Annotated in this window: 51 protein-coding genes, 6 tRNA genes and 1 pseudogene (2 of these 58 running past the window's edge); 27 read left to right on the top strand and 31 right to left on the bottom strand. The window is 70.4% G+C overall.

From position 1 onward, the window contains the following. A pseudogene (locus I4J89_RS49185) lies at positions 1 to 240 on the bottom strand (EamA family transporter) (its annotated part extends 516 nt beyond the left edge of the window); the annotation flags it as partial. A 77-nt stretch (positions 241 to 317) separates the two neighbouring features. On the opposite strand from I4J89_RS49185, the gene I4J89_RS01570 reads away from it, so the two are divergent. Next, positions 318 to 800 carry a MarR family winged helix-turn-helix transcriptional regulator gene (locus I4J89_RS01570; protein ID WP_196411963.1) on the top strand — a complete coding sequence of 161 codons (483 nt, stop codon included), beginning with the start codon at positions 318 to 320 and terminating at the stop codon, positions 798 to 800. An 11-nt stretch (positions 801 to 811) separates the two neighbouring features. Here the strand turns inward: I4J89_RS01570 and I4J89_RS01565 are convergent, their stop codons facing one another. Continuing rightward, on the bottom strand, positions 812 to 1,804 hold the full coding sequence (locus tag I4J89_RS01565; protein WP_196411962.1) for a glutathione S-transferase family protein: 993 nt from the start codon (positions 1,802 to 1,804) through the stop codon (positions 812 to 814). Between the two features lie 162 nt (positions 1,805 to 1,966). Here I4J89_RS01565 and I4J89_RS01560 point away from each other — a divergent pair, with 162 nt between their 5' ends. The 3 genes from I4J89_RS01560 to I4J89_RS01550 are packed head-to-tail and all read left to right on the top strand — an operon-like array spanning position 1,967 to position 4,338. Then, entirely contained in the window at positions 1,967 to 3,052 is a 1,086-nt protein-coding gene (locus tag I4J89_RS01560; RefSeq protein ID WP_196411961.1) for a sensor histidine kinase, read from the top strand. Beyond that, positions 3,049 to 3,714: a response regulator transcription factor gene (locus tag I4J89_RS01555; RefSeq protein WP_196411960.1), complete on the top strand. Its 666-nt coding sequence runs from the start codon at positions 3,049 to 3,051 to the stop codon at positions 3,712 to 3,714. The genes I4J89_RS01560 and I4J89_RS01555 overlap by 4 nt, the downstream gene beginning before the upstream one ends. Before the next feature lie 57 nt (positions 3,715 to 3,771). Beyond that, on the top strand, positions 3,772 to 4,338 hold the full coding sequence (locus tag I4J89_RS01550) for a hypothetical protein (RefSeq protein WP_196411959.1): 567 nt from the start codon (positions 3,772 to 3,774) through the stop codon (positions 4,336 to 4,338). A 185-nt stretch (positions 4,339 to 4,523) separates the two neighbouring features. Here I4J89_RS01550 and I4J89_RS01545 read toward each other — a convergent pair whose 3' ends face one another. Further along, the gene (locus I4J89_RS01545) at positions 4,524 to 5,153 is read right to left on the bottom strand and encodes a hypothetical protein (protein ID WP_196411958.1); all 630 of its coding nucleotides are present in this window, start codon (positions 5,151 to 5,153) and stop codon (positions 4,524 to 4,526) included. A gap of 158 nt (positions 5,154 to 5,311) precedes the next feature. Here I4J89_RS01545 and I4J89_RS51370 point away from each other — a divergent pair, with 158 nt between their 5' ends. Beyond that, the gene (locus I4J89_RS51370; protein ID WP_196411957.1) at positions 5,312 to 7,345 is read left to right on the top strand and encodes a sensor histidine kinase; all 2,034 of its coding nucleotides are present in this window, start codon (positions 5,312 to 5,314) and stop codon (positions 7,343 to 7,345) included. After that, complete coding sequence (locus I4J89_RS51365) at positions 7,342 to 7,989, top strand: response regulator (protein ID WP_196411956.1); 648 nt, start codon at positions 7,342 to 7,344, stop codon at positions 7,987 to 7,989. The genes I4J89_RS51370 and I4J89_RS51365 overlap by 4 nt, the downstream gene beginning before the upstream one ends. Before the next feature lie 251 nt (positions 7,990 to 8,240). Here I4J89_RS51365 and I4J89_RS01530 read toward each other — a convergent pair whose 3' ends face one another. Next, the gene (locus tag I4J89_RS01530) at positions 8,241 to 9,050 is read right to left on the bottom strand and encodes an endonuclease/exonuclease/phosphatase family protein (RefSeq protein ID WP_196411955.1); all 810 of its coding nucleotides are present in this window, start codon (positions 9,048 to 9,050) and stop codon (positions 8,241 to 8,243) included. A 60-nt stretch (positions 9,051 to 9,110) separates the two neighbouring features. Here I4J89_RS01530 and I4J89_RS01525 point away from each other — a divergent pair, with 60 nt between their 5' ends. From I4J89_RS01525 to I4J89_RS01515, 3 genes are read left to right on the top strand one after another with little or no spacing between them, the layout of a single operon-like run. Next, positions 9,111 to 9,803, top strand: coding sequence for a response regulator transcription factor (locus tag I4J89_RS01525; protein WP_230858160.1), 693 nt, complete (start codon positions 9,111 to 9,113; stop codon positions 9,801 to 9,803). Next, positions 9,796 to 11,142, top strand: coding sequence for a HAMP domain-containing sensor histidine kinase (locus I4J89_RS01520; protein ID WP_196411954.1), 1,347 nt, complete (start codon positions 9,796 to 9,798; stop codon positions 11,140 to 11,142). The genes I4J89_RS01525 and I4J89_RS01520 overlap by 8 nt, the downstream gene beginning before the upstream one ends. A 35-nt stretch (positions 11,143 to 11,177) precedes the next feature. Continuing rightward, positions 11,178 to 11,645, top strand: a complete 468-nt coding sequence (locus I4J89_RS01515; protein WP_196411953.1) for a hypothetical protein — start codon at positions 11,178 to 11,180, stop codon at positions 11,643 to 11,645. Between the two features lies 1 nt (position 11,646). Here the strand turns inward: I4J89_RS01515 and I4J89_RS01510 are convergent, their stop codons facing one another. Both I4J89_RS01510 and I4J89_RS01505 read right to left on the bottom strand, forming a co-directional pair. Beyond that, complete coding sequence (locus I4J89_RS01510; RefSeq protein WP_196411952.1) at positions 11,647 to 12,417, bottom strand: DUF5995 family protein; 771 nt, start codon at positions 12,415 to 12,417, stop codon at positions 11,647 to 11,649. A gap of 174 nt (positions 12,418 to 12,591) precedes the next feature. After that, positions 12,592 to 15,402 (bottom strand): helix-turn-helix transcriptional regulator, encoded by a 2,811-nt coding sequence (locus I4J89_RS01505; RefSeq protein WP_196411951.1) that lies wholly within the window; start codon positions 15,400 to 15,402, stop codon positions 12,592 to 12,594. A gap of 241 nt (positions 15,403 to 15,643) precedes the next feature. On the opposite strand from I4J89_RS01505, the gene I4J89_RS01500 reads away from it, so the two are divergent. The 4 genes from I4J89_RS01500 to I4J89_RS01485 all read left to right on the top strand — a co-directional run bounded on the left by I4J89_RS01500 (position 15,644) and on the right by I4J89_RS01485 (position 22,707). Continuing rightward, positions 15,644 to 16,252 (top strand): adenylate/guanylate cyclase domain-containing protein, encoded by a 609-nt coding sequence (locus I4J89_RS01500; protein ID WP_196411950.1) that lies wholly within the window; start codon positions 15,644 to 15,646, stop codon positions 16,250 to 16,252. Between the two features lie 112 nt (positions 16,253 to 16,364). After that, a complete protein-coding gene (locus I4J89_RS01495) occupies positions 16,365 to 18,446 on the top strand; it encodes a DNA gyrase/topoisomerase IV subunit B (protein ID WP_196411949.1) in 2,082 nt (693 codons plus the stop codon). Positions 18,447 to 18,460: 14 nt separating this feature from the next. Further along, a complete protein-coding gene (locus I4J89_RS01490) occupies positions 18,461 to 20,980 on the top strand; it encodes a DNA gyrase/topoisomerase IV subunit A (protein ID WP_196411948.1) in 2,520 nt (839 codons plus the stop codon). A gap of 407 nt (positions 20,981 to 21,387) precedes the next feature. Beyond that, complete coding sequence (locus I4J89_RS01485) at positions 21,388 to 22,707, top strand: BtrH N-terminal domain-containing protein (RefSeq protein WP_196411947.1); 1,320 nt, start codon at positions 21,388 to 21,390, stop codon at positions 22,705 to 22,707. Between the two features lie 325 nt (positions 22,708 to 23,032). Here the strand turns inward: I4J89_RS01485 and I4J89_RS01480 are convergent, their stop codons facing one another. Together I4J89_RS01480 and I4J89_RS01475 are read right to left on the bottom strand one after the other, a co-directional pair. Continuing rightward, positions 23,033 to 23,500, bottom strand: coding sequence for an SgcJ/EcaC family oxidoreductase (locus I4J89_RS01480; RefSeq protein WP_196411946.1), 468 nt, complete (start codon positions 23,498 to 23,500; stop codon positions 23,033 to 23,035). Between the two features lie 61 nt (positions 23,501 to 23,561). Further along, complete coding sequence (locus I4J89_RS01475) at positions 23,562 to 24,005, bottom strand: MarR family winged helix-turn-helix transcriptional regulator (RefSeq protein WP_309238143.1); 444 nt, start codon at positions 24,003 to 24,005, stop codon at positions 23,562 to 23,564. Between the two features lie 72 nt (positions 24,006 to 24,077). On the opposite strand from I4J89_RS01475, the gene I4J89_RS01470 reads away from it, so the two are divergent. Further along, positions 24,078 to 24,452, top strand: coding sequence for a cupin domain-containing protein (locus I4J89_RS01470; RefSeq protein ID WP_196411944.1), 375 nt, complete (start codon positions 24,078 to 24,080; stop codon positions 24,450 to 24,452). Positions 24,453 to 24,456: 4 nt separating this feature from the next. Here I4J89_RS01470 and I4J89_RS01465 read toward each other — a convergent pair whose 3' ends face one another. Continuing rightward, positions 24,457 to 25,416 (bottom strand): aldo/keto reductase, encoded by a 960-nt coding sequence (locus tag I4J89_RS01465; protein WP_196411943.1) that lies wholly within the window; start codon positions 25,414 to 25,416, stop codon positions 24,457 to 24,459. Positions 25,417 to 25,568: 152 nt separating this feature from the next. On the opposite strand from I4J89_RS01465, the gene I4J89_RS01460 reads away from it, so the two are divergent. Beyond that, the gene (locus tag I4J89_RS01460; protein WP_230858159.1) at positions 25,569 to 26,090 is read left to right on the top strand and encodes a hypothetical protein; all 522 of its coding nucleotides are present in this window, start codon (positions 25,569 to 25,571) and stop codon (positions 26,088 to 26,090) included. Between the two features lie 6 nt (positions 26,091 to 26,096). Here the strand turns inward: I4J89_RS01460 and I4J89_RS01455 are convergent, their stop codons facing one another. From I4J89_RS01455 to I4J89_RS01430, 6 genes are all read right to left on the bottom strand, one after another. Further along, on the bottom strand, positions 26,097 to 26,297 hold the full coding sequence (locus I4J89_RS01455) for a hypothetical protein (protein ID WP_196411942.1): 201 nt from the start codon (positions 26,295 to 26,297) through the stop codon (positions 26,097 to 26,099). Positions 26,298 to 26,391: 94 nt separating this feature from the next. Beyond that, positions 26,392 to 27,705 (bottom strand): GH1 family beta-glucosidase, encoded by a 1,314-nt coding sequence (locus I4J89_RS01450; RefSeq protein ID WP_196411941.1) that lies wholly within the window; start codon positions 27,703 to 27,705, stop codon positions 26,392 to 26,394. A 57-nt stretch (positions 27,706 to 27,762) separates the two neighbouring features. Continuing rightward, positions 27,763 to 28,773: an ABC transporter ATP-binding protein gene (locus tag I4J89_RS01445; protein WP_196411940.1), complete on the bottom strand. Its 1,011-nt coding sequence runs from the start codon at positions 28,771 to 28,773 to the stop codon at positions 27,763 to 27,765. Next, complete coding sequence (locus I4J89_RS01440; RefSeq protein ID WP_196411939.1) at positions 28,770 to 29,828, bottom strand: ABC transporter permease; 1,059 nt, start codon at positions 29,826 to 29,828, stop codon at positions 28,770 to 28,772. The genes I4J89_RS01445 and I4J89_RS01440 overlap by 4 nt, the downstream gene beginning before the upstream one ends. A 4-nt stretch (positions 29,829 to 29,832) precedes the next feature. Further along, positions 29,833 to 30,813, bottom strand: coding sequence for an ABC transporter permease (locus I4J89_RS01435; RefSeq protein WP_196411938.1), 981 nt, complete (start codon positions 30,811 to 30,813; stop codon positions 29,833 to 29,835). Next, complete coding sequence (locus I4J89_RS01430; protein ID WP_196411937.1) at positions 30,810 to 31,868, bottom strand: ABC transporter ATP-binding protein; 1,059 nt, start codon at positions 31,866 to 31,868, stop codon at positions 30,810 to 30,812. The genes I4J89_RS01435 and I4J89_RS01430 overlap by 4 nt, the downstream gene beginning before the upstream one ends. Before the next feature lie 360 nt (positions 31,869 to 32,228). Here I4J89_RS01430 and I4J89_RS01425 point away from each other — a divergent pair, with 360 nt between their 5' ends. Further along, the gene (locus I4J89_RS01425; protein ID WP_230858158.1) at positions 32,229 to 32,999 is read left to right on the top strand and encodes an alpha/beta hydrolase; all 771 of its coding nucleotides are present in this window, start codon (positions 32,229 to 32,231) and stop codon (positions 32,997 to 32,999) included. Here the strand turns inward: I4J89_RS01425 and I4J89_RS01420 are convergent. The 4 genes from I4J89_RS01420 to fxsT all read right to left on the bottom strand — a co-directional run bounded on the left by I4J89_RS01420 (position 32,942) and on the right by fxsT (position 40,505). Next, positions 32,942 to 34,150, bottom strand: coding sequence for an oxygenase MpaB family protein (locus I4J89_RS01420; RefSeq protein WP_196411936.1), 1,209 nt, complete (start codon positions 34,148 to 34,150; stop codon positions 32,942 to 32,944). The genes I4J89_RS01425 and I4J89_RS01420 overlap by 58 nt on opposite strands. Positions 34,151 to 34,205: 55 nt before the next feature. After that, positions 34,206 to 34,820: a hypothetical protein gene (locus I4J89_RS01415; RefSeq protein WP_196411935.1), complete on the bottom strand. Its 615-nt coding sequence runs from the start codon at positions 34,818 to 34,820 to the stop codon at positions 34,206 to 34,208. Between the two features lie 20 nt (positions 34,821 to 34,840). Then, positions 34,841 to 35,458, bottom strand: a complete 618-nt coding sequence (locus I4J89_RS01410; protein ID WP_196411934.1) for a hypothetical protein — start codon at positions 35,456 to 35,458, stop codon at positions 34,841 to 34,843. Between the two features lie 721 nt (positions 35,459 to 36,179). Next, entirely contained in the window at positions 36,180 to 40,505 is a 4,326-nt protein-coding gene (gene fxsT, locus I4J89_RS51360) for an FxSxx-COOH system tetratricopeptide repeat protein (protein ID WP_196411933.1), read from the bottom strand. 157 nt (positions 40,506 to 40,662) lie between these two features. Here fxsT and I4J89_RS01400 point away from each other — a divergent pair, with 157 nt between their 5' ends. Then, on the top strand, positions 40,663 to 40,911 hold the full coding sequence (locus I4J89_RS01400) for a hypothetical protein (RefSeq protein WP_196411932.1): 249 nt from the start codon (positions 40,663 to 40,665) through the stop codon (positions 40,909 to 40,911). Between the two features lie 83 nt (positions 40,912 to 40,994). On the opposite strand, the gene dctP is transcribed toward I4J89_RS01400, so the two are convergent. From dctP to I4J89_RS01370, 6 genes are all read right to left on the bottom strand, one after another. Further along, complete coding sequence (gene dctP, locus I4J89_RS01395) at positions 40,995 to 41,969, bottom strand: TRAP transporter substrate-binding protein DctP (RefSeq protein ID WP_196411931.1); 975 nt, start codon at positions 41,967 to 41,969, stop codon at positions 40,995 to 40,997. Between the two features lie 54 nt (positions 41,970 to 42,023). Further along, the gene (locus I4J89_RS01390; RefSeq protein ID WP_196411930.1) at positions 42,024 to 43,958 is read right to left on the bottom strand and encodes a putative bifunctional diguanylate cyclase/phosphodiesterase; all 1,935 of its coding nucleotides are present in this window, start codon (positions 43,956 to 43,958) and stop codon (positions 42,024 to 42,026) included. 341 nt (positions 43,959 to 44,299) lie between these two features. After that, positions 44,300 to 44,371, bottom strand: a tRNA-Val gene (locus I4J89_RS01385). Positions 44,372 to 44,387: 16 nt separating this feature from the next. Next, positions 44,388 to 44,458: transfer RNA gene (locus I4J89_RS01380), tRNA-Cys, on the bottom strand. A 38-nt stretch (positions 44,459 to 44,496) separates the two neighbouring features. Beyond that, a tRNA-Gly gene (locus I4J89_RS01375) sits at positions 44,497 to 44,569 on the bottom strand. 103 nt (positions 44,570 to 44,672) lie between these two features. Further along, positions 44,673 to 44,861 carry a hypothetical protein gene (locus I4J89_RS01370; protein ID WP_196411929.1) on the bottom strand — a complete coding sequence of 63 codons (189 nt, stop codon included), beginning with the start codon at positions 44,859 to 44,861 and terminating at the stop codon, positions 44,673 to 44,675. 175 nt (positions 44,862 to 45,036) lie between these two features. Here I4J89_RS01370 and I4J89_RS01365 point away from each other — a divergent pair, with 175 nt between their 5' ends. From I4J89_RS01365 to I4J89_RS01355, 3 genes are read left to right on the top strand one after another with little or no spacing between them, the layout of a single operon-like run. Continuing rightward, on the top strand, positions 45,037 to 45,900 hold the full coding sequence (locus tag I4J89_RS01365; protein WP_196411928.1) for an alpha/beta fold hydrolase: 864 nt from the start codon (positions 45,037 to 45,039) through the stop codon (positions 45,898 to 45,900). Next, positions 45,897 to 46,526, top strand: coding sequence for a class I SAM-dependent methyltransferase (locus I4J89_RS01360; protein WP_196411927.1), 630 nt, complete (start codon positions 45,897 to 45,899; stop codon positions 46,524 to 46,526). The genes I4J89_RS01365 and I4J89_RS01360 overlap by 4 nt, the downstream gene beginning before the upstream one ends. 6 nt (positions 46,527 to 46,532) lie before the next feature. Then, on the top strand, positions 46,533 to 48,083 hold the full coding sequence (locus tag I4J89_RS01355; RefSeq protein WP_196411926.1) for a bifunctional AfsR/SARP family transcriptional regulator/alpha/beta hydrolase: 1,551 nt from the start codon (positions 46,533 to 46,535) through the stop codon (positions 48,081 to 48,083). A gap of 7 nt (positions 48,084 to 48,090) precedes the next feature. Here I4J89_RS01355 and I4J89_RS01350 read toward each other — a convergent pair whose 3' ends face one another. Beyond that, positions 48,091 to 48,519 carry an acyl-CoA thioesterase gene (locus I4J89_RS01350; RefSeq protein WP_196411925.1) on the bottom strand — a complete coding sequence of 143 codons (429 nt, stop codon included), beginning with the start codon at positions 48,517 to 48,519 and terminating at the stop codon, positions 48,091 to 48,093. Between the two features lie 107 nt (positions 48,520 to 48,626). Between I4J89_RS01350 and I4J89_RS01345 the strand changes: the two genes are divergently transcribed. From I4J89_RS01345 to I4J89_RS01320, 6 genes are all read left to right on the top strand, one after another. Then, on the top strand, positions 48,627 to 48,989 hold the full coding sequence (locus I4J89_RS01345) for a YbaB/EbfC family nucleoid-associated protein (RefSeq protein ID WP_196411924.1): 363 nt from the start codon (positions 48,627 to 48,629) through the stop codon (positions 48,987 to 48,989). Then, complete coding sequence (locus tag I4J89_RS01340; RefSeq protein ID WP_196411923.1) at positions 48,990 to 49,301, top strand: hypothetical protein; 312 nt, start codon at positions 48,990 to 48,992, stop codon at positions 49,299 to 49,301. It abuts the gene before it with no gap. A gap of 9 nt (positions 49,302 to 49,310) precedes the next feature. Then, positions 49,311 to 49,955, top strand: a complete 645-nt coding sequence (locus tag I4J89_RS01335) for a WXG100 family type VII secretion target (RefSeq protein ID WP_196411922.1) — start codon at positions 49,311 to 49,313, stop codon at positions 49,953 to 49,955. Next, a complete protein-coding gene (locus tag I4J89_RS51910; RefSeq protein WP_373688084.1) occupies positions 49,955 to 50,575 on the top strand; it encodes a CdiA C-terminal domain-containing protein in 621 nt (206 codons plus the stop codon). The genes I4J89_RS01335 and I4J89_RS51910 overlap by 1 nt, the downstream gene beginning before the upstream one ends. Positions 50,576 to 50,586: 11 nt before the next feature. Then, positions 50,587 to 51,036, top strand: a complete 450-nt coding sequence (locus I4J89_RS01325; protein ID WP_196411921.1) for a SitI3 family protein — start codon at positions 50,587 to 50,589, stop codon at positions 51,034 to 51,036. Between the two features lie 65 nt (positions 51,037 to 51,101). Beyond that, positions 51,102 to 52,484, top strand: a complete 1,383-nt coding sequence (locus tag I4J89_RS01320; RefSeq protein ID WP_196411920.1) for an MFS transporter — start codon at positions 51,102 to 51,104, stop codon at positions 52,482 to 52,484. A gap of 295 nt (positions 52,485 to 52,779) precedes the next feature. On the opposite strand, the gene I4J89_RS01315 is transcribed toward I4J89_RS01320, so the two are convergent. From I4J89_RS01315 to I4J89_RS01305, 3 genes are all read right to left on the bottom strand, one after another. After that, positions 52,780 to 52,851, bottom strand: a tRNA-Val gene (locus tag I4J89_RS01315). Positions 52,852 to 52,912: 61 nt separating this feature from the next. Next, positions 52,913 to 52,983 (bottom strand) — tRNA-Cys (locus I4J89_RS01310). 29 nt (positions 52,984 to 53,012) lie between these two features. After that, a tRNA-Gly gene (locus I4J89_RS01305) sits at positions 53,013 to 53,085 on the bottom strand. A 118-nt stretch (positions 53,086 to 53,203) separates the two neighbouring features. On the opposite strand from I4J89_RS01305, the gene I4J89_RS01300 reads away from it, so the two are divergent. Beyond that, on the top strand, positions 53,204 to 54,382 hold the full coding sequence (locus I4J89_RS01300; RefSeq protein ID WP_196411919.1) for a GNAT family N-acetyltransferase: 1,179 nt from the start codon (positions 53,204 to 53,206) through the stop codon (positions 54,380 to 54,382). On the opposite strand, the gene I4J89_RS01295 is transcribed toward I4J89_RS01300, so the two are convergent. Both I4J89_RS01295 and I4J89_RS01290 read right to left on the bottom strand, forming a co-directional pair. Next, on the bottom strand, positions 54,379 to 55,110 hold the full coding sequence (locus tag I4J89_RS01295; protein WP_196412220.1) for an FAD:protein FMN transferase: 732 nt from the start codon (positions 55,108 to 55,110) through the stop codon (positions 54,379 to 54,381). The two genes, I4J89_RS01300 and I4J89_RS01295, sit on opposite strands and share 4 nt — an antisense overlap. 32 nt (positions 55,111 to 55,142) lie before the next feature. Then, a protein-coding gene (locus I4J89_RS01290) for an FMN-binding protein (protein WP_196411918.1) crosses the window boundary here: on the bottom strand, positions 55,143 to 55,372 show its 3' portion. 280 nt of this gene lie beyond the right edge of the window; the window shows 230 of its 510 coding nt (coding positions 281-510); the start codon falls outside the window, past its right edge; its stop codon occupies positions 55,143 to 55,145.

Raw genomic sequence — 55,372 nt, 5'->3', positions numbered from 1 at the left:
CGCCGTGACGAAGAGCAACGCGAAGAAGATCCCGATGTTGAGTGCCCCGAGCACCGCCGACTTCCACCACCACGCCCCCTTGGGCAGCTCCCGGGTGATCGCCAGCAGCAGGAGCCCGGCCGGCAGGGCCCGCAGCAGACCGCTGAGCAGTGGCCGCCCGGGCGGGAGGAACTCGGTCGTCACCGCGTACGTCGTCCCCCACACGGCGGGGGTGAGCGCCGTGACCAGCAGGATCCGCATCGGAACTCCCTCGATAGAAAGTATCTCGATGTAAAGATAAACTTGTTCGAGAAGCTTGTCATCAAGAAAATGGTGTGATGAGCGACGGCGTGGACCGGATCCTGGAGCAGTGGGCACGCGAGCGGCCCGACCTGGACACCGAGGCGATGGGTGTGTTCGGCCGGATCTACCGGCTGGCCCGGCTGGCCGGCGACGCCGTCGAACGTGCCTACGCCGCCTACGGCATCGGCCGCCCCGAGTTCGACGTCCTGGCCACGCTGCGCCGCTCCGGCAAGCCGTTCCAGCTCTCCCCGGGCGCGCTCTCCGCCTCGATGATGCTGAGCACCGGCGGCACCACCGCCCGGGTGGACCGCCTGGAGAAGGCCGGGCTGGTCGCCCGCTCACCCGACCCGGAGGACCGGCGCGGCGTGCTGGTCCGCCTCACCGAGAAGGGGTTCGAGGTGGCCGACCAGGCGGTCAGCGCCGGCCTCGCCGAGCAGCAACGACTCCTCGGCCACCTGCCACCGGCGAAGCGGGCCCAGCTGGACTCCCTGCTCCGCGACCTCCTCAACGACCGCTAGGGCCTTCCGAGTCAGGCCCTAGCGACCGCTTCCCCGGGCTGCGGCGGGCCAGGGGGAGTGCCGTCTCCGAACGGCCGCCCACCCAGCGCCTCCCGCCCGTGCGGCGTCAGCCACCCGCTCAGATCCGGCCCGTCCGGCACGATCCCGGTCGGATTGATGTCCCGGTGCACCTCGTAGTAGTGCCGCTTGATGTGCCCGAAGTCGATCGTGTCCCCGAACCCCGGCGTCTGGAAGAGATCCCGGGCATAGGCCCACAGCACGGGCATCTCGCTGAGCTTCTGCCGATTGCACTTGAAGTGCCCGTGATAGACGGCATCGAAGCGCACCAGAGTCGTGAACAGCCGGACGTCCGCCTCGGTGATCGTGTCCCCGACCAGGTAACGCTGCCCCTCCAGCCGCGCGGACAGCCAGTCCAGCCGCTCGAACAGGCGCGCGTAGGCGGTGGAATAGGCCTCCTGCGACCCCGCGAACCCGGCCCGGTAGACCCCGTTGTTGACGTCCTTGAAGACCACCTCGTTCACCGAGTCGATCTCGTCCCGCAACGCCGCCGGATACAGCTGCGGCGCTCCCGCCCGATGGTGTTTCGCCCACTCCACCGACAGGTCGACGGTGATCTGCGCGAAGTCGTTGGTGACCACCTTCCCGGTCGGCACGTCCACGATGGCCGGCACCGTGATGCCCTTGTCGTAGTCCGGGAACCGCGCCAGGAACGCCTCCTGGAGGCGCTCGATCCCGAGCACCGGATCCCGCCCGCCCGGATCCAGGTCGAAGGTCCAGCTCCGCTCGTCATGCGTCGGCCCGCACACGCCCATCGAGAGCACGTCTTCCAGCCCGAGCAGCCGCCGCACGATGATCGACCGGTTCGCCCACGGGCACGCCCGGCTGACGACCAGCCGGTACCGGCCGGGCTCCACCGGATACCCGTCCCGCCCGTCGGCGGTGATCCGGGTGGCTATGTAGCGCTGATCACGGGTGAACTCACCCGACGGATTCACGTAGGCCATGAAAACCCCAATACCCCGAATTCAGGGGTACGCCCATGCGAAGTCCCCCGACTACCGCGCGGTCGCCTGCCACCCCAGGCCGCCCGGCGACCGCCGGGCTGATGCGGTGGCCTACCACGTTCGTGGTACGCCTCCGGGGCTCTCCTTCCGTACCGTGTCGACATGCGGCGCTGGATGACCGACGTGGGGCCGGCGGTCCTCGCCTTCGCACTCGCCACCGCCCGGGTGGCCGTCGCGCCGGTCCTCCCCGCCGACCGCGCACCGGACACCCTGGCGTACGCGCTGGTCGCCGCCATGGCGCTGGCCCTGCTCCTGCGGCGGCGGCTCCCCGCACTGACTCTCGCGGCGGTCGGGGCGCTCTTCATCACCTACCACGTGCTCCGCTATCCCGGCGGCGCGCCGGCCGTGCCGGTGTGGATCGCCCTCTATTCGGTAGCGGTCGCGCCGCACCGCCGTCTCGGCCTCACCTTCGCCGGTGCACTCGTCCTGCTGGACGCCCACAGCCGGATGGCCGTCTCCGGCGTCGGCCCGCTGGACGCGACCCTCGACGGCTCGACCGGCATCTTCCTGGCGGCGCTGCTGCTCGGCGAGGTGGTGCGCGGCCGCCGGGCCCGGCTGGCGATGGCCGACGCGGAGCGGGAGCACCAGCTCACCCAGGAGCGGATCCGGATCGCGCGAGAGCTGCACGACGTCACCGCGCACACTCTCGCGGTCGTCGCCGTGCAGGCCGGGGTGGCCGCGGAGATCCAGCGCGACGACCCGGAGGGGGCCCGGGCGGCGCTGGAGACGGTCCGCCAGGCGGCCCGCGACGCGATGGCCGAGCTGCGGGCGGCGGTCGGTGTCCTGCGGGACGGCAGCCGCGAGCAGCCGCTCACCGACCGCCCCGCGGCACCCGCGCCCACCCTCGACCGCCTCCCGGAGCTGGTCGCGGACACCGGAGCGGTCCTGATCCGGGAGGGAAGCCCGCGTCGGCTGCCGCGGGCGGTGGAGGCGACCGCCTACCGGATCCTGCAGGAAGCGGTCGCCAACGCGGTCCGGCACTCCGGGGCGGGACACATCGAGGTGCGGGTGGGCTATCAGCCGGACGGCCTGTCGCTGGCCGTCGACGACGACGGCCGGGGCGGCGGCGGACCGCCCGGCAACGGCCTGCGGGGCATGGTCGAACGGGCTCGCGGCCTGGGCGGATGGCTGCGCGCCGGCCCACGTGGCGAAGGCGGCTTCGAGGTCCGCGGCTGGCTGCCGGGATGACGGTGCGTGTCCTGATCGCCGATGACGAGGCCCTGGTCCGGGCCGGCTTCCGGGTGCTGCTCGAGCGCGTACCGGAGATCGAGGTGGTGGCCGAGGCCGGCGACGGCGACGAGGCGATCGCGCTGACCCGGGCGCACCGGCCGGACGTGGTGCTGATGGACGTACGCATGCCCGGCACCGACGGTCTGACCGCGACCCGCCGGATCCTCGGCGACGACCGGCTCCCCGGCGTACGGGTGATCGTGCTGACCACCTTCGAGCTGGACGAGTACGTCTACTCCGCCCTCCAGGCCGGCGCCGTCGGATTCCTGCTCAAGGACGTCAGCCCGGACGAACTGCGCCACGCCGTCCGGGTGGTCGCGGCCGGGGGCGCCCTGCTGGCACCCGCCGTGACCCGCCGTCTGATCGCCGCCTTCGCCAGGCCGGAGGGCTCCGGTCCGCCGCCCGCGGTCCGCACGCTCACCGCCCGGGAGCGCGAGGTCGTGGCGATGGTCGCGGACGGCCTGTCGACCTCGGAGATCGCGGATCGGCTGCGGATGAGCCCGGCGACCGCGAAGACGCACACCAACCGGGCGATGACCAAGCTCGGCGCCCGGGACCGGGGTCAACTCGTGGTCTTCGCGTACCGCTGGGGGCTGGCCCGGGTACCACGACCGTGGTAGCCGCCCTGCCACGCTCGGGGAATTCCGTCGGCGTCGATCGTTCATAGCGTCGGCCGCATGTTCATCATTCTCGGTCCGGCGCTCATTCTCGCCGCCGGCTTCTTCACCAAGGGTGACGGCCCGGACGCCACCGGCGCCACCCTCGTCAGCATCGGTCTCGGCTGCTGGCTGATCGGCTTGATCGGCGTCTACCAGCAGCTGCGTCCGCGCGCACCCCGCTACGTCGCGGTCGCACTCCCGATGACCGTCTTCGGGGTGATCGGCGGGGTCGCCTTCAGCGTGCAGGCGCTCCACGAGGTGATCTTCGGGATCTCGCACGAGAGGGCGATCGAGCTGCTCAACGCGTACCTGCTGCCGGCGAACGTCCTCTACTGGCTCTGCGGCCCGCTCTTCCCGATCTCACTGATGCTGCTCGGCGCGCTGCTGCTCAAGCTCCGGGCCACGCCGGTCCCGGTGGCGTTGCTTATCGTGCTCGGCGGCCTGCTCTTCCCGCTCAGCCGGATCACCCGCGAGGAGTTCCTGATCCACGCGGCCGACCTGGTGCTCCTGCTGCCCTTCCTCTACCTGGGCCTGCGTACGCTGCGGCCCGCGCCGGACAAGCCCGCTCCGGTGCCCGCCGGATAACCGGAGCCGGCCCAGCGTGACGCGCCAGCCGGCGGATCCGGCTGGCGCGTGGCGGCTGGTTCATCGACTGCATGGGCCCGGCGGTCGCGCTGGGGCCCGGTGTGGCTGGTGGCCGCGTGGACCTCCGGGGACGGCCGGAAATCCGGCGGGACGGCCGCTGACGCGTACCCCTCAAAGGTTTTGAATCAGTCGCGGGCGCCGGTCAGCTGCGGCCGCAGCGCGAGCAGGACGCCCAGGGCGGCGTAGCCGACCAGCAGGTGGGTGGCGCCGACGAAGCGGCCGACCGTGATGCCGAAGATGCCCATCGCGGGGAGGGTGATGAAGACCCAGCTCTCGGCGATCAGCGGGTACCAGCGGGCCAGGCCCTGCCAGCGTCCGGCGAAGGCGATCTTCACACCGATCACCAGCATGCCGAGCATCGACAGCGGCCAGAACACGTCCAGGATCGCCAGCCACAGGTCGTCCCGGAAGGACGGTACGAGACCGTGCAGCACGGTCCACAGCGTGGCGAGGCTGAGCAGGACCATCTCGACCCGGAGCATGGCCCGGGCGGCCCGGGTGACGCCGGTCGCGCCGGTCCTGAGCTGCACGGTCACCAGGGCGAGGAGGGCGAACTGGGCGGGCAGCGCGCCGACGTCGATGATCGTCATCTCGGTCGAGTCGGTGCTCTGCGGGTTGAAGGCGAAGTACGTCGCCGACCAGAGGGCCGCCCCGAACGCCACCGCCCACCCGGTCCGGCGGACGGTCTTCGTGCTGATAGAGGTGGTGGCCTGGTCGTCGGTGCGGGCGGGGGCCGGCGTGGTGCTGATGCTCATTTCGTTTCCTCCCGAGGTGTTGACGGGGAGAACTCTGGTCGGGACGTGTCCCGGGCGGGCAGGGCCGCGCGCCACCGGTCGCGTCCTCTGCGATGTCCCGGGTGGCCCGGGACATCCGCCCAGCGACCACGGGACACCTGGCCTGCGACGATGTGCGCGTGAAGAGGGCATCGCTCGCGGCCGTCGTGGTGGTCGCGGTGTCGGTCGGTTCGCTGATCGGTGCCTCGCTGCTGGACCTGCGAGTCCCGGCGGCCCACCGCGAGCAGATCGAGGCCGACCTGGCGTGGACCGCCGGGATACCCGGGCTGGGCCTGGCGATCCCGGGCGCGCTGCTGCTGCGCCGGATGCCCCGGCACCCGGTCGCCTGGCTGCTCAGCCTGGCCGGCGTGCACTGGTGCCTGGACGCCACCGCGGGGAGTTGGCTGGGCTACGCCACCTGGTTCGATCTGCCCGGCGCCTCGGCCGCCTTCTACGTCTATCAGCGGCTCGGCGCCGCGCTGATGATCTGGGTCCCGCTGCTGTTGCTGATCTATCCGAGTGGCCGGTTGCCCGACGGGCGGTGGCGGATCTTCGCCTACGCGAGCCTCGCGCTGACCGGTCTGATGCCGGTGGTCCATCTGTTCGTGCCGGCCGCCAGCGCCCAGGAGCGGGCCGGTACGCCGCTGCCCGAGCCGTTCGCCGGTCTGAACCTCGACCCGACCTCGATCGCGCTGCCCGACGGCTGGTGGGTTGCGATCATGCAGCTGTCGTTCCTGGCTCTGCCGCTCGGGATGCTGGCGCCGGTGGCGGTGGTCGTCCACCGGTACCGGAGCGTGGTCGGTGAGGACCGGCTGCGGATGCGCTGGCTGCTCTGGGCCGCGATCGTCAATCTGCTGGTGGTCGCCGGGGTCCTGGCCCTGCCCGAGCTGTCCGCGATCGCGCTCGGCCCGACGGTCGGCTTCACCGGCGCGGTGGTGGCCGTGGCGATCGTGCGTCCCACCCTGCTCGACATCGACCGGCTGCTCGGCGGCACCGTCCTGTACGCGGCGATGGCGGTTACCGTCCTGATCGTCGACGCGTGCGTGCTCGGGGTCACCGGTCTGCTGCTCGGGCAGAGCCTGCCGGAACGGGACGCCGCCGTGGTCGCCCTGCTGCTGGTCACCGCGGGCTACGGGCCGCTGCGGCACCGGCTGTGGCTGCTCGTCCGGCGACTCGTGCTCGGCCGGCGCGACGACCCGTACCGGGTGGTCGCCGGGCTCGCCGAGCAGCTGGAACGGTCCACGTCGCCGGAGGACGAGCTGCTCGCCGTGGCCCGTGCGGTCGCCGAGGCGTTCCGTTCGCCGTACGTGTCGGTGGAGGTGGATCAGCCCGGCGGCGCCAAGGTGATCGCCACGCTGGGGACGCTTACCGGCGCGGCCACCACGCTGCCGATCAGCTACCGCGGGGAGACCGTGGGCCGGGTCGTGCTGCCCGCCGACGGTCCCCGGGTCGCCCTCTCCAAGCGGGACGAACGCCTGCTCGGCGACGTGGTGCGGCAGGCCGCGATCGCCGCCCGGTCCGCGCACCTGGTGCGCGAGCTCCAGCGCAGCCGGGAGCTGATCGTGGCGGCCCGGGAGGAGGAGCGGCGCCGCCTGCGCCGCGACCTGCACGACGGGCTCGGCCCGACGCTGGGCGGCGTCGCGCTGCGCATCGACACCGCCCGCAACCTGGCCGCCAAGAACCCGCAGGAGGCGGACCGGCTGCTGAAACAGGCCCGGGAGGACGCCGGAGCCGCGGTCGCGGACGTGCGGCGCCTGGTGCACGACCTGCGCCCGCCGGCGCTGGACGACGTCGGCCTGCTCGGCGCGATCCGGCAGCAGGCGGCCCGGCTGCGGGCGCCCGGGCTCACCGTGACGGTCGACGGCGAGGGCCTGGACCAGTTGCCGGCGGCGGTGGAGGTGGCCGCGTACCGGATCGCCTCGGAGGCCCTGACGAACGTGGTCCGGCACGCCTCGGCGACGTCCTGCCGGATCCGCCTGGACGTCACCGACGGTGAACTGATCGTCGAGATCACCGACGACGGGGTCGGCATCCCGTCCGGCACGCCGACCGGCGTCGGCCTGGTCTCGCTCCGCGAACGGGCCGCTGAGCTGGGCGGCGAGTGCCGGATAGAGTGCCCCGGCGACCGCGGCACCACGGTCCGGGCCCGGCTACCCATGGGAGTGCTCAAGTGACCGATCCGATTCGCGTTCTCGTGGCGGACGACCACCCGATCTTCCGGGACGGGCTGGCCATGCTGCTGGCCACGGTCGACGGCATCGAGGTCGCGGGCACCGCCGCGGACGGCGCGGAGGCGGTCGCCGCGGCCACCCGTCTGCTGCCGGACGTCGTGGTGATGGACGTGCAGATGCCCCGGCTCAACGGTGTGGAGGCCACGCGCAGGCTGGCCGCCGACGCGCCCGGGGTCGGCGTGCTGGTGCTGACCATGTCGGAGGACGACGGCACCGTCTTCGCCGCGATCCGGGCCGGCGCCCGTGGCTATCTGGTGAAGGGCGCCGAGCAGGAGGAGATCGTCCGGGCGATCACCACGGTGGCGGCCGGCGGCGCGGTCTTCGGAGCCACCCTCGCGCTGCGCATCGCCGAGTTCTTCGCCGCCGGCCCGCCCACGCCCACGGACGCGTTCCCGCAGCTCACCGCGCGGGAGCGGGAGATCCTGGAACTGCTCGCGGCGGGCCGCTCGAACGCGCAGATCGCCTCGGTCCTCTACCTGTCGCCGAAGACGGTCCGCAACAACGTCTCCAACGTCTTCACGAAATTGCAGGTCGCGGACCGGGCCGAGGCGATCGTGCGGGCGCGCGAGGCCGGCCTCGGCCGCTGACACGGGAACGGCCCGGACCGCCGGGAACGGCCCGGACCGCCGGGAACGGCCCGGGCCGGCGGGCGAGGCATCCCCCCGTGTGCGACGCCTCGCCCGGATCACGGCGGCCTGCGCACGTTCACAGTCCGCGGCGCCGGCCGGATCCATCGAAGCCCAAGTCGGCCGCCCGGTGGTGGACAGCCTGTCCGGCGCATACCGGACGGCAGGTCCCGGACCGCCTTTATAGCACGGCTCGGAGAGCGCTTTCCGAATCATTGCAGCGATCGCGGTGAAAGCTCCAGGTCGGCGCCGACCGCGTAGTGATCCGACGGGAAGACCCCCTCGATCGGGCGATCGCCGGCCAGGAACACCCGGCTGATCCGCAGCGACGTACCGGGCCGGCCGGGCCGGGCGAGGATGTGGTCGATCCGGCGGTCGATCTGCTTCACCGCCTCCGCCGGCGCGTACGGCACGGCCGAATCGAGGGTGACCGCCTCCGGATCGCCTCCGCCCGCCGCCCAGGTGTCGACCATCGCGTCCAGCAGCGGTATCAACTCGATCTGCCCCGGCGCCGCGTTCAGGTCGCCGACCAGCAGCACCGGCAACGCGCCGTCCAGCCGCTCGTCGGTGGCGAGCGCCGCCAGGGCCCGGCACTGCGCCAGGTGGTCCGCCGCGTACTCCGGCTCCCATTCGGTGCAGCCGACGATGACGTGCAACGGGCCGGCCGGATGGTCGACCGTGGCCAGCAGTGCCCGCGGCGGTACGCCACCACGCTGCGGATTCGGCAGATCGTGCACCTCGGTCGCGCGGATCGGCCAGCGGCTGACCAGGCCGATTCCGATCCCGACGTCACGCTGGTCGGGATTCTCCGGTGGTTCCGGCTCGGGTGGTAGCCCGGACGGCGCCCACACCGCGTGCATGCCGTGCCGCTCGGCCAGCCGGTGCGGCTGGTCCGTCCCGTCGGCCGCCCAGCTCTCCACCAGGCCGAGCAGGTCCGGCTCGTGCTCGGCGACCGTCTCCGCGATGAGGCGCTCCCGAGTCCGCCAGTCCGCGCCGAACCGCCACCATACGTTCCAGGTCATCACTCGCATCAATCCATGTTTACCGTCCTCGTACGTTCGCGCAGGCCGGCCGGCGGCATGATGAGTGCCGTGACAGACGCGCCGAAAGGACTGGTCCTCGTCGTCGAGGACGAACGGCCGATCGCCGACCTGGTGCGGCTGTACCTGAGCCGGGAGGGCTTCGGCGTGCAGGTCGAGCACGACGGTGCGGCGGGGCTGGCCGCCGCCCGCCGGCTGCGCCCGGTCGCCTGCATCCTGGACATCGCGCTGCCCGGCATGGACGGCACCGAGATCTGCCGCCGGCTGCGTGCCGGTGGCGACTGGACGCCGGTGATCCTCCTGACCGCGCGGGACGACGAGGTGGACCGCATTCTCGGGCTGGAGCTGGGCGCCGACGACTACGTCACCAAGCCGTTCAGCCCGCGCGAACTGGTGACCCGGGTCAAGGCCCTGCTGCGCCGCGCGGCCGGACCGCCCGCCGAGCAGGTGCGCACTCTGGGGGCGGTCACGCTTGATCCGGGGCGGCGTACGGTGACCGTCGGCGGCGTCCCGCTGACCCTGACGGCGACCGAGTTCGATCTGCTCGCCCACCTGCTCGGGCGGCCCGGACGGGTGTTCACCCGGGAGGAGCTGCTGGCCGCGGTCTGGGGGTACGCGTCGCACGCCGGGACGCGTACCGTCGACGTGCACGTGGCGCAGGTCCGGGCCAAGCTGGGCGACGCCGCCACGCTGATCCGGACCGTCCGCGGGGTCGGGTACTCGGCCGATGCGTGACTTCTTCCGTACGCTGACCGGCCGCGCCGTGCTGGTAACCGCCGCCACCGCGGTGGTCGCCGTGATCGTCACCGCGCTCGTCGCCATCCCCGTCGCGGTCCGCTCGGTGAACACCCAGATCCGCGCCGAGCTGATGGAGAAGACGGCGCTGGCCGTGGAACTGCTCGCCGACGAGCGGCCGGCCGCCCGGGAACGCATTGCCCGCCGGCTGCGCCAGGACGACATCGAGATCTACCTGATCCGGCGGGGGACGGCCGACCGTGCCGGGCTGCCCGAGCGGGTGGTGCGGCGGGTCGCCGCCGGCACCCTGATCGACACCCGTGGCGTGGTGAACGGCCGATCCTCGTTCATCGCCGGGCGACCGCTCTCCGGACGGAACAGCGGTGTGGTCCTGACCCGGAAGGTCTCCTCCGGCATCGCGGTACGCGTACTGAGCGGTGTCTGGGTGGCACTGCTGGCCGGCTTGGTCGGCGGGGTCCTGGCCGGCGCGTTGCTCGCCCGCTTCGTCGCCCGGCCGATCGGGCTGGCGGCCGCCGCGGCCGGCCGGCTCGCCGCCGGTGACCACTCGGTACGGATCTCCCGGCACGGCCCGGCCGAGGCGGTACGGCTCGCCGACGCGATCAACCAGCTCGCCTCGGCGCTACAGACCAGCGAGGGACGGGAGCGGGACTTCCTGCTCTCGGTCTCGCACGAGTTGCGTACGCCGCTGGCCACCATCCGCGGGTACGCGGAGGCGTTGGCCGACGGGGTGATCACGGCGGACGGCACGGAACAGGCCGGCGCCACCATGCTCGGCGAGGCCGACCGGCTGGACCGGTTGATCTCCGACCTGCTGGTGCTCGCCCGGCTGGAGGCCGCCGACCTGCCGCTCGACGTCGTCGCGGTGGACCTGGTGGAGCTGGTCCGGGAGGCCGGGCGGGCGTGGACGGCCCGCTGCGGCCCGGACGGCCCCCGCCTGGTCCTGGAGCTCGCGAGCGAGCCGGTCACCGTGGACACCGACCCGGGCCGGATCCGGCAGGTCCTGGACGGCCTCTGCGAGAACGCGCTGCGCGTGGTCCCGGCCGGCGCGCCGCTGGTGCTGGCGGTTCGCCCGGGCGGCATCGTCGAGGTACGCGACGGCGGTCCCGGCTTCACCGACGACGACCTGGTGGTGGCCTTCGACCGGGGCGAGCTGAACCGGCGCTACCGCGGCATCCGGTCGGTCGGCAGCGGGCTCGGGCTGGCCCTGGCGGCCCGGCTGGTGGGGCGGCTCGGTGGCCGGATCAGCGCGGGACACGCCCCGGAGGGCGGGGCGATGTTCACCGTGGAGCTTCCTTACCGGACCCGAACAATCGCCTGACACGGTCCGAGCCGGGGACGCCGAGGATCCGGTGCATGACTCGTACCCGTATCGCTGTGATCGCCCTCGCCCTCGCCTTGACCGGATGCGGCGCCGCGCCCTCCGGCTCGGCCGCCACCCAGGATCTGGGTGACGTGGACGCCGAACTCGTCGCCCTCCAGGAGGCCGGCTCCGCAGGCGACGGGGAGCAGGCCCGTCCCCGGGCGGCGATCCGCAAACACCTGCGCAAGGACACACTGCACGGCGAGGTGGCGGTGCAGACGAAGGACGGGGTGCGCACCGTGGTGGTGCAGCGCGGCACGATCACCGCGGTGAGCGACTCCGGCATCACCGTCGAATCCACCGACGGCTTCGACCTGACCTGGACCTACGGCGACCCGCTGCGGCTGGTGCGGGACCGGAAGGCCGCCGAGCGGACCATCCTGCGCACCGGGGTCCAGGTCGGTGTCGGCGGTCTCCGCGACGGCGACGTGACCAAGGCCCGGTTGATCGTGGTGAAGTGACTCACTGAAGGAAGTCGGCGAACGGCGAGAGCAGCAGTTTGCCCAGGCCGGTGGCGGTTTTGTCGAGCCGGCGCCGCTCCTTGTCCAGGGCGATCATGTCGTGCCGGACCGCCCAGACCTTCTGCGCGTTGCGCCACGCCACGTTCCGCGTGTACTCCACCAGCTCACCCTGCCACCAGTCGTCCAGGTCGCCGTTCATCGTGTCGATGAGCAGCTGCCACCGGTCCAGGTAGCCGCGGCGCAGGCCCGGCATCTCCTCCGCGAAGATGTCGTTGACCTGTAGGTAGTCGTGGTGCTGGTCGCTGTCGTCGATCGGGTCGCTGCCCAGGTGATCGAAGGTGGTGACCAGCGCGAACGGGAGGTCGAAGTTGATGTGCGCGTTGACGCCGGCGACGGCCGACGGCAGCGGGCGGGCGTCCGGGCCCGGCACACGGCAGAACAGTCCGGCCCAGACGCCGGGACAGGCAGGGCTGCCCTCGGTCCAGTAGCGCAGCGCGTCGAAGTACCGCGCGGCGAACTCCACGTCCAGCCGGGACAGGAACGCCGGGTCCTTGAACTTGCCGGCGTAGAGACGCTCCAGCACGTTCTCGGTGATGGTCAGATACAGCTTGTTGAAATCGGCCAGCGGGTTGCTGTGCAGCAGCGGCGGCACGCGGCACAGGACTACCTGCAGCTGGGCGAGCTGGTCGACCACGGCGGGCACGTCGTCGGGGTGCTGTTGCAGGATGTCGTGCATTTCCTGCTGCACCGGGCCCCAGATGGGCTGGGTCATCGGTTCCTCCACGGGTGATGCAGAAATGCGGAGGGCCCCCAGCACCGCCCGGCGGCGTGAACCACCGGGCGGTGCTCCCCCGTGCGCAACAGCCTTCCACCGAGGGTCCGCCGGGGGATCGGTAGAACGACGTATTCCTCGTACGTATGTCACGCTCAGATAACGATTGCCTGGTCAGGCCGCTGTCAGATAGACACGACTGGCCTGCACACGAGTGCGTACCTGAAGCTTGTCGAAGATGTGTCCCAGGTGGACACCGACCGTCCGCTCGCTGATGAAGAGCTTCGCACCGATCTCCCGGTTCGTCAGCCCCTCGGCAACCGCGGCCAGCACCTCGCGTTCCCGGCCGGTCAGCGCCGCCAGCTCGTCGGTGACCTGCTCCGGCACGGTCATCGGCACGGTCGGCGTGTCGTCGGCGAGTGAGACCCGGAACCGCTGGGCCACGCCCCGGATCTCCTTAGCGAACGGGCGGGCGCCCATCGCGGTCGCCGTCGCGAAGGCCTGCCGCAGCCCGGCGATCGCGGTGGTCCGCCGGGTCTTGCGGTGCAGCGCCGCCTCGGCGTGACGCAAGCGTGCATAGGCCGCCGGGTACGGCTGCTGGCGCCGGTCCCAGATCGCGGCCGCCCGGGCCCAGGGCTCGGGATCGTGCCGGTTCTCGATCCGGCTCAGCTCGGCCGCACACAGGTCCAGATAGGCGTCCACCACGGCACGGGCCGCCCCGGCGTTGTTCACACCCTCGGCCAGCCGGTCCCGGACGGTCTTCAGCCGGCGCAGCGCGCCCGGGTCGACCGCCTTGCCCGCGACGTGCGCCTCGGCCTCGGCCCGCAGGCCGTGCCAGGCCAGCACACCGAGCAGCACCAGGTCGTCGGAGCGGGTCTCGGTGAGCCCGCGCTGCACCGCCGCACGCGCATCGTGGTGCTCGCCCTCCCACATGGCCAGGCCGGCCCGCAGGGTGAGCATCGGCAGCACGTGCCGGGCGCCGCCGCCGGCCAGCAGGGTGGAAGCCGCGTCGAGATCACGGTGCGCGTTCTCCAGCTCGCCGAAGCCGACCAGCAGCCGGCAGCGGGCGAGCAGCAGCTCCACCGCGTCGGCACCGGACGGGCGGTGCCGCATCGCGATGTCCAGCACCGCGTCCGCCTCCGCCCACTGGCCGACCCGGAACAGGCCGTTGGCGGCGATGGCGAGCAGCCGGGTCTGGTAGGTCCGGCCGACGCCGAGCTTGGCGAGCCGGTCGGCGCCCCGGCGGGCCACCAGCACGCCCTCCTCGATGCTGTTCAGCGGGCCGGTGAGCAACTCGGCCAGATGCAGGTACGCCACGCCGAGGTCGTCCGGGTGCCCGGACCGCTCGGCGATCTCCACGGCGTGCCGGATCACCGCCAGCCCGGCGTCCGGATCCTCCCGGAACGCCGAGCTGAAGCCGAGCGCGGCGCTGGCCCGCACCAGGTCGGCGGTCGAGCCGTCCACCGCGGCCAGCTCCAGCGCCTCGCGGGCGCGTTCGTTGGCGTCCGCGTACCGGCCCAGGTGCAGCAGCAGCTCGGCGAGGAACGCCGCGGCCGAAGCGCGCTGCTGCGGTGAGCACTCGGGTGACTCCAGTGCCCGTACGTACTCGGTCTCGGCGGGAGCCGACCGGCCGGCCGCGGCCAGGTAGCGTGCCCGGCGCAGGTGCAGGTCACACTGGCCGGGAGCGTCGGCGCGACCGGCCAGCTCCTCCAGCCGGGCCAGCGCCAGCAGGTGCTCGCCGCACTGGTGGGCCGACTCGGCGGCGTGCCCGAGCAGCTCGGTGCGCTCCTTGTCGTCCTCGGTGGTGATCCGCAGCGCGATGGTCCAGTAGCGGTGCGCCTCGGCGAAGCCGTAGAGCGCCTCGGCGGCCCGGGCCGCCGCGATGACCGGGGGCAACGCCCGGGCCGGGACGCCGGCCCGCTGCCAGTGGAAGGCCAGCCGGGCGTGGTCCGGCTCGCCGCCGGCCGCCTCCAGCGCCTCCGCGTACCGCCGGTGCAGGGCGGCGGCCTCGGCGGGCAGCACCTCCTGCTCGAGGATCTCGGCGACCAGCCGGTGCCGCAGCCGGTAGCCGTCGCCGTCGCTGGCCACGAACCGGTGCGCCACCGCGGCCCGGACCGCCTCGATCAGCTGGTCCTCCGGAAGCGGCACGACCCGGGACAACACCAGGTGGTCCACCGGCTCCACCCCGGCGGCCAGGGCGTGCACCACGGCGTGCGCGTTGGCGGGCAGCTCGTCCACCCGGGACAGGAAGATCTCGCGCAGCGTGTCGGAGAGCTCCACCCGGCCGTCCCGCAGGTCCCGGGCGAGTTCCTCGGCGACGAACGGGTTGCCGCCGCTGCGCTTGTAGACCCGGTCGGCGTCCTCGATGGCGACGTTTCCGCCGACGATCGCGGTCACCAGCTCCCGGGTCTGGTCCTGGGTGAGCGGCTGCAGGTCGACCACCCGGACCGAGCGCAGCCGGCGCAGCTCGGCGAGGACGCGGCGCAGCGGGTGGGTGCCGTGCAGCGCCTCGGCCCGGATCGCCGCGAGCACCGAGATCGGCACGTCACCGAGGCCGGCGAGCAGGTAGAGCAGCAGCTGGCGGGTGCTCCGGTCGGCCCACTGGAGATCGTCGAGAACCAGCAGCAACCGCTTGTCGCCGGCGATCGAGCGCAGGTCGCGCGAGACCCGGTCGAGCAGCGCACCGGCGTCGTCGGCGGTCGCCGCCAGGGCGGCGCCGGCGTCGTGCCGGCGAAGCGCCTGCAGAACCGGGTGCAGCGGCGAGGCGTCGCCGATGTCCAAACAGGTGCCGTTCAGCACGGCGAAGCCCGTCCCGCGCAGCGCCTCGGCGGTTTCGCGCAGCAATCGGCTCTTGCCGACACCGCTCTCCCCGGTCAGGAACACCGCGGCTGTCCCGCCGGGACCGACGTCGCGCAGATAGGACTGAACGTCGGTCAGCGTGTCGGTGCGTCCGACAAGCGGCCCGTCGTCCCCCAGGCTGGCCATGAACGGCAGCCTAGTGCGAATCGGCCTAGCACGTTGTCGTCGGTTCGGACTGTTCTGCGTCACAAAAATGACGGGTACCGATGCTGTCAGAGATACGTCGTTCTGCGGATCCGCCCGTTGTTCCGGGCTGGCACCGTACTCCCGGTCAACGCAATGAACCTTCTTCAACCTGGTATTCGGCCGGCTGCTGCCGGCATCTCGCCTGTTGAGGAAGGTTCAGTGATCTGGGGGAGCGTGAGACATGACCACCATCACCATGGCCGATCAGGAGCGGCGCCAGGACGTGACCGTGCTGTTCATCGACATCGTCGGCTTCACCGCGCTGGTGGACCGGCTGGACTGCGCGGAGGTCCGTGCCCTGCAGCGGGACTACTTCTCGACCGTGTCGAGCGTGGTCCGCGAATGCGGCGGCATCGTGGAGAAGTACGTCGGTGACGCGGTGATGGCGGTGTTCGGCACCGGCGAGGACGGCTTCGGGCCGGCGGCGGCCGCCTCTGCCGTGCAAGCGGGCCTGTCGGTCCAGGAGGCGTTGAGGGGGCGTCTCCTGGCCGGCAGGTTCCCGATCCGGACCCGGGTGGGCCTCGCCACGGGTGAGGTGATCGTCGACACGTTGGCGGCGTTCGACGGCGGCTACGGCATGATCAGCGGCAGCGTGGTGAGCACGGCGGCGCGCCTGCAGGCGTACGCGCCGCACGACACCGTGGTGGTCTGCTCGGCCACCCGGGAGATCACCGACGCGCTCATCGCCTACCAGGAGATGCCGCCGGTCTCGGTGCCCGGTAAGTCATACCCGCTGGATCTGTGGCGAGCGCTCCAGCCTCAGATGGCGCCTCTCGTCGGAGTTTCTTAGGCATATCTTAGGATGCTTTATACCGTTTTCGGCCACTGGGTGGTCTAGACCTGGCTCGCCTGGGGCAGAAGTGTCGTAGGCGCCGGGTAGGCTCGCGCCGTCCTGACCACCCATGGCCGATCGGGAGTGCCGCCTCGTGACCGCACAGCCACAGACCTTGTACGGGGCTGACGACCTCACGCACCTGGAAGGACTGGACGCTGTCCGGAAACGCCCAGGCATGTACATCGGGTCCACGGACAGCCGGGGCATCAACCACCTGGCCAACGAGATCATCGACAACTGCACCGACGAGGGCGTCGGTGGACACGCCACGAGGATCGCGGTCATCCTGCACGCCGACGGCTCGGTGCAGGTCGACGACGACGGCCGGGGCATCCCGACCGACGTGCACGCCAAGTCCGGCCTCAGCGGTGTCGAGCTGGTGCTGACCCGCCTGCACGCCGGCGGCAAGTTCGGCGGCTCGGGCTACAAGGCCTCCGGCGGTCTGCACGGCGTCGGCGCCTCCGCGGTCAACGCGCTGGCCCTGCGCTTCGACGCCACCGTCAAGCGGGACGGCAAGGTGCACGAGATCTCGTTCCAGCGCGGCGTGCCCGGGGTCTTCGACGGTCCCGGCCCGGACGCGCCGTTCACCCGGGAGCCCGGCCTGCGGGTGGTCCGCCGGATGAAGCGTGGCGAGCCGTCCGGCACCTCGATCCGGTATTGGTACGACGCGCGTTACTTCGAGACCGGTGCCCGCCTCGACGTCGAGGCCGTCCGGACCAAGCTGCGCAACACCGCCTTCCTGGTCCCCGGCGTGCAGTACACACTCTTCGACGCGACCGCCGAGGAGCCGGCCACCGAGGCGTTCCACTACCCACACGGGCTCACCGACATGGTGGAGTTCCTCACCCCCTCGGGTGACAAGCCGGTCTCCGGCGTCCTGGTCGTCACCGGCGAGGGGACGTACAAGGAGAACGCCGCCGACGCCAACGGCGTCATGCAGTCGAACGTGGTGCGGCACGCCCAGATCGAGGTCGCGTTCCGCTGGGGCACCGGCTACGAGCGCACCGTGGAGTGCTTCACCAACACGATCCGCAACGTGCACGGCGGCACGCACCGCAAGGGCTTCGAGCGGGCCCTGGTCCGTGCGCTCACCGAGGCGATCCGTAACGCCCGCGGCCTGCTCAAGCCCAAGGAGGAGCCGCCGGTCCTGGACGACCTGCTGGAGGGCATGACCGCGGTCATCCACGTGCGGGTGCCCGAGCCGCAGTTCACCTCGCAGACCAAGGACGAGCTCTCCACGGCCGGGATCACCCGGGTGATGCAGGGGCTCGTCGAGGCGTACCTGAAGGAGTGGATCGACGGCCGGCGGACCAAGGCCGAGGCCCGCACCGTCCTGCAGAAGGTGGTGGACGCGGCCCGCGTCCGGCTCACCCAGAAACAGCAGAAGGACGCCGCCCGCCGCAAGACCGCGCTCGAGGGCGCTTCGATGCCGGCCAAGCTGGTGGACTGCCGTGCCATCGGGATCGACCGTTCCGAGCTGTTCATCGTGGAGGGTGACTCGGCGCTCGGCACCGCCCGGATGGCCCGCTCCTCGGAGTACCAGGCGCTGCTCCCGATCCGCGGCAAGATCCTCAACGTGCAGAAGGCCAGCCTGCAGCAGGTGCTCGACAACGCCGAGTGCTCGGCGATCGTCCAGGTGCTCGGCGCCGGCTCCGGGCGGACCTTCGAGATCGGCAACATGCGGTACGGCCGAGTCATGATCATGGCGGACGCGGATGTCGACGGCTCGCACATCCGGACCCTGCTGATCACGCTCTTCGCCAAGTACATGCGGCCGGTGATCGAGCACGGCCGGCTCTTCGCCGCGATGCCGCCGCTGCACAAGGTGGTCACCAAGGGCCGCAACTCGGAGACCCTCTACACCTACACGCAGCAGGAGATGGAGAGCACCGTCTCGCGGATCGAGCGCGGCGGCCGTCAGGTGCAGAAACCGGTGCCGCGGTTCAAGGGCCTCGGCGAGATGGACGCGGACGAGTTGTGGGACACCACGATGAACCCGGCGGCCCGGACCGTCCGGCGGATCACCATCGAGGACGCCGAGCGCGCCGAGGCGACGCTCGAGCTGCTGATGGGTGAGCGGGTCGAGCCCCGGAAGAACTGGTTGATCGAGGCCGCCGGCCGGATCGACCAAGAGACGATCGACGCCTGAGAGGTTCGTTACCAATGGCACGCCGTAAATCCGAGAACCGTGTCGACCTCTCCGCCTTCGACCAGGCCGGGGCCCGGGTCATCGACAACCCGCTCACCACCGAGGTGGAGGACTCCTACCTGGAGTACGCGTACTCGGTCATCCACTCCCGGGCCCTGCCGGACGCCCGGGACGGGCTCAAACCGGTGCACCGGCGGATCCTGTGGTCGATGTCGGAGCAGGGGCACCGCCCCGACCGGGCGTATGTGAAGTCGGCCCGGGTGGTCGGCGATGTGATGGGTAAGTACCACCCGCACGGCGATGTGGCGATCTACGACGCCCTGGTCCGGCTCGCCCAGGACTTCTCGCTGAACACCCCGCTCATCGACGGGCACGGCAACTTCGGCTCGCCCGACGACGGCCCGGCCGCCGCGCGGTACACCGAGGCTCGCATGTCGCGTGAGGCGATGCTGCTGGTCGGCGAGCTCGGCGAGGGCACCGTCGACTTCAAGCCGACCTACGACGGCTCCGAGCAGGAACCCCGAGTGCTGCCGGCGGCCTTCCCGAACCTGCTGGTCAACGGCACGTCCGGGATCGCGGTCGGCATGGCGACCAACATGATCCCGCACAACCTCGGTGAGGTGGTGGCGGCCGCCCGGCATCTGATCACCCACCCGGAGGCCGACCTCGACGCGCTGATGCGCTTCGTGCCCGGTCCCGACCTGCCCACCGGTGGGCAGTTGCTCGGGCTCGACGAGGTGCGCCGGGCGTACGAGACGGGTCGCGGCGTGGTGCGCATCCGGGCCCGGGCACAGACCGGCCTGCTCGAGGGCGGGCGCGGGCGGCAGGCGATCACCGTGACCGAGCTGCCGTACGGCGTCGGCGCCGAGAAGATCATCGAGGCGATCACCGACGAGGTGAAGGGCAAGATGATCACCTCCGGCCCGCGCCGGGGACAGCGGCAGGCGGCCCGTCTCCAGGGCATCGCCGACGTCAAGGACCTCACCGACCGCGAGCACGGCACCCGCCTCGTGATCGAGTGCAAGGTCGGCGTCAACCCGCAGGCGCTGCTCGCCGATCTGTACCGGTTGACGCCTCTGGAGAGCTCCTTCGGTATCAACAACCTGGTGCTGGTCGACGGGCAGCCGCGGACCCTCGGGCTCAAGGCGCTGCTCGAGGTCTTCGTCCAGCACCGCTACGAGGTGGTCACCCGGCGGACGACGTACCGCCGTACCAAACGGGCCGACCGTCTGCACCTGGTCGACGGCCTGCTGATCGCCCTGATCGACATCGACCGGGTGGTCGCGCTGATCCGGGCCAGCGACGACGCCGCCTCGGCCAAGACCGGCCTGATGAGCGAGTTCGGGCTCTCCGACATCCAGGCGACGTACATCCTGGACACTCCGCTCCGGCGGCTCACCCGGTTCGACCGCATCGAGCTGGAGACCGAGCAGGAGCGGCTGCGCAACGAGATCGCCGAGCTGAGCCGGATCCTGGACAACGAGGACGTACTCAAGAAGGTCGTCTCCGACGAGCTGGCCGAGGTCGTCGCGGAGTTCGGCCGGCCCCGGCACACCACGCTGATCGACGGCGACCTCAAGGAGGTCCTCGCGGCCTCGGTGCCGGCCGGCCCGCTGGAGGTGGCCGACGACCCCTGCCAGGTGATCCTCTCGGCGACCGGGCTGATCGCCCGGACCGCGGCCGAGAGCGAGGAGTCGACCGAGGCGCGCCGGCGCAGCGGCCGGGTCAAGCACGACGCGGTACGCGCGGTGATCCACTCCACGGCACGCGGCCGGATCCTGCTGGTCACCAACCGGGGCCGGGCCTTCAAGACCGACGTCCTGCCGCTGCCGGTGCTGCCCGATCAGTCCGGCACGGTCTCGCTGCGTGGCGGCATGTCCGCATCCGAGCTGGTGCCGCTGGAGAAGGGCGAGAAGGTGATCGGCCTGGCGCCGCTGACGAACGGGGAGTCGCCGGGTATCGCGATGGGCACGAAGCAGGGCGTCGTGAAGGTGTGCGCGCCGGAGTGGCCGGTCCGCTCCGACGAGTTCGAGGTGATCACCCTGAAAGAGGGTGACGAGGTGCTCCAGGCGACCTGGCTCACCGACGGGGCGGAGTCGCTGGTCTTCGTCACCTCCGACGCCTCGCTGCTGCGGTTCCCGGCCAAGCTGGTCCGGCCGCAGGGCCTCAAGGGCGGCGGCATGGCCGGCGTCAACCTCGCCGCAGATGCCGAGGTGGTCTCGTTCAACGCGGTCTCGACCTCCGACAGCGCACACGGCGAGCCGATGGTCGTCACCTCCACCGGCACCCAGGTCAAGGTGTCGCCGTTCGCCTCCTACCCGGCGAAGGGCCGGGCCACCGGCGGTGTCCGCGTGCAGCGTTTCCTCAAGGGCGAGACGCGCTTGACGGTGGCGTGGGTCGGCCCGCGCCCGGTCGGGGCGAGCAACACCGGCGACCCGGTCGAACTGCCAGAGCCAGACGCCCGCCGCGACGGCTCAGGCAACGCTGTGATCATGGGCCCACAGCTGATCGGCCACCTGATCGAACGCGACTGAGCGGTGCCGGCCCTGCCTCAGCGCCGTCGGCCCGGCTTCGGCCGGTTTCGTCCCGGCCCTAGCGGTGCCATGCCGGACTTGAGCGGCGTCGCCTCCCGGGCGAGCGGCTAGGATGCTTGCGGGCGGTCCCGTGCGCCCTACCCCTGACCGGCGGCCCACACCCGCCGGCCATGCGGGGCGAAGGTGGTCACCATGCCGTCGCGGGCCACTGGTCATGCCAGGCTGTCCCGGCCGTTCCGGCCGGCTGACGCCGGACCCGCCCTCAGCGGGACCGGCTGAACGCCGGCGAGACGCGGCGGGGTCTCGCCCGGCGCAGTTCAGGCCCGGCTGTCGACGACCCAGGCGGTGGCCGCGTTGCCGGTGTGGGCGGGCAGCGCGGTGACGACCGCCGGCAAGGGCAGACGACCATGACCAGCCATCGAAACCTCAAGCGACTGGTTCGCGAGCGCGCCGCGCGTACCGGTGAGTCCTACACGACCGCGCGCCGCAACCTGCTCGCCCGCGCCGCACAGCCCGGCCTGGTGCCGGGCTACGACACCTTCGGCGGCGGCTCCCACCTCGCCAACGCCGACCCGCATGCGACGGCCGGCGGCCCGCACCTCGGCGACCTGGACACGAGCAGCGAGCACCACGAAAGCACTCTTCTCGCCCGCCTGCTCCGGCAGGCCGGGCACCGCGCGCCCCACACCGGAAAGCCGTACACCGAGGCCACCCTCTGCGGCCTTGCCGGTGGCATCGGCTTCCTCTATTCGGTCTTCGCCTACACCGGGCTCCCGCCGATCCTCACCATCGTCGCCCAGCATCACCCTGACCCGTGGGCACAGTCGGCCCTGGAACGGCTCGGCCTCGGCTACGAGGTGCGGCACAGCACCGCCGCCGGGCCGGCCCGCCGCGACCTGGACGCCATGATCGACCAGGGCCGGCCGGTACTCTGCGTGGTCGGCCGGGGCGGTCTGCCCTGGCATCAGCCGGCAAGCGCGCTCGACACCGACCCGTACCAGGTGGTGGTCGCCGGGCGCGACGGCGGCGACTACCTCGTCGACGATCTGGCCGACACCCTGCACGTCGTCCCGGCTGACGTACTCGTCGCTGCCTGGTCCGCACATCGCAAGGGCCGGCACGAGCGGTTGATCGTGTCCCCGCCGGACAAACCGGTCGATCTCCCCGCCTCGATGCGGGCCGCGATCGCCACGACCGTGGCCCATCTGATCGGCCCGGTGCTCGGCAACGCGTTCGACGTGAACATGGGCTTCTCCGGGATGGCCAGGCTCGTCACCGACCTGCGCGACCGGCGTACCAAACGCGGCTGGACCCGCCGCTTCAGCGAACCGGGGGCGCTCGCTTTCGCCCTGCTTCGCCTCTACGAATGTCTGGAGTTGCAGTACACCGCGCCGGCCGGGACCCGCCCGCTGTACGCCACCTTCCTCGACGAGGCCGCCGAGGTGCTGGGCGAGCCTCGGATCGGCCGGGCCGCCGGGCTGTTCCGCACGGCGGGGGAGCACTGGTCAGCCGTCGCCGACGCGGCGCTGGCCAACTGCGGACCGGCCGCGGAAATCCTGGAACGGCGGCTGTTCGCCCAGTTCACCGGCGCTCCGGTGCCGCCCGCGCCGGGCCCGGACGAGTTGACCGGGCCAGCCGATCCGGGCGGGCTGCTGGATGACCTCGCCGACCGCGCCGAGGCGGCACTCCACGCCGAGAAGGAGGCAGTCGAGCTGTTGCGGCCCTGAGCACAACGCCGGCCATTACCGACGCGCATCGCCGAAATCCCGGTGCCGGCCAGGCTTCTCTTTATCGGTACGCGCACCTGTCGTCCCCGCCGGAACCACCCCGTCCCGCCCTGCCGCGCGATCCGGCCGCCGGTCCCGGCCGCAGCGCGACCGCCGGGCCCAGGCAGGTGGCCGGCCCGCGCTCGCCCTGCGGCTGGTTGGGCCGCGACTGCCCCGGGGTGGTTGGTCCGCGCTCGCCCTGCGGGTGGTTGGGCCGCGATCCCCGTGGGTGGTCAGGCCGCGATCATCCGGCAGGTGGCCGGCCCGCGATCATCCGGCCAGGCGGTCAGGCGACGATTACGCCGTCGTCGGCGAGTGGCCGCAAGGCGGCCGTGTGCCGTTCGGTTTCCTCCGGCCGGCCGTGATACTGCGCGGGCGTGTTCTGGAACAGCAGGATCCGCCAGCCGTCCGGCTGTTTCTCGGCGACTACGGTCTGGATCGTGTTCCGTTCCGGGCTCAGCTCGGTCCGCCCGGGCGGGATCATGCCGGCGATCGCCCGCAGTAGCACCGCCTCGGCGCCGACCGGACGAACCTCCTCGACCCGCGCGACGTAGGCGGCAGTCGGGTGGTCCGCGAAGATCGGCCCCAAGTGCTCGGCGGCTCGCCCTCCGGGGACCTGGCTTCCGTCGAACCCCACCATGGCACCGTCCTCAGCGAACAGTCGCGCGAACCCGTCGGCGTCCCGCTCGTTCCAGGCGGTCAGCAGGCGCCGGTACAGCTCTCGCGCCGCGGACTCGACGGCGGTTCCGGTCATGACGCACCTCCGCTCAGCTGCTGCTCGGCCCAGCGTAGTGCTCACCCGGCGCGGCTGCGGGTCACCAGGTGGGACGGATGCGGCCGGGGGTGGCCAGGCGGAGGAGCGCCGCGCGGAGAGCAGCCAGCTGGCCGGCGGGGAGTGCTTCCGCCCAGGGGCGCAGGGTTTCCTCGGCGGCCGCGTCGGCGGCGCGGGTGCAGGCGACGCCCTTGGCGGTCAGGACGAGTAGCCGGGCGCGGGCGTCGGAGGGGTGCGGGCGTCGCTCGACGTATCCCTTGTTGACCAGCTCGTCGGCCATCTGGCTGGCCGCCTGTTTCGTGATCTCCAGATGTTCGGCGAGTTCGCCGACGGTGGCCCCGGTGCCGGAGAGCCGCACGAAGGCGAAGCCGTGTGCCGGCCGCAGATCGGTGAAGCCGCGTGCGCGTACCCCGGTGTCTATGCCGTCGACCAGCGCGCGGGCCGCGCTCAGCAGGAGCACCGGAAGGTCTTGAAGGTCGTCGCGCACGGAAAGAGTTTGACACATCGGTCAAGTTGCTTGACTATCTAGTCAACCTACTTGACTAAATCTGGAGGAGTTTTGCCGATCTACCGCAGTGCCGACGCCGTGCAGCACCGGATGCACGGGACGGTCTTCCACGCCTACGCCTCGCCGTCCACCGGCAGCCGGGAGCTGTGCACCTGGCGGATCGAGGTGGCGGCCGGCACGACGGGCATGCCGCACCGGGTCGGCCGGGACGAGGTGCTCATCCTGTTCGCCGGTCAGTTGTCGATCACTCTGGACGGGGTCGCCGGGGTCGTCGATCCGGGCGATGTGCTGGTCATCCCGGCCGGGGCGGAGTTCCGCGTGGACAACAACGGCGAGGTGCCGGCCGAGGCGTGGGTGACCACGAGCGCAGGCTTCGCGGCCACCCTTCCCGACGGCACCACCCTCACACCGCCCTGGACCCTCTGACCGGTCAGCGGAGAGCGGCGATGGCCCGCAGCTCGTCGGCACCGAGCGGGCCTCGGGCTTCGGCGGCGACGCATTCGGCGAGTTCGGTGCGGTTCTTGACGCCGAGCACGACCGTCGCAACGCCGGGGACGCTCAGCGCGTACCGATGGGCCAGGGCTGCCGGGGTCTCGCCGAACTCGGCGGCGAGTTTGCGGAACGGCTCGGCGCGGGCGAAGTCCGCGGCTGCCGGGTGACGCGGGTCGAGCTCGCGATCCAAGGCGCCGGTGAGGGAGCCGGCGGCGACCGCGCGGATGCCGATCACCGGTACGCCGTTGTCGCCGGCCACCCGGACGATCTCCTCGTTCGCCGGACGGACCCGGTCCCCGTAGACCCACATGTCACCGTTGAGGTCCATGGCGTTGACCACCACCTGGGCGGCGTCCGGCCGGGGCGTCGCCCGCAGTGCGTCCCCGATCGGCGCGGGATGCCCGGCCGCGGTGATTCCCCAGCCCCGGATCAGACCGTCGGCCCGCAACCGCTCGAACTCGCCGATCACCTCGTCCCGGTAGACGTCCCAGCCGATGATGTCGTCGGGGGCGGGCGAGCCGTCCCGCGGCCGCAGCTGGGTGTGCAGCAGGAACAGGTCGAGGTGGTCGCGGCCGATCAGATCGAGGCTGTTGCGCAGGCTGTCACGGATCCGGCCGGGTACGTCGTCGAACCGCCCGTCGGGCAGCTGGACCTTCGACGTGATCATGACCTCGGGTGCGGGACGGCTGCGCAGCGCCTCGCCCACCGCCCGTTCCGATTCGTAGTCGGCCCCGTAGCTCGGTGCCAGATCCAGCATGGTGATGCCCGCGTCGAGTGCCGCGTGGACGGTGGCCACCGCCTCGGCGCGGTCGGTGGTGCCCCACACCCCGGCGATGCCGCCACCACCCAGAGTCAGCGCGCTGATCCGGCCGAGCCGTCCGAAGTTCCTGGTTTCCATTGTCGTCCTCCCACCGTGCCGGGCTCTTCGTCTTCGACCGTAGGACCTGGAGCGCGCTCCAGCTCAAGTCCCTGATCTCATTCGGCGTGCCGTCGGCCCAGAGGTGTCCAGCGGGTGAATAATCCGTGCTCTCGCGCGCCGGAACAGCGACGATGGCGCCGCCGGGAGGGGGAGCGGTGTACGTCGTGGCGCAGTGGGTGAGCACCGAGTGGACCAGGAACTCCCGAGGCGGAGAGGCGGCGGCCCGCCGTAACGCGATCCCGGTCGGGTTCCGGCTGCCGGCGTCCCGCACCGGTGTCGTCCACGAGATCGTGATGACCGAGGGTAACGGTTTCGAGCCGGTCGAGTCGCTGGGCAACGAGCCCGCGGAGCGCGAGCCGAGTCTCGCCCGGTGCGGTCTGCGGCTGGTCCGGTCCGACGAGAGGGTACGAGTAGAACTGCTCCCCGCCCGCAGCGGTGCCCCGTCGCGCGACCGCCGCCCGTCCGGGATCTGGCTGGGTCCGGGACAGTGGCTGCGCTGGCAGGTGAACTACCGGGTGACCTGGCCACCGATCCAAGGCGGACGGTCGAGTTACCGCCAGGACACGCTCAACCTGGCGGTCGGCCCGGTGCACCCGGAACTCTTCTTCGGTACGCCCACCCGGCACGTCGACGAGCGGGCGTACCTCCGTTAGAACGGGCTACTTGCTGGGTTCCGGGACGTCGCAGGTGATCTTCGGGTTGACGCCCATCCAGTTGAGCGGACCGGCGAGCGTGGTGACGATGACCGTGCCGGCCTCGGCGCAGCTCGCGTCGCCGTCGTCCTTGAAGTAACCGCGTTGGACGGCGGCGATCACGCCGAGCACGAGCCAGATGACGACTATCAGGGCACCGATACGCATCGGGGACCTCCTCTGCCGGAGTAGCCGGAGTAGCCGGGGGATGCGCGGCAGATACCCCGCTGCGGCTGATCTCTAAACAGTGCGGGGCAGCCGATCAGCCGGCGCGTACCCGATCACGGAACCACAGCGCGCTCTGTTTCGGTGTACGCGTCTGGGTCTCGTAGTCCACGTGCACCAGGCCGAACCGTTTCGCGTACCCCTCGGCCCACTCGAAATTGTCCATCAGCGACCAGGCGAAGTAGCCGCGCACGTCCGCGCCCTGGGCGCGGGCGGCGAAGACCGCGTCGATGTGTGCCTTGAGGTACGCGGTCCGCTCGGCGTCGGCGACGAAGCCGGCGGAGTCCGGATGGTCGTCGTAGACCGCGCCGTTCTCGGTGACCGCGAGCGGGAACCCGTAGTCGTTGTGCAGTCGCAGCAGCAGCGTGGTGAAGCGGTCCGGGGTGATCGGCCAGCCCAGGGCGGTCTGCGGCGCGTCCGGCACCACCTCACGCACCACCGGCCGCCCGAGCGCGTCGGTGGTGTTCCCGTCGAGGTCGGTGCCGGCGAAGTCCTGTCCGAAGTAGAAGTTCACCCCGAGCAGGTCGATCGGCGCCGAGATGATCTCCAGGTCGCCGTCGCGGACCGGCAGGGCGTGCCCGCGGGCCGCGAGGTCCTCGACCACGTCGGCCGGGTAGCGCCCGTGCCGGAGCGGATCGAGGAAGATCCGCGCGACGTTCCCGTCGGCCCGCCAGGCCGCCGCCACGTCGACCGGGTCGTCCGAGGCCGGGGTGGAGGTGCCGATGTTGAGCGCGATGCTGACGGTGTTGTCGGGTGTGTTGATCTGCCGGGCCACCAGGCCGTGGCCGAGCAGCAGGTGGTGGGTGGCGGCGACGGCCGCTCCGAAGTCGCGCCGGCCCGGGGCGTGTACGCCGTGCTCGTACCCGAGGTAGGCCGCGCACCACGGCTCGTTGACCGTGGTCCAGTTGCGCACCCGGTCCTGGAGGCGGTCGAAGACCAGCATCGAGAAGTCGGCGAACCGGTACGCGGTGTCCCGGTGCGGCCAGCCGCCGGCGTCCTCGAGCTCCTGCGGCAGGTCCCAGTGGTAGAGCGTGAGCCACGGCTCGATCCCGGCGGCCAGCAGCTCGTCCACGAGGCGGTCGTAGAAGGCCAGGCCCGCCGGGTTCGCCGGGCCGCGCCCGCCCGGCTGCACCCGGGTCCAGGACACCGAGAACCGGTACGCGTCAACGCCCAGGCTCTTGATGAGCTGCACGTCGTCCGGCATCCGGTGATAGTGGTCGCAGGCCACGTCCCCGGTCTCGCCGACCACGGTACGGGCGAAGGTGTCCCAGATGGACGGTGTCCGCCCGTCTTCCGCGGCCGCGCCCTCGATCTGATAGGCCGAGGTGGCCACACCCCACGTAAATGTCACGGAATTTCTCCAGAAAGTGGTGCGGGCCGGTCCCGACGGCAAGGGACCGGCCCGCTGTCAGAGGCCGACGGGCTGTTCGGTGGGGTGCAGCCAGCACGCGACGGATCGAGAACTCCCGTCCGGAGTGCCCGGGCGGCCCAGCACTGGGATGTTGCCGGCGCACGGGTCGAACGCCTTCGGGCATCGCGGGTGGAACGAGCAGCCGCTCGGCATACCTTTCAGGTCCGGCGGTGAGCCGGGGATGCCGGTCAGCTCCCGGCGCGGTCCGCGAAGTGCCGGGAACGATCCGAGCAGACCCGCCGAGTACGGGTGCAGCGCGTCCCGGTAGATCGACGCCGCCGGTGCCTCCTCGACGATCCGGCCGCCGTACATGATGGCGATCCGGTTGGAGAACTCGACCAGCAGCGACAGGTCGTGGGTGATGAAGATGACCGAGAAGCCCAGCCGTTCCCGCAGCTCGATGAGCTGACCGAGGATCTGCCGCTGCATCACCACGTCCAGCGCGGTGGTCGGCTCGTCCATGATGACCACCTGCGGCTGCAGGATCAGCGCCATACCGATCATCACGCGCTGCCGCATGCCGCCGGAGAGCTGGTGCGGGTACGCGTCCATCCGGTCCGCCGCGATCCCGACCAGCTTCAGCATCTCCCGGGCGCGGACGTTGCGGCTGTGCTCGCTCATCTTCGGGTCGTGCGCCTTGAGCACGTCGGTGAGCTGGGTGGAGATCTTGTGCACCGGGTTCAGCGAGTTCATCGCACCCTGGAACACGATCGCCGTCTCGTTCCACCGGAACCGGCGCAGCTGGAGATCGGAGAGGGCGAGTACGTCGTACGGTTCGGCGTTGCCCGGGTGGTAGATGACCTGTCCGCCGGTGATCACCCCGGGTGGGGGCAGGAGGCGGGTCACCCCGTACGCCAGGGTGGACTTGCCCGAGCCGCTCTCGCCGGCCAGGCCCAGCACCTCGCCGCGGTGCAGCGTGAGGTTGACGTCGCGGACCGCGCGGACCGCCTGGTCGCCCAGGCCGTAGCCGACGTTGAGGTTACGGATCTCCAGGACCGGCTCGCTCATGGCGCGACCTCCTTCTGCAGCACCGGCGTCGGGCGGGCGTGGGTGTGTGGTTCCGGCGAGTTGCTCAGCACCGGGGTGAAGCCGATGCGCATCCGCACGGTCTGCCCGGCCGTGGTCTTCAGCTTGGTCTTGCCGGCGCTGCGCAGCCGCGGGCTGACGAACTCGTCGATCCCGAAGTTGATCAAGGAGAGCGCGGTGCCGAGGATCGCGATGGCGAGACCGGCCGGCACGAACCACCACCAGGCGTTCTGTGCGAGCGCCTGCTGACCCTGCGCCCAGAACAGGATGGTTCCCCAGTTCCAGGTGGTGGCCGAGGTGACACCGATGAAGGCCAGGGTGATCTCGGAGAGCACGGCGAAGATGACCGTGCCGACGAAACCGGAGGCGATCACCGCGGTCAGGTTCGGCAGCAGCTCGAACCCGATGACGCGCCAGGTCCGTTCGCCGCTGGCCCGGGCCGCCTCGACGAAGTCCCGCCGGCGCAGCGACAGGGTCTGCGCGCGCAGCACCCGGGCGTTCCACGACCACGAGGTTAGGCCGATGACCAGGGCGATCAGCCAGTCCTCGGCGTTCTCCAGGGTGGACGTGATGATGATGATCAGCGGGAGTGCCGGGATCACCAGGAAGACGTTGGAGAGCGCGGAGAGGACCTCGTCGGTCTTGCCGCCGACGTACCCGGCGGTCACCCCGATGATCACCGAGAGCACGGTGGCCACGATGCCGGCGAAGAAGCCGACGAAGATGACGCTACGGGTGCCGGCCAGCAGCTGGCTGAAGACGTCCTGACCCAGGTGGGTGGTGCCCATCCAGTGCTCGCCGGAGGGCGGCTGGACCAGGTCGTTGCCGCGGGCGCCCGGGTCGTACGGTGCCACCCACGGTCCGATGATCGCGAAGAGCAGGTAGATCGCCAGGATGATCAGGCCGGTGGCCGCCTTGCGGTTGCTGACGAAGCGGAACCGCTGGCGCTTCGCCTTGGCCGGCTTGCCGGACTCCGGCTGAGCCATCGAGCCCTGTCCGGGAATGACCTGCTCGATGCTGGAGGTAGGGATCGTCATGCGGTCAGCCCTCCTTGCGGGTGCGCGGGTCCAGGAGCAGGTACGCGATGTCCGCGAGCAGGTTCGCGACCAGCACGGAGATCGTGATGATCAGGAAGATGCCCTGCATGAGCGGGTAGTCCGAGGCGCCCAGCGCCTGGAAGAGCTGGAAGCCCACGCCCGGGTAGGAGAAGACGATCTCCACCAGCAGGGTGCCACCGACGATGAAGCCGAGTGACAGCGCGAAGCCGGAGACGTTCGGCAGCAGCGCGTTGCGTGCCGCGTAACTCATCGCCACCCGCCGGTCGGAGAGGCCCTTGGCGTGCGCGACGGTGATGTAGTCCTCGGAGGCGACGGTCACCATCATGTTGCGCATGCTGAGGATCCAGCCGCTGACCGAGGAGATCAGGATGGTCAGGGCGGGCAGCAGGCTGTGCTGGATCGCGCTCGGGATGAAGTACTGGTCCCAGGCCGGCACCAGGCCGCTGTCGAAGCCACCGGACGACGGGAAGAAGCTGTCCGGGCCGGTGAGCAGGTAGATCGCGATGATGCCCAGCCAGAAGTACGGCACCGAGGAGAGGAACGTGGTGACCGGCAGCAGGCCGTCGGTCCAGGAGCCGCGCCGCCAGCCGGCCAGGATGCCCAGGCCGGTGCCGAGGAAGAAGCTGATCACCGTGGTGATGCCGACCAGCAGCAGCGTCCACGGGAGGCTGTTGCTGATGATCTCGGAGACCGGCGTCGGGAAGAAGGTGAACGACAGGCCCAGGTCACCGGCGAACAGTTGCTTCCAGTAGTTGATGTACTCCTGCCAGAGGTTCGCGTCCTTGTCCAGGCCGAACAGCACGTACAGGGAGTCGATCGCCTGGCTGCTGAGCTGGCCCTGGTACTTGGTGACCAGCGCCTGCACCGGGTCGCCCGGGATCATCCGGGGGATGAAGAAGTTGAGCGTGATCGCGGCCCACGCGGTGAAGAGGTAGAAGGCGAGCCGCTGCAGGAAGTACTTCACCGCGACACCGCCTCGGTCTTGTCGTAGAGCCAGCACGCCGCCCAGTGCCCGGGCTTGTCACCGATCTCCAGGCGTACCGGGAGCTCGACCGAGCAGCGCGGCATCGCGACCGGGCAGCGCGGGTGGAAGCGGCATCCGCTGGGCGGATGGATCAGGCTCGGCGGTTCGCCGTTGCCACGGTCCTCGCCTTCGGCTTCGGACACGCCGGTGAGCCGGTCCGGGTCCGGTGCCGAGTCGATCAAAAGCCGGGTGTACGGGTGAGCCGGCGACTGGGTGACCGTCTCGCTGTCACCGCCCTCCACCATCCGGCCCGCGTACATCACCATCGTCTCGTCGGCGAAGTACCGGGCCGACGCGATATCGTGGGTGATGTAGAGGATCGCCAGGTTGAGGCGCTCCTTCAGGTCACGCAGCAGGTTCAGGACACCGAGCCGGATGGAGACGTCCAGCATGGACACCGGCTCGTCGGCGAGCAGTGCCTCCGGCTCGGCGCCGAGCGCACGGGCGATCGCCACCCGCTGCCGCTGGCCGCCGGAGAGCTCGTGCGGGAACTTGTCCAGGTATCGCTCCGGCGGGGTGAGCGAGACCCGCTCGAGCAGCCCGTGCAGGGCCTGTTCGAGGTCGTCCTCGGTCTTCCCGGCATTGCCGTGGATCTTCAGGGCCCGGGTCAGGTGATACCGGATGGTGTGCACCGGGTTCAGCGACGCGAACGGGTCCTGGAAGATCATCTGAACCCGGGCGCAGTACCGGCGGAACGCCGTACCCGCCTTCACCTTCGTCGACTCGCCGTGCAGTCGGATGTCGCCGCTGGTACGGGGATAGAGCTGGGCGAGCAGGCGGGCCACTGTGGATTTGCCCGAGCCCGATTCGCCGACGAGGGCCACCACCTGGCCGCGGCGCAGCGTGAGGTTCACGTCATCGACGGCGTGAACCGCATCGTGCCGTTTGGAGAAGAGGTCGCGCAACCGGCGGCGGACGGGGAAGTGCTTGGTCAGGCCGATCGCCTCGAGCACCACCTCGTCGGCCGGCGCCTTCGCGTCCGGGATCGACGTCATGCCGGGTCCTTCTTGCATGGGAGGCGGGCGCCCCGGGGGTCCGGGGCGCCCGCGCGGCGCTCAGGAGGTGGGGGGGGGCCGGTTCTGGACGTCCGGCCGCGCGCCGGCGCGGGGGGGGGCGGGGGGCCCCCCGCCCCCCCCCCCACGCCCGCTTTTCCGGTACGCGCCACGCCGGTCCCGCCGAGCCGCGCGAGCGCCGCTCTCCGTCCCGGTCCCAGCGCGACCGCCGGGACCACCGCATCTTTCCCGGCGGCCGCGCTGGGGCCGCGACCAGGCGACTCGCTCGCGCGGCTGGGCGGGACGGGGTGGATGGTTCGGGGACGTCGGTTACGCGTACCCCGGAAGAACGTTGGTCCGGGCATGCGAAGACGGACCTTGCTGATGGGCGCGGGAGTGGCGTCGGTGGCGGCGGTAGCCGGCGTGCGGATGCGCGCAAGCGGCGGCACGCCGCTGGTGCTGCCGTCGGCGCCGCCGGGTGATGAGCGGGTGGAGCGGCGCGTCTCGGCGGCGCGTGGCCGGGAGGTGGATTTCTACACGGCCGTGCCGGAAGGGTACGGCGACGGGCGTGGGCTGCCGGTCTGCCTGGTCCTGCACGGCGGGTCGAAACGGCCGGCGGACTTCGCCGGCGTCGGCCTGGGACGGTTCCTGACCGATGCGGTACGCCGCGGCAGCACACCGTTCGTGCTGGCCGGCGCCACCGGTGATCGGCTGGCCTGGCAACCGGACGGCGACGACGACCCGCAGCGGATGGTGCGCGAGGAGGTGCCGGCCTGGTGCGCGGAACGCGGCTTCGACGCCGACCGGCTGGCGGCGTGGGGCTGGTCCATGGGCGGGTACGGCGCGCTGCTGCTGGCCGAGACGTTCCCGGGGTTCGTCCGGTCGGTGGCCGCCTTCTCGCCGGCGGTCGCGCCCGGTGATGCGGTCTTCAACGGTGTGGCCCGGCTGGCCGGCACGCCGGTCGGCCTGTGGTGCGGCCGGGACGACGACCTCTACCCGCACGTCCGGGACCTGCACGAGGTGCTTCCGGGTGGCCCGGCGGCCGGCGGTTACCGGGACGGGCGGCACGACTTCGGCTACTGGGGTACCGAGGTTCCGGCCGCGTTCGGCTTCGTCGCGACCACGTTGAGCTGAGTACCCCAGCGGGCGAACTGGGCGTGCGCCTGGCGTTCGCCGCGGGCCAGCAGCAGCTTGCGGCCGCCGGGCAGCCGGCCCAGGCCCTGGCTCATCAGCAGGTTCGCGGCGACGCGGGTGAGGCCGTACCAGGGCGGCCGGTACGGCAACCGGAGGTCGCGCATCGCGGCCCGGCCGAGCAGCCAGGAGCTCACCGACAGTGCTCGCTCGCGCTCGTAGATCCGCCGCCGGCGGCTGGTCGCCAGCTCGTCGGTCATGTCGATGAGCGCTCGGGCCAGCGCGACGCTGTTGTCGTCCGGCGGCGGGTCGTACGACAGGAAGTGGTAGAGCAGGCGGCGGCCGCGACGCTCGGTGTGCGGCAGCCATTGTTCGTCGACGCCCATCAGCCAGCCGATGTAGGACCACAGGTGCATCACCGCGCGGGAGTCGGCTCGGGACACGCGTACCCCGAGCAGGCGCAGGTGCAGCAGGAAGCTGGTGCTGAAGACGCCCAGGGTGCTGGCCTGGTCGTACTGGTTGATCGGTACGCCGCGCCGGGCCCACTCCCAGGAGGGGTCGGCCTCGAGCTTGGCGTTTACCAGGGCGTGCATCACGCGTACGTGCACGCACAGGCGGAAGCCCTCCCCGCCCGGGGCCAGCCCACCAGGCGCGGTCACCTCGCGCCACCAGATCGAGGTCTCCTGGATCCGGCGCAGGGTCTCGCCGCCGGTCAGCCGCCCGGTACGCACCAGCGGCTCCAACGCGGCCCCGGTGCGGTAGCCGCCGAGCAGTGATCCGTAGGCCAGGACCAGCCCGGCGTCCATCCCGAACGTGCGGCACGCCTCCGCGCCGCGGGCGAGCAGCCGGTCGTCCACCCACGCGGGCCGGTCCAGAACCACGTCGAAGAAGGCCCGCAGCGGCTCCGGCGCGCTCTCGGACGGCCCGGCGGCGAGAGCTCGATGCAGGTCGCTCGCCTTCATCGCCTTCACGAGTGCGGCAGCCGGCTCGTCGCGGCGGTTCAGGCCGTCCCGCAGTGCCGCCAGTTCCTCCTCCGTCGGCTGCGCCCCGGCACCGGCGACCAGCCGCAGCGGCCGGGCAGCCCGCTCACCCCAGTCCCGGTCGGCGCCGAACCGGCTCGGCGGGCCGCCCCAGAGACAGTCCTCACTGGACATCCGCTCACCGCCTTCGTCGCCTCTGCTGCGAACTTACCCGTGCCTGCCTGAGCGGCTACCCAGCGACGAAGGCGAAGACAGCGACGAGCAGGCCGAGCAGGCCGGTCGCAGTCGCGACGGCGGCCCACATACGAGAGCGTCGCGCGTCGCTATCGGCAATCGTGATCGAACGAGCTCGGAACCCCGCGGCGCGGACCGCCAGATCGATCTCGCTCGCCTGGCCGTCGACCAGCAGTGTGAAGGTCAGCGCGTCCCCAGGATTGATGACCTGCGCCTTGAGCTTGACGGTCGACTCGGTGACCTCGTCCGGCTCGACCTTTTGAGCACGCTTGCCGCCTTGGTTGAGGAAGGTGACCTCTACGGCCAGGATCTTGGCCGGTGTCACGTCGAGCCTCGGCGGCTCATCGTTGTCGTCCTTCTTCAGCTCGACTTTTCCGCTGTTCGTCAGACGCACGACGATCAGCCGCGGTTCGTCGACGGAGTTTTTCCGCCAGTTGACCTGCAGGTCGGCCCACTCACCCCGGCCCGCTTCGGGCACGAGTGCGGTATTCGACAAGACGGACCAGGTCAGTACCTTCGCCTTGCCGTGGCGGAATTGAAAGATCGCGAAGCCGAAACTGGCGAGGGCGATGGTGGCGGCGGCAATAGCGACGTAAACAGCTGGCGTCACGGCTGAACCTCTATCGACGGTTAGTTGCCAGAGAGTGCACCGAGAAGGCCGGTCACCACGGCGAGGACACCGAAGACGAGCAGGAAGATCGTCGGCAGCCGGAAGCGGGGGCCGCCGGCGGTCGGCTCACCCGGTTTTGGCTCGAGCTCGAAGTTCGTTGCGGAGAGATAAGCCTTCGGCGATGCCTTGCATCCGTCCGTCAAGACTTTGAAGACGATGCCGGCTCCCTTGTTGACGAGGCGTTTGGGCGCCCCGATCTCGTGATCGGTCCTCGCTATGTCCTTGTCCTCGTAGAAGTCCGGCTCGTCAGTGGGCGAGACCAGCAGAGCCACCGTGTAGGCGACGATTTCGCCGTCTGGAAACTTCACTTTGATGGGCTGGTCGATGAATGTTGATTCCAACGCCTCCAGTCCCACGTTCCAGAACGTGATGGTGAAGAGCTTCGGCGCTTCGAGCTTTTGTCCCTTGTACGTCACGCCCAGTTCGGCGAACCCGGTGTTATCGGGCAGGAGCGAAGTCTCATCGATGTCGTACTGGATTAGCCGCTTCCGAACCTTGGCCCTCTTGAACGGTTTGAAAGCCAAGCTTGACGCAGCGACCGCACCGCTGGCGATCGATACGTAGCTGGTGACTTCCATCGACTCATCGCCCCAATCTGGGATGGATGGCGCTGCCAGGAGTAAGTGAGCACATGTGCACGAAGTGCAACCACCCGGAGTAGGGCGCGCGGCCAGTAACCGACCTGAGAGCCTATGCGGTTTGGTTTGCTGATTCCGCACGAAGACATGGTTATCTACGTGGAATCTCTACCTTGATGGAACGAACACTTTGTCCGTGGCGTGTCGCTCGCCATCTGATGCAACTATCTGCTATCAGCTACGTAGCAGATAGCTACCCATCGTCCGTCACTGCGGCGCCTGCCCGCGACACGCCGTAGCCCTGGACGGCGAACATCGCAGATCGCTTCCGTAGACCGTGGGGCAGTGCACGCAGGTGCAGAGTGTGGACATTGACGCCGCCTCCTGAGCTGTTGTGGAGGTTGTACCACCTAAGGCAAGTGCCGCCTGTGAGGTGCTTTCTACCGCAGCCCGGTTGTGACGAGAACCGCGGGGTCGCCCGTGGCCGGCCGGATCGAAGCACGACAGCAACATAGCAGTCAAACCTACTGGTCAAGGCGGTAGACGCGTCCACCCTGGTCGATACCGACACTTGCACATAGTCGCCAATGACTACCGCTCGGGGTCGCAGATGGTCAGTCACCGAGTTCCCGCACTTGCTCGTCCCCGGCCTGCTGCAGACGAGGGCATACGCGCGCGCAACGGCGCCACACGACATGTCCAAATCTCGAACCCAGAGAACCTAGATCGACGGCAGATCGATCTCACGGTTCGCACGGATGGCCTGTAACGCGTTCAACGTCGCGATATGCCTCTCGCCCAGCACGCGCCGGTACCGGACCATCGCATCGGACAGAATCTTGTCGCCTTCACTGACCCGGCCGAGCGCACGCAGATCGAGCGACAGGTTGACCGCGCACGCCAGCGTCGACGGATGCTCGATGCCCCACACCCGCTCCAGTCTGATCAACGTGTCCGTGTCCTGCTCGTACGCACTCTGAATCTCATCGAGCGCGAAACGGTCGCTCGCCAGATTCACCGCACACGCCAGGGTCATCGGGTGGTCCGGGCCGAGCCGTGCGGACAGCGCGTCCAGCGTCGCCTGGTTCGCCTCCCGGGCCTCGCTCAGTTCGCCTTCCAGGCGCTGCACGACTGCGAGGTTGACGCGTGCCGCCAAGGTGTACGGATGCCGCTCGCCGAAGCTGCGCCGGAAACGTTCGACCGTGGCGTCCGTCAGGCTCCGCGCCGCCTCCAGCTCGCCGGCGCAGCGCAGGTCGACGGAGAAGCTCAATGCCGCGACCATCGTGTCCGGGTGGTCGTCGCCGTAACGGCGGTAGAACCGCTCCAGAGTCTCCTTCGCGAGCCGGTAGGCAGTCTGGTGGTCACCGGCCGCGCGATGCGCCACGGCGAGGTTGCGAGCCGTGCGCAGAGCGGCGGGGTTGTCCGCGCCGAACTCTTCCACGCAACGGCGATACGCCTCCTGCTGCAACATGCGTGCACCGAGGTAGTCACCGCACTCGCGCTTGTCGGTGGCCAGCGCGTCAAGCGTGAGGAGTGTCGGCTCGGCCTCAGCGCCCAGCACTTCGGACTGCCGCCGATATGTGTCCTCGTCGAGCATCGCGGCCTGCCGGAAGTCGCCCATCAACCGCAGGCTGGAGGCCAGGCTGTAGGCGAATTTCAGCGTCGCCGGATCGTCCTCGCCGAAGGCCCGCCGGCTGACGGCGAGCACCTGTTCGTCGATTTCCCGGGCCTCCGCGAACTCACCACGGATCCGCAGGTCGGCCGCGACGAGCGTGGACTTCGCGTCGAGAGTGCCCTCGTCCTCGGCGCCAAGCGTGTCTTCGTACAGGTCGAGGGTCCGCCGGGACAACTCGGCCGCATCCCGGTAGCGACCCATGACCCGGCGGATGAAGCCCAGGTAGGTCGCCAGACGCAGGGTGTACGGATCGGCTTCTCCGAGATCATCGAGCCGGTGCCGGTAGGCGTCGCTGACGAGACTTTCGCAGCCTTCGTAGTCGCCCCAGTGGTAAAGGAACTCCGCCATGCCGAAGACGAGTTCGCGGACGGGCGCCTCGGTGGACTCCACCGCCCGGGAAACGATCACGTGTGGAAGGAGCGCCTGGTATCGGGTCCACCGCTCGGGCCGGCTCGGACTTCCCGGGTTGCCGTTGGCGAGCAGCACATGTGCCCCTCGGCGCATCAGCGCGCGCCGCTGGAGGTCCATCCGGCCGACGACCACGGCCTGCACGAGGCGGTGAATCTGCAGGGTGCCCCGTCGATGGTCCATCTTCGCCAAGGCGTACCGCTGGATGTCACGCAGGGCGCGGCCAAGCCGGAACGGGTCCGCCAACGCCGCGTCCAGCTCGTCGGTGATCGGTACGGAGGGTGCACCGACGAAGAGCTCGCGCGGTATCGGCTGGGGTGCGAAGAACGCGCAGATCTGCAAGAGGTCAAGAGCCGCCTGGTTGATCGACGCCAACCGCTCCAGGGCCATTTCCCACGCCGCGGCTACCGAACGCTCGTAGTTCGGCGACGGCTCGGCGTCCAGCAACTCCATCCGTTTGTGGTCCAGGAGTGCGAGGTATTCGTCGACGGGCATCCCGGTGACCGCCATCCACGCCGCGGCCTGCTCCACTGCCAGCGGCAGGTCGCCCAGTGCTTCCGCCAGCCGGTCGGCGTCCGACGCCGACAGCACGGGGGTCCGGGCGGTCAGAAACTGCACGCTCTCCGCCCGCGTGAAGACGTCCACCTCGAGGGCGTGCGCGACGAGCGCCCACTCGGGGTTACGCGCGGTGACGAGGATCTTGCCGGTGCCGCCGGTAGGGAAGAACGCCCGGACGTCGCCGACGTCCTCCGCGTTGTCGAAAACGAGCAGCCAGCGATCGTACGGCGTCGCGCCGGTGCTCAACGCCTCGCGGACGGCCGGAACGGACGAGTTGGCTTCGGGGCTCACATCAAGTCGCAGTCGCTGTGCCAGCGCCGTGAGCGACGCCAGAATCTGCCCGTGCTGCTCTGCTGGAATCCACCACACCAGGTCGTACTCGCCGCTGTGCCGGTGGATGTATTCGATCGCCAACTGGGTCTTGCCGACCCCGCCCATGCCATGTAGTGCGTTCGGGAGAACCGCCGTCACCTGGCCGGTGAGCGAGTCGTGCAGGGCCTCGAGCAGGTCCAGCCGGCCGGTGAAACTCGGGTTGCGTGCGGGCACATCGCCCCAGACCTGGGGCAATTCACGGCGGCCGGCCGGTGAGGTGGTCGTAGCCCTCGGCCGCAGGTCGATTTGCGCGCTCATCGCATCAGAGTCGGCATAGCTTGGTTCGAGGACGAGCTCGCTCTCGCCGATCAGCGACTCGACCGCGGACTGCGTTTGCGGCACCGCGTCGTCTGGAAGATCCAGATAGCGCACCACCCGATCCACCCAGTGCTCCAGTTCCGTGGCGATCGGCCCGGTGGTCTGCTTCGCCACATGGCTCACCAGCCGCACCGCCGGCGGCGTGCCGCTCTGGTCCGGGGCCAGGGCAACCAGCTGTCGGTATACGTCGACCACGTCGTCCGCCTCGCCGACGCCGGTCGCGGATAGTTGATCGCTCAGCCCGATCCACGTCGCCCTCGGCACCGCGTCGGCGAGGCGCCGGAGCAGGTCGGCCGCCGCGGTGACCTCGGCCTCGGGCAGCAGGCTCTCCAAGCTGGCGCGCTCCACAAGCTGACGGACCCGGCGCGTGGCGGCCTGCTCCGGCGCCATCACCTCGAGCGCGGATGCCAATGCCCGCAGGCCACCACGCGTCTCCATACAGGCGATCACGATCTCGACAACGTGCAAGCGGGGCTCGCTGCGCTCGACCGCCCCCCTGAAGTCGGCCGCGTCACGACTCATCAGGTTGACCAGGAGCCGGCGGTCGGAAAGCGCACCGATGAACGGCAGGTCCAGCAGTTCGGTGATCAATGCCTGTCGAAGCTCGCCGGTCGCACCCCGTCTGCCCTTGACCGGCGTCGGGGCCGCCTCGGCGGCCGACGGCGAGCAGACCGAAAGCAGCGCGCGTAGGCAGACAGCAGCCGTCATCGCCGCATATGCCTGCCAACGGTCGCCCACTTTGGACTCCGGACCGTAGTCCGCGACGCCGTCCACCACGAACCAACCCACTCCCCGTTGCCACGCGCTCATGGCAGCGGTTGCCGACACGGTGTCGACCGCGATCACGTCCGGCTCCGTCGCGAGTTCGCCGGGCCAGTCGTCCCGCGCCAGCTGGCCGACCGAGGCGAGGGCACCATGGTGAATCGTCGGCGGGTCGGCCGCCGCGGGTCGCGCGAACGCGCCGGCCTGCCCGGTCCGGACCGCCAACGGCCGGCGAAACTCCTGATCGACGAGACCGCCCTGTTCGGCGTCGGCCAGATAAGCGGCCGCCTCGTGCAACTCCTTGGACAGACCGCCGATCGTGCGCGCCGCCCCGCGGCTCCGGCCGGCCGGAGCCCGCGCTGGGAGCTCGACCAGCTTGTTCGCGAGCACGACATCGCCGAGACGGGTGGGACGTTCGGTTCCCCCGACGGCTGCGGGACCAACGGCGGCGACACCGACCACGACGACGCAACGCACCCTCGGAAAGCTGAGCACAAGATCATTGCAGACCGCGGCGAGATCGCCCGCGGCATTTCGCGCGACCGTCGTTGCGGCAACCCGGTGCCGGCGACCAGGGTCGCTGCTCGGCAGGTATCCGACGTGATAAAGGTTGGGCCCGCTGTCCATCTCGACCGTCTCGACGTCTTCCATGACGGCGCTTACGGCAGCCGCCGCAACGGGAAGGGCGGTCAGAATGCCGACGGTCACATCCCCGGCATCATCGGTCGGGCTCGACAGATCCGTCGGCCGGACACCCAGGACCCGGGCCAGGGTGGCGAGCTCGTGGGCCGTCACCGACTTGCGGACCCTCGACTCGATCTTGGCAATCGTGGCTCTGGTCAGGGAGGGAGCCCCAGCACGCACACATTCCTCGGCCAACTGCCGTGCCGACCATCCGCGCTCGACACGAAGACGCTTCACCTGATCCGCGATGACAGCAGTCGAATCGGCCACACGCCCTCCATAGCTCTCCTGCGGAGCATATCTTGTGATCTTGATCTATTGCAGAGCAAACTGGACGGACAGAGCGAACAGTAGCTCGACGGCCAAGCCGTCGCCTACGGCGATTCTGGCAGTTCGGAGGCGGCGATGGCCACGTATGGCACGCGCCATGATCGATGAATGGGCGACCCTCACGGCGGGCGCGCTCGTCTCGCTGTCCGGCTCCGTCGGGCTCTGGATGTGTGTGCGGCAGTACATCAAAGCCCGCAACGAGGCCAATCGGTGGAAGAGCGTGGAACGCCTGGCCGAACGCCACGGGCCGGAAGTGCTGACAGTCCTGCCCAGGCTGGCGCGGGAGCTGCGCGACGACACCCGTCGCATCGACGACGCGAGCGAGAAGGACGAGCCCCAAACGTAGACACACGCGAGGCGCTACTCGAGAGGTCGCCGAGCGCGTACCGAGATCGCCAGGCCATCTCCTGCTGGAGTACAGCGTTGCGGCTAATCCGCGTCCGGCAGCAGGGCGGCGAGATCACCGAACGTGCTTCTGTGGCTACTGATCACCTTCGCCAATGCCCGCCGGAAAGCCGCCACATCGACCTCGTTGAGCCGGCTGCCCTGCTGTTGCGCCAGGGCGGTCTTCTCCTCCGTGGCCGCGACCCAGAGCCGGATCTCCTCCTCCTGAGCGAGGCGCCCCGCCTCCATGATCGCGTCCCGCATCGTGGCCGGCCGCTCGGAAAGCCATTTCGCACTGGCGAGGAGGACGTCGACGCCATGTTGGTGGCGGGTCCAGGAGAGGTACGGCGCGTGCAGCAAATGCTGCTCGGTCATGTAAAAGATGACACTGTTCTCGGCGCCATCGACCAGACCCTGCTTCAGGGCGGACCCGACGTCGTTTGTCGCCAGGGGCACCGCGGTCGCCCCGAGCGCGTTGATCATGTCGATTGACACGATGCTCTGTGGCACCCGGATCCGCAGGCCCTTGAGATCGGCCGGTGTGTGGATCGCCCGCTCCCGGTTGTAGAAGTTGCGGTCCCCGGCGTAGAAGAAGCCGAGCATGACCAGACCGTGCTCGGCCAGGATGGCCGAGCACCGCCGGCCGAAGTCGCCGCGCATACTGTCCAGGCACTGGTCCCGGCCATTGAAGGCGTAAGGCAGGCTCGCCACCCCGAGCCGCTTGTCGTAGGCGGTGAGGTTTGCCAGCAGTGTCTTGCAGAAGGCCAGCTTCCCGGTGCGCAGCATTTCCGCCATGCGCTGCTCGTCGCCCAGCTCGCCGCCGGGTTTCACGGTCACCCGGCACTGGCCCTCGGTCAACTCGGCCACCCGCTCGGCGAAAAACTTTTCGGCGGCGACCATCGGGCTCGTCGGCTGCACCGACTCGCCGAGCAACACGTCCAATGTTTCGGTCGTGGCCGACGGCGACCGGTTGCAACCCGTTGCCAGCCCGGCGCCGGCAGCGCCGACGACCGCCCACACCGACGTCATCAGGGCTCGGCGATTCACATCCTCAAGGTAGTGGAGCCGGCGGCCTCAGACGGCGCTGATCGACATATCGGAGCTTGCCAGCCAGGCGGTCAGCTCGGCCGCCGGGAGGGGCCGGCTGATGTGGTATCCCTGCGCCTCGTGACAGCCGAGGTCGCCGAGGGTACGCAGGGCGGTCTCGGTCTCGACGCCCTCGGCGACGACCCGCAGCCCCAGATTCTTGGCCAGGTCCACGACCGCGCGCACGATGGTCTCGTCCCGGGCGTTCTCGCACATCTTCATCACGAAGCTCCGGTCGATCTTGAGCTCGTGCGGTGGCATGTCCCGCAGATGCGCGATCGAGGAGTAGCCGGTGCCGAAGTCGTCGATCGAGATGTTGACGCCCTGCTCCCGCAGCTCCGTCAGCACCTCTCCGGCGCGCAGCAGGTCGGCGATCACGGCGCTCTCGGTGATCTCCAGGGTCAGCAGCTCCGGCCGTACGCCATGACGCGCGAGCGCCGCGGCGATCGCGCCCGGGAACGTGCCGTCGGTCAGCGACCGGGCCGGGATGTTCACCGAGACCGGCAGCTCGTGACCGAGGGCGCCCCACCTGCCGATCTGGGCCAGCGCCTGGTCGAGCACCACGGCGGTGACCAGGTCGATCAGGCCACTCTCCTCGGCCAGCGGGATGAAGGCGTCCGGACCGAGCAGCCCTCGGGTGGGGTGCTGCCAGCGCACCAGGGCCTCCACGCCGCAGGGCTGACGGGTGGCCACGTCGACCTTGGGCTGGTAGAAGACGACCAGCTCGCCGCACTCGACGCCCTGCCGGAGCTCGCTCTGCAGCGTCAGCCTGCTCGCGTCGCCGCTGTCCAGCGACGGGTCGTAGCCGGACACGCCGCCGTGGCGGCGCTTGGCCGCATACATGGCGACGTCCGCATGCTGCAGCAGCTCGGCAGCGTCGTGGCCGTCGCGCGGGTACGACGCGACCCCGATGCTCGCGTCGATGTCGACCAGGAGGTCGCTCAGCTGGATCGGCCGGCGCAGCGCCGCCAAGATGCGATTTCCGGCCTCCAGCGCCTCCGGGTGGTCCGGTGCCGTCGGGAGGATGAGGGCGAACTCGTCGCCGCCGAGGCGAACCACGACGTCATCGGCCCGGCATCCCTGGTTCAGCCGCTTCGCCACCTCGATCAGCAGTTCGTCTCCGGCGCGATGCCCGAGCGTGTCGTTGACCTCCTTGAACCGGTCGAGGTCGATGAGCAGCAGGCTGAACGGCTCGCCGCTCTGCTGCCCGTGCCGTACCGCGGCGTCGAGCTCGTCATGAAGCTTGGCCCGGTTGCCGAGCCCGGTCAAGGAGTCGTGGGTGGCCTCGTGCAGCCGCTGCTCGGCCTGCCGCTCGGTTCTGCGCTGATAGCCGACGAGCACCGTCGCGCACACCGCGAACAGCACCAGGACAACCAAGATCGTCGCCACCGCGATCCCGTGCAGGACATCGGCACGCGAGTTCACCTCACGCAGGTATTCGGCCAGTTCCCGCTGGTGGTGGTCGCCGATGCCGAGAACGTTGTCGCGCAGTGGCGCGAAGGTCAGCGAGGCGAGATCGGTGTAACCGGCGACGTCCGAGCCGCCTTCGGTGTGCGACATGATGTCGAGGACGATCCGGTTGTAGTTCTCGTAGCCGCCGCGGATGGCGTCCAGCTCCGCCCGATCAACCGCGTTGTTCTGCTGCAACCAGTCCAGATTCGCCCGTGCCGCGCCGAGCGTTTCAGTCAGCTGGGCACGGCGGTACTCGGTGCCCCCGGTCGCCAGATACTCCCGCAGCGCCGCGTCCTCCGCGTTGATCTGCACCGAGATCCCGTTCAGCTTCTGCGTGATCGTCTGGACGCGGCGGACCTCCTCGGTGGTTTCGGCCGTGCCGGTGGAGGCCAGCACAGCCGAGGCGGCCAGGATGACGATGCCCACCGCGGTGCCGGCGATGGCCGACCGGGCCGTCGCGCGGGCCTCCAACAGCCGGCTCCACCGCTTCCGGCCCGCTCGGTCCCTTGCGCCATTCGTCTTCACGCGGTGTCTTTTCGGCCCCGCGACCAGCGACTTGACCCTTCCGGCCGCTCCCCGCCAGCGAGCTCAATCCGAGCCCACGCCTCCCGTTGCGGGAGCCGACGCGACCACGGACGCTTCGCTGGAATTTTGTGGAAGTGCGCCTGCTCGCGCCGGACGTGCTGACAGGTGCCGTGACCGCGGTGAACATCCCGGCGGCCGCTTCGGGCCCCTCAGAAGCAGAGCAGTGAGACCAAAGCCGATCCCGGTGGCTGAGTCGCCGCACGTCGGACCAGCTCAAAGGCTATGTGTGGGCGATACTGGGATCGAACCAGTGACCTCTTCCGTGTCAAGGAAGCGCGCTCCCGCTGCGCCAATCGCCCTTGCAAACCTCTTGCGAGGTGGAGACGGGATTTGAACCCGTGTACACGGCTTTGCAGGCCGTTGCCTCGCCTCTCGGCCACTCCACCGAGTAGGCCGACGCACGGTTGCGCAGCAGCCCTCTCCGAGCGGACGACGGGATTCGAACCCGCGACCCTCACCTTGGCAAGGTGATGCGCTACCAGCTGCGCTACGTCCGCGTGCCACCGGTTATCCGGTAACGGATGAAACCTTAGCCGAGGTCCGGCGCCCATGCCAAAGCGGGGTCTCCCGGGCGGCCCCGCCGAGCCGCTCGGGTGCAGGTCAGTGCGGTTCGCCGAGCAGGCGGCGTACCTCGGCGATCAGCTCGGCCTGGAAGGCCGCCACGCTGCCGTCGACCACGCCGACGCGGTAGTCGGATCCGGTGTCCGGGTGGTCGGCGCGCTGCGCGTCGCGGCGACCGGCCGCGCCGTCGGCGTGACCGTCGGTATACGCCTGCAAAGAATCGTCCATCGGGGCCTCCTCGAGCACGGGCGACAATCTCGCACGTTCCGGGGCCCGCGCGTACCGGCCGTCCGTCGGAGCGGATCTTGCCGGTCCGGGTCGCGGGCGACAGCCGGATGCCAGTGGCCGGACAGCCGTCCCGGGCAGCCTTCCGTTCGAACGTTCCAGTTCAAGGGAGGACGAGATGCAGGGAGTCACCAAGCGTGACGGGATACGAATCGTGTACGAGGTGAACGGCGACGCCGATCGGACCATCGTCCTGCTGCCCGCCTGGATGATCACGAACCGGCGGATGTGGGCGGCACAGGTCGAGGCGCTGGCCCCACGATTCCGGACGGTGACGTTCGACGCTCGCGGCAGCGGTGAGTCGGACCGGCCGCTGGATCCGGCCGCGTACGACCCGGCCGAGCTGGTCCAGGACCTGACAGCCGTGCTGGACGCCACCGGGACCGGGGAAGCGCTGCTGGTCGGCAATTCCCTCGGTGGCCTGGTCGGCTGTCTGGCCGCGGCCGGGAACCCGGACCGGGTGGCCGGGCTGGCCCTGATCGGGCCGACGGTCGACGTGACAGGTGTCCGCCCGAGCCCGCTACAGCTCGCGATGGCCCGGTTCGACGACGAGCTCGGGAGTGACCAGGGTTGGGCGCGGTACAACCGGCACGCCTGGGACCGGGATTTTCCGGGCTTTGTCGAATGGTTCGTCACGACCGCGCTCGGCGCCGAGGGCACGGCCGAGACGCGGGCCGAGGGAATCTCGTGGGGCCTGGACAACTCTCCGGAGGTACTGGCGGCCACGGTGGCAGCGCGGTCGCGGACCGGGCTGGCCGAGCAGGCGGCTCAAATGCGTCAGGTGGTCCGCGCGATCCGCTGCCCGGCGCTGGTGCTGACCGGCGACGCCGACCGGATCTGCCCGCCGTACTGGAGCCGCACGCTCGCCGCGACGATGGGCGCACGGTACGTGGAGGTTTCCGGCGGGCACTGTACGCACGTGACCCGGCCGGCCGAGATCGCGGAGCTGATCAGCTCATTCGCGGCGGAGGTGTGGCGATGACGACGGCGAATCCGGTCCGGGGCCGGTTCAACTCGGCGGTGCTCCGGGGCGCCGACGGTTACGGTCACTGGCTGTTCGGTGCCCGCAAGCGGGGGCTGTTCGCGGACCTGCCGGAGACGGTGGTCGAAATCGGTCCGGGTACCGGCGCCAACCTGCGCTACTACCGGCCCGGGACCAAGCTGATCGCGGTGGAGCCGAACCCGTACATGCATATCCCGCTCATGACCGCCGCCCGCCGGCACGAGATCGCCGTGGATCTGCGCCCGGAGGGCGCGGAGCGGATCGGGCTGCCGGACGGCAGCGCCGACGCGGTGGTGAGCACGCTGGTGCTCTGCACGGTCCCGGACCCGGCCGCGGCGATCCGCGAAATCATGCGGATCTTGCGGCCGGGTGGGCGGTTGCTCTTCATCGAGCACGTCCGGGCCGACGACCATGCCGGGTACGCCGTGACGCAGCGTCTCCTGGCCCGCCCGTGGCGCTGGCTGTTCGAAGGTTGCGACGTGCTCCGCGACACCGAGTCGGAATTACGGGCGGCCGGCTTCCGGGAACTGCACGTGGACCGCTACCGCGCGCCCTCACTGCTGCTTCCCATCAACCCGCAGATCGCCGGGTGGGCCGTACGGTAGACGGTCATGAGGTTCCGGGTGCTCGGGGCGGTCCGGGCGTACGCCGAAGAGGGCTCGCCGGTCGCCCTGGGTGACCGGCGCCGGGCGCTGCTCGCCGCCCTGCTCGCCCGGGCCGGCCGGGTCGTGCCGGCCGATCGCCTGGTGGACCTGCTCTGGCCGGAGGATCCGCCGGCCGATCCGGCCGGCTCGCTGCACAGCCAGATGTCGCGGCTGCGCCGGGCCCTGCCCGGAGTGCGGATCGACACGGCCCCGCCCGGCTACGTGCTCCGGGTCGAACCCGACGAGATCGACGCGGGCCGTTTCGACCGGTTGGTCGCCGCGGCCCGGGACACCGACGACGCCTGCGACCTGCTGTCCGAGGCGCTGGGCCTGTGGCAGGGTCCCGCGTACGCCGGATTCGCGGACACCGAGATCGCCCGGCTGGAAGCCATCCGCCTGGAGGAGGCCCGCCTGCACGCGGCCGAGGCCTGGCATCGGTCGCTGCTCGCCGCGGGCCGGCCGGAACAGGCGCTGCCCGAGCTGGAGGCGTTCGTCGTCGCGCATCCCCTGCGCGAGCAGGCCCGGGACACGCTGATGCGCACCCTGTACGCGCTCGGCCGGCACGCCGACGCCCTGGAGTGCTACCGCCAGTACGCCACCCGGCTTGCCGACGAGCTGGGCCTCGAACCGTCCGCGGCAATCCAGCAGACCCGGCTGCGCATCCTCCGGCAGAACCTGCCCGGCTCGCCGGCACCGGTCGCCCCGTTGTCCGCGCTCCAGGCCCGCTACCTGTCCGTCCCCGGCGGCCGGACCGTCGCGGCGGCCTCGCTGGGCGACGGCCCGCCGCTGATCGCGGTGCCCGGCTGGGTGTCCAGCATCGACGTCATCGCCTCCGGCCGCGACCCTCGCTCGTCGCTGCTGCAACGCCTGGTCGGGCACACCGCGGTGACGGTCTACGACCGGTACGGCACCGGCCTGTCCCGCGGTCCCGTCGACGACTTCGGCCTGGACGCCGCCGTCGACGAGCTCGCGGCGGTCGCCGAGCACGCCGGCGCTCCGGTGCACCTGCTCGCGATGTCCGAGGCCGGCCCGCAGGCGGTGGCTCTGGCGGCCACTCGGCCCGAGCTGGTCAGCCGGTTGATCTTCTTCGGCACGTACGCCAGCGGCCCGGCCACCTTCCTCCGCGCGGACCTCAACAACGCGCTCGTCACGATGGTGCGTACGCACTGGGGCCTCGGCTCGAAGCTCTTCGCCGGCCTGTTCCGGCCGGACGCCACCGACGACGCCGCCCGGCACCTGGCCGAGGTGCTGCGCGACTCGGCCGACCGGGACGTGGCGGCGTCATACCTGGCAACGGCGTACGACGTGGACGTCTCGCACCTGCTGCCCGAGGTCCGGCAGCCGGCCCTGGTCCTGCACTACCGCGGCGACCGGGTGATCCCGTTCGCCGGTGCACGGCAGCTGGCGACCGGGCTCCCGGACGCACGGCTGACCGCGCTGGACGGGCCCTACCATCTGCCGGACGTCGCGGACCTCGACCGGGTAGTGACCATGATCGACGAGTTTCTCCGGGACTGAGGCTCTCCTATTTCTCCAGGCCCAGATAGCTGACGTCGGTGGCCAGGGCACGCAGCCGCTCGACCGGGTCCGGCACGAGACGCCGCGACCGCCGGTCCAGCAGCCCGGCGACCCCGGTCACCCGGGCCACCGGCGTGCCGTCGATCCGCGTGTAGTCCTGCTCCACCTGGAACGTCTTACCGCCGTTCCACAGGAACCGGCAGCTCACGTCCACCTCGTCCCCGGCCCGCAGTTCCCGCAGGTAGCGGATCGTGGTCTCCAGCACCACCGGACCCACTCCCGCGCCGACCATCACCTCCGGGGTGAGGCCCGCCGCGATGAAGCACTGCCAGCGCGCATGCTCGCCGTACTGCAGGTAGACGGCCTGGTTCACATGTCCCTGAAGGTCGAGCTCGTAGCCACGCACCGCGATCCGTACCTGAAACAAGTCAGCCATCGCCCGATCCTGTCACCGAAGTTATCCACAGGCAGCACCCACCTTCCTCTGGCTCGCGATACGCTCACCGCCCATCCATGGAGATCTGTCGATGACATGGGGTGACGATGACGGCCGGCTTCCTAGACCCCGACGACGCTGCGGACTATCTGCACGACTGGACGGCGAAGATCGACCGGAAAGCCGCTGACACCCAGGCGGTGAGTGACCGCCTCGGGCGCCTACGGGTCAGCGCGGAGGACGGCAACGGCCTCACCGAGGTGACGATCGACTCCGCGGGCGCGCTGGTCGACATCCGCTTCAGCGAGCGCATCCAGCGGGTCGCACCGGAAGCCGTCGCCCGGGCCGTGCTGGCCGCGCACCGAGCCGCCCGCCGGACAGCCGGCGAACGCACCCGTCAGATCGTCGCCGACACGCTGGGCAGCGATTCGCCGGCCGCCCGCGCCATCGTCGAGCGGATGGAGAGGTAGGTGGCGGACGGCTTCACCGCGGACGCTCATCAGATCCGGGCGCACGCTGACAAGATCGACGCGGCGCAGCACCGGCTGGCCGCCATCCGCGCCGCCGGGGCGGCCATCACCCAGGACGATGCGGCGTACGGGCGACTGTGCGCCTGGATCTCCGGGATCCTGGAGCGCCGTCACCTACGTCAGGGCGAGTTGCTGGCCTATGTGGAGGAGAACCTGCGCCTGGCGACCGATGCTCTGATCAGCACCGGTCACGCGTACGCCGAGGTCGACGACGCCGCGGCAGACCGCATCCGCCGCGCCGGCCGGGTCTGAGCCGATCGGATGTCGCTCGCCGAAAGCTTTCAAGGCCTGCACCAGAGCGTCAGCGGCGGCGGCTGGATGGCACCCGCCCTGGCCGGCGGCGCGGTCCCGCTGCAAGCTGCGGCGACCGTGCTGGACCCGTTCGGCGCCCTGATCGCCAACGGTCTCGGCTGGGCGCTGGAGTACTTCGAACCGCTCCGCGAGATCCTCGACGGCCTCGCCGGCATCCCGGACCGGGTCACCGCCCACGCCGCGGCCTGGCAGCAGATGGCCGGCACGCTGCAGTCGATCGCCGATGATCTCGACTCGTGCCTCACCCTCGACGTGCCCGACTGGCAGGGTCCGGCCGCCGAGGCGTACCAGACGCTGATGGCCAACAACGTCGACGCCCTGGACGGCCTCGGCGTCCTGGCCGCGACGATGGGCGCGGCCACCGAGGCCGCCGGCAACCTGGTCACGCTCACCCGCGAAATCGTCCGCGAGCTGATAACCGACCTGGTCGGCCGAGTGATCGTCTGGGCCGCCGAGGCCCTGCTGGTGATCACCATCCCGGTCGTCGCAGCCCAGATAGCGGCCGCGGTGTCCAAGTGGGCGGGCCGCATCGTGAGCTACACGACCGCGCTGATAACCAGCCTCACCAACCTCACGGTCCTCCTGGACGGCTGATGCCGAAGGCAGGCGGACGCAGGAAGCAGCGCAGACCGGCTGAATCGGTGCGTGACGGCGAAGTACAGGTAGACGAGGCCGCGCACGCCGGCCGCGTGACGGACATAGGCGGAAATACACAGGTCAATCCCTCGATCACCCGAAAGACCGGCCTGGTTGGCGGAAAGCCGCTGGGTCCTCGAGCCAAGATTGACCCCAATGACGACGCGGAGGTTCGCCGGTCGAACGAAATGGAGAACTCGGGAGCTGCCGCACTAGCCGATTGCGGCTACCAGATCAAGCAGAAGCCGACGCTGGAAGAGGTCGCCGAGGCTCGTCGCGAGAGCGGTGACACAGGCAGTCCAAGGAAGAGACCAGACTACTTGTTGGAGGGACGGGTCTTCGACTGTTACGCACCTACGAAGCCGGACAAGGATGTTCGCGGAATCTGGACACAAGTCCTGGAAAAGGTCGTCAAGAGACAGACACAGCGGGTGGTCGTGAACCTGGAGGATTGGAGAGGTGAGATGCCTGCCCTCCGCCAACAATTCAAGGACTGGCCGATTGCTGGCCTCAAAGAGGTCAAGGCCATCACGCCCGATGGCGATGTCGTCCAGATCAATCTTCCCCGACAAGAATGAGAGTTCGGCGCATGTCGCTTGATTGCCGGTTGACTCTAGCCGGGAAAACAACCTTGGAGCACCTGGCTCAGCGGGCGCTGCCGGACCTGGATGAGCGTCCGACCGGCGATCCGCTGCTGTTGTCGGCAGACCTTCACGACCGCTACGGGTTCGACGTCGATGTCTACGCCGGCGAACACGGTTACATCGACGTGGTCTCCGACCAGGGCTCGTGGGTGTGGAAACCGGAGAGCTATGTCTCCGTCAGTTTCGACCTGGACACCTCAGCGGGTTTCGGACGTCTGGTCACCAACATGCTGACGATTGTGCGGCGGGTGCTAGACACCGGGACTGAGGATGCCGCCTTCATCTTCAACGGCGACATTCTGCTGCTGACTCGCTTTGACGGTGTGCTGGTCAAGCATCGCCGGGACAGCTGGTGGAACCACTACCCCGGCGCCAACGAGGCGTTGCCGGGCTGAGGTTGAAGCCATCGCTGTCGTTCGGATTCCGCTCTCGCGGGTATCTCCTATGTGGAGGTGGTTCGATGAGCGGAAGCCGTCCCGTTATCGGCCTGGCCTGTGCCGTGCAGTTCATCGACGTCGTCGGTGTAACCGTGCTCGCCGTCGCACTACCCGCCATCCAGCACGACCTGCGGCTGAGCCCGGCCGAACTCTCCTGGGCCGCCGCCATCTACGCACTGGCTTTCGGCGGCCTGCTGATCCTCGGCGGCCGGGCCGCCGACCTCGTCGGCCGGCGGCTGATGTTCGTCCTGGGCAACGCCGTCGTGGTAGCCGGCTCAGTGCTCTGCGCTGTCGCGAACGACGCCGCCGTCTTGCTCGCCGGCCGCGCCCTACAGGGCATCGGCGCCGCCGCATCGGTACCGGCCGCGCTCGCCTCGATCCTCGCCGTCGTGCCGGTGGGCCCGAGCCGCGGCCGCGCTCTGGGCCTGTGGACCATGGCCGGCGCGGTGGGCGGCGTCTCCGGTTTCGTTCTCGGCGGGGTGGTGACCGAGTTCCTCGGCTGGCGCTGGCTCTTCGTCATGGTCGCGGCCGTCGCGCTGGTCGCGGCCGTCGCCGCGCCGCCGGTGCTGCCGGCGGATCGGAACCGGCGTGACCGGCAGCCCTTGGACATCTTGGGGGCGACCCTGATCACCGGGACCGCGTTGCTGGTCATGATGGGCCTGCAACGTGCCGAGTCCGACGGCTTCACCGCCGTCTCCTTCTGGCTGCCCCTTCTCCTGGCTCCGGCCGTCGCCACCGGCTTCGCCATGTGGGAACGGCGTGTCCCGGCCCCGCTGGTACCGCCCCACCTGTGGTCGATGCCGACCTTCCGCCTGGGCGCCGGTACCGCGTTCGCGGTAACCGCGACAACAAGCGGTTCCAGCATCGTCACCATGCTGTTCCTCCAGGACGAGCTGCACCTGTCACCGGGCCGAAGCGGCACCGTCTTCCTTCTGCTGAGCGGAGCCGTGGCAGCCACCTCCCTGGCCGCACCCGCCGCCGTGCGCAGCCTCGGCACTCCCCTCACCATGGCCGCCGGCTTCGCCGTAATCGCCGCCGCCATGTTCACCCAGGCCGTCGGCGCATCCCTCCGCAGTCTCCCGGTCTTCCTACTCGGCCTGGTACTGACCGGCGCCGGCCTGGGCCTGGCCTCAGTAGCCTCAACCACACACGGCACCACCGGCGCCGACGAGACAACTTCCGGCGTAATCGGCGGCCTCCTGAACGCCGCCGCCCAAATAGGCACCGCAGTGGGCATCGCAGCCTTGCTGACCACCACGACCACGTGGCCCAACCCCGAAAACGGCCCCCAGGCCGCCTACGGCCTGGCCGCACTCACCTGCCTCGCAGCGGTGGCAGCAGCCACCCGATCCGCCCACCGAGACCACCAACAGGCAGAACGAACAACCACCACCGCACCCGAGTAAGCGCACCCACGTCCCGGGCACCCTCAGCGACTCGCTGGTGGACATGGCGCCTCAGGCCGCCCGCCCACGGCGCCAGACACAGGCACGCAAAGGACCCCGATGGGCAAGGGCGCCGAAGGCGCCGATGCACGATGGCGCCGAAGGCGCCGAGCAAAGCCGGAACCGAAAAACCCCCGCAACCACCGGCAGCGGGGGTGCGGGTGGCGAAGCCCCCGCTACGCGCGACGAAGTCGCGCTGAGAATGACGAGCGCCCCCGGTCCGCGCATTTTGCGGACAGGGGGCACCCAAAGCTCGTGGGCGATACTGGGATCGAACCAGTGACCTCTTCCGTGTCAAGGAAGCGCGCTCCCGCTGCGCCAATCGCCCTGGCATTTGCTTCCTGAGCTGGGCTCACTAGCAAGCCTGCGCTCGTTGAAAGCTTTGTGCGAGGTGGAGACGGGATTTGAACCCGTGTACACGGCTTTGCAGGCCGTTGCCTCGCCTCTCGGCCACTCCACCGAGGTGGCCCCGTGTGGCGGGCCGCTTCGAGCGGACGACGGGATTCGAACCCGCGACCCTCACCTTGGCAAGGTGATGCGCTACCAGCTGCGCTACGTCCGCGTGTCTTCGGGATTCCCCGGCGACGGAGGAAACATTAGCTTGTCGGCGATGCGCACGCCAAACCGGGGTACCCCGGCGTGTCGTGACCTGCGGTAAGGCTTGCGGCGAAGATGGGGCAATGGAGATCCGGCAGATCACTGCGGCCGAGCGGCCGGCGACGATGTTCCCGCTTCAGGCGTACGCGTTCATGCCTTCCCCCTGGTCGCAGGTGGAAGCGGAGACGTATCGCCGGCGGATGCGGTTTTTCGACACGGCCGTCAATCTGGTCGCTGAGGAGGGCGGGGAGACGCTGGCGGGGGTTTCCGCGCTGCGGATGCGGCAGAACGTGCGTGGCCGGGTGCATGACATGGCCGGTGTGGCGTCGGTCGCCGCGCACCCGTCGGCTCGCCGGCGGGGGCTGGTTCGTGAGCTGGTGACCCGGCTGTTGCGCCAGACCCGGGACGAGGGATGCTCCGTGAGCAGCCTCTACCCGTTCCGGCCCAGCTTTTACGCGAAGTTCGGCTTCGTCGGGATCCCGCGGCGGCGGACCACGGTGTTCGCTCCGGAGGGGCTCGCCGAGCTGTTGCGTGCTGACCTGCCCGGCGAGGTGGAGCGGCTGCCGATGCGGGACGGTTTCGAAGCCTTTGACGGATTGACCCGGCGGCTGCTCGTGGAGCGGCACGGGTTCGCGGTCTTCGACCACGTGCGTGCGGCGGAGTTCCGTGAGGATCACGTGTGGGTGGCGGTGGCCCGGTCCGGCGGGGAGGTGGTCGGCGCGCTGCGGTACCGGATCGATCGGCACGGTGGTGACCTGGTCGGTGAGGAACTGCTGACGACCGGTTCGCTCGGCCGGGCGCTGCTGCTGGGTTTCCTCGCCCGGCACGTCGACCAGGTGGCCCGGATCGTGCTGACGGTCGGCACCGACGACGTACCCGAACTGTGGGGCACCGATCTTTCGGCGGTCACCGAGGGCAAGGTCGACTATCCGCGGGACAACGCTCCGATGGCCCGGGTTCTGGACGTCCCGGCGCTGGCCGGCACCCCGGTCGGCCGGGGCGCGATCACCGTGGAGATCGTCGGTGATGACCTGATCGGCGGTGTCTGGTCGCTTTCCGCGGATGACGGCCGGCTCGACGTCACGAAGGGTGGCACCCCGGCCGCAACGCTCACCGCCGCGGGCTTCAGCGGACTGGTCTACGGCGTGCTCGATCCGGTCGAGGTGTTCACCCGCGGTCTCGGCGATCTGACAGCGGACGCCGCGGGCCCGCTGGGTGACCTCTTCCCGAAGCGGATGCCGTATCTGTACGCCGACTTCTAGGAGGCCGCGATCGGGAGGCCGGGTGAAGTGAAGGCCCGGCCGTCGTCGGTGACGGCGGCTGACTCGTACCCGTCGGCTACTCGCTTGGCCAGCCAGGTCAGGCCGGCTTCGCCCATGGCGAGCGCCGCCGTCGCGTACGCGTCGGCCAGGGCCAGGTCCGGGCCGACTACGGTGACCGACCGCAGGCCGCTCGCGGGCGTTCCGGTGCGCGGGTTGAAGACGTGCGCGCCCCGCTCGTACGTCCCCGAGGTGGCCACCGCCCCATCGGTGAGCGACAGCACCCAGCTGAACTTGTCCGCCTCCCACGGGTGCCGGACACCGACCCGCCACGGCCGGCCGCCGGGGCCGCTCCCCCGCATCCGGATGTCCCCGCCGGCGCCGATGTAGTGCCGCCGCGAGCCGGCGAGCGCGAGCCGCTGCGAGGCCACCTCGACGGACCAGCCCTTCACATAGCCGGACGGGTCGAGAGGCCCACCGGCGTACGCGTCGAAGTAACCGTCGGTGTCCATCCACAGTTCGGCGCACCGGTTCAGGACCAGCCGCAGGTCCGGTGAACAGTCGTCGAACGCGATCTCGCCGCGCCGGAAGCGGCACACCTCGCTGTCGTCCTTATAGGTGCTGAACCGCGCGTCGACCTCGTGCAGCCAGGCGCAGGTCGAGGCGACCAGGTCCGCCAACGAGGAGGCGGGCAGATCGTCGGCCAGTTCGATGCTGACGACCGTACCCATGACCTGCTCGACGTGGCGCACGAACCTGGACCCTACGCGCCCGCCTTGTCCAGCGCAGCCTGGAGCGACTCGACGTAGGACTGGCTGGTGAAGGTGGCGCCGCTGACGGCGTCGACGTCGGCGCTCTGCGCCTTGAGGGTGGCCTGGCTGAGCTTGTTCACGGCGTTCGGGTTGATCGTGCCGCTGAAGCCGTTGTTCGGGTACGTCGCGTCCGCCGCCGTGATCTTGCCGCCGCCGCCGACCTTGATGGTGACCTGGACCG

It is taken from the genome of Actinoplanes aureus (assembly GCF_015704865.1).
GTDB classification, from domain to species: domain Bacteria; phylum Actinomycetota; class Actinomycetes; order Mycobacteriales; family Micromonosporaceae; genus Actinoplanes; species Actinoplanes aureus.
This window is presented reverse-complemented; position numbering and strand designations above follow the sequence as displayed.

Bases quoted from the DNA above. Each gene is read 5' to 3' on its own strand.
- I4J89_RS01570 (WP_196411963.1), top strand. From the start codon at position 318: ATGAGCGACGGCGTGGACCGGATCCTGGAGCAGTGGGCACGCGAGCGG.
- I4J89_RS01565 (WP_196411962.1), bottom strand. From the start codon at position 1,804: ATGGCCTACGTGAATCCGTCGGGTGAGTTCACCCGTGATCAGCGCTAC.
- I4J89_RS01560 (WP_196411961.1), top strand. From the start codon at position 1,967: ATGCGGCGCTGGATGACCGACGTGGGGCCGGCGGTCCTCGCCTTCGCA.
- I4J89_RS01555 (WP_196411960.1), top strand. From the start codon at position 3,049: ATGACGGTGCGTGTCCTGATCGCCGATGACGAGGCCCTGGTCCGGGCC.
- I4J89_RS01550 (WP_196411959.1), top strand. From the start codon at position 3,772: ATGTTCATCATTCTCGGTCCGGCGCTCATTCTCGCCGCCGGCTTCTTC.
- I4J89_RS01545 (WP_196411958.1), bottom strand. From the start codon at position 5,153: ATGAGCATCAGCACCACGCCGGCCCCCGCCCGCACCGACGACCAGGCC.
- I4J89_RS01530 (WP_196411955.1), bottom strand. From the start codon at position 9,050: ATGACCTGGAACGTATGGTGGCGGTTCGGCGCGGACTGGCGGACTCGG.
- I4J89_RS01525 (WP_230858160.1), top strand. From the start codon at position 9,111: ATGAGTGCCGTGACAGACGCGCCGAAAGGACTGGTCCTCGTCGTCGAG.
- I4J89_RS01520 (WP_196411954.1), top strand. From the start codon at position 9,796: ATGCGTGACTTCTTCCGTACGCTGACCGGCCGCGCCGTGCTGGTAACC.
- I4J89_RS01515 (WP_196411953.1), top strand. From the start codon at position 11,178: ATGACTCGTACCCGTATCGCTGTGATCGCCCTCGCCCTCGCCTTGACC.
- I4J89_RS01510 (WP_196411952.1), bottom strand. From the start codon at position 12,417: ATGACCCAGCCCATCTGGGGCCCGGTGCAGCAGGAAATGCACGACATC.
- I4J89_RS01505 (WP_196411951.1), bottom strand. From the start codon at position 15,402: ATGGCCAGCCTGGGGGACGACGGGCCGCTTGTCGGACGCACCGACACG.
- I4J89_RS01500 (WP_196411950.1), top strand. From the start codon at position 15,644: ATGACCACCATCACCATGGCCGATCAGGAGCGGCGCCAGGACGTGACC.
- I4J89_RS01495 (WP_196411949.1), top strand. From the start codon at position 16,365: ATGGCCGATCGGGAGTGCCGCCTCGTGACCGCACAGCCACAGACCTTG.
- I4J89_RS01490 (WP_196411948.1), top strand. From the start codon at position 18,461: ATGGCACGCCGTAAATCCGAGAACCGTGTCGACCTCTCCGCCTTCGAC.
- I4J89_RS01485 (WP_196411947.1), top strand. From the start codon at position 21,388: ATGACCAGCCATCGAAACCTCAAGCGACTGGTTCGCGAGCGCGCCGCG.
- I4J89_RS01480 (WP_196411946.1), bottom strand. From the start codon at position 23,500: ATGACCGGAACCGCCGTCGAGTCCGCGGCGCGAGAGCTGTACCGGCGC.
- I4J89_RS01465 (WP_196411943.1), bottom strand. From the start codon at position 25,416: ATGGAAACCAGGAACTTCGGACGGCTCGGCCGGATCAGCGCGCTGACT.
- I4J89_RS01460 (WP_230858159.1), top strand. From the start codon at position 25,569: ATGGCGCCGCCGGGAGGGGGAGCGGTGTACGTCGTGGCGCAGTGGGTG.
- I4J89_RS01455 (WP_196411942.1), bottom strand. From the start codon at position 26,297: ATGCGTATCGGTGCCCTGATAGTCGTCATCTGGCTCGTGCTCGGCGTG.
- I4J89_RS01445 (WP_196411940.1), bottom strand. From the start codon at position 28,773: ATGAGCGAGCCGGTCCTGGAGATCCGTAACCTCAACGTCGGCTACGGC.
- I4J89_RS01440 (WP_196411939.1), bottom strand. From the start codon at position 29,828: ATGACGATCCCTACCTCCAGCATCGAGCAGGTCATTCCCGGACAGGGC.
- I4J89_RS01430 (WP_196411937.1), bottom strand. From the start codon at position 31,868: ATGACGTCGATCCCGGACGCGAAGGCGCCGGCCGACGAGGTGGTGCTC.
- I4J89_RS01425 (WP_230858158.1), top strand. From the start codon at position 32,229: ATGCGAAGACGGACCTTGCTGATGGGCGCGGGAGTGGCGTCGGTGGCG.
- I4J89_RS01420 (WP_196411936.1), bottom strand. From the start codon at position 34,150: ATGTCCAGTGAGGACTGTCTCTGGGGCGGCCCGCCGAGCCGGTTCGGC.
- I4J89_RS01410 (WP_196411934.1), bottom strand. From the start codon at position 35,458: ATGGAAGTCACCAGCTACGTATCGATCGCCAGCGGTGCGGTCGCTGCG.
- I4J89_RS01400 (WP_196411932.1), top strand. From the start codon at position 40,663: ATGATCGATGAATGGGCGACCCTCACGGCGGGCGCGCTCGTCTCGCTG.
- I4J89_RS01370 (WP_196411929.1), bottom strand. From the start codon at position 44,861: ATGGACGATTCTTTGCAGGCGTATACCGACGGTCACGCCGACGGCGCG.
- I4J89_RS01365 (WP_196411928.1), top strand. From the start codon at position 45,037: ATGCAGGGAGTCACCAAGCGTGACGGGATACGAATCGTGTACGAGGTG.
- I4J89_RS01360 (WP_196411927.1), top strand. From the start codon at position 45,897: ATGACGACGGCGAATCCGGTCCGGGGCCGGTTCAACTCGGCGGTGCTC.
- I4J89_RS01355 (WP_196411926.1), top strand. From the start codon at position 46,533: ATGAGGTTCCGGGTGCTCGGGGCGGTCCGGGCGTACGCCGAAGAGGGC.
- I4J89_RS01350 (WP_196411925.1), bottom strand. From the start codon at position 48,519: ATGGCTGACTTGTTTCAGGTACGGATCGCGGTGCGTGGCTACGAGCTC.
- I4J89_RS01345 (WP_196411924.1), top strand. From the start codon at position 48,627: ATGACGGCCGGCTTCCTAGACCCCGACGACGCTGCGGACTATCTGCAC.
- I4J89_RS01335 (WP_196411922.1), top strand. From the start codon at position 49,311: ATGTCGCTCGCCGAAAGCTTTCAAGGCCTGCACCAGAGCGTCAGCGGC.
- I4J89_RS51910 (WP_373688084.1), top strand. From the start codon at position 49,955: ATGCCGAAGGCAGGCGGACGCAGGAAGCAGCGCAGACCGGCTGAATCG.
- I4J89_RS01325 (WP_196411921.1), top strand. From the start codon at position 50,587: ATGTCGCTTGATTGCCGGTTGACTCTAGCCGGGAAAACAACCTTGGAG.
- I4J89_RS01320 (WP_196411920.1), top strand. From the start codon at position 51,102: ATGAGCGGAAGCCGTCCCGTTATCGGCCTGGCCTGTGCCGTGCAGTTC.
- I4J89_RS01300 (WP_196411919.1), top strand. From the start codon at position 53,204: ATGGAGATCCGGCAGATCACTGCGGCCGAGCGGCCGGCGACGATGTTC.
- I4J89_RS01295 (WP_196412220.1), bottom strand. From the start codon at position 55,110: ATGGGTACGGTCGTCAGCATCGAACTGGCCGACGATCTGCCCGCCTCC.